The organism is Spirosoma knui, assembly GCF_054780635.1.
The window spans coordinates 57,672-115,342 of record NZ_BAAGVY010000012.1; the positions used below are offsets into that span (position 1 = coordinate 57,672).

General features: G+C 50.7%; 55 protein-coding genes and 3 tRNA genes (2 of these 58 cut by a window edge). 36 read left to right on the forward strand and 22 right to left on the reverse strand.

Annotated features, from left to right (window positions below; genetic code table 11):
• The 9 genes from ACYVIY_RS22045 to ACYVIY_RS22085 all read left to right on the forward strand — a co-directional run.
• Positions 1-811, forward strand: the 3' portion of a protein-coding gene (locus ACYVIY_RS22045) for an acyltransferase family protein (RefSeq protein ID WP_460978563.1). The gene continues 299 nt to the left of window position 1, outside the view; 811 of the gene's 1,110 nt are visible here — the last part of the coding sequence; its start codon lies beyond the left edge, outside the window; it ends in the stop codon at positions 809-811.
• A 34-nt stretch (positions 812-845) separates the two neighbouring features.
• Entirely contained in the window at positions 846-1,880 is a 1,035-nt protein-coding gene (locus ACYVIY_RS22050) for a glycosyltransferase family protein (protein WP_460978564.1), read from the forward strand.
• The gene (locus tag ACYVIY_RS22055) at positions 1,880-2,935 is read left to right on the forward strand and encodes a glycosyltransferase family 9 protein (protein ID WP_460978565.1); all 1,056 of its coding nucleotides are present in this window, start codon (positions 1,880-1,882) and stop codon (positions 2,933-2,935) included. The genes ACYVIY_RS22050 and ACYVIY_RS22055 overlap by 1 nt, the downstream gene beginning before the upstream one ends.
• Positions 2,932-3,759 (forward strand): DUF5672 family protein, encoded by an 828-nt coding sequence (locus ACYVIY_RS22060; protein WP_460978566.1) that lies wholly within the window; start codon positions 2,932-2,934, stop codon positions 3,757-3,759. Before ACYVIY_RS22055 ends, ACYVIY_RS22060 begins: the two co-directional genes overlap by 4 nt.
• A 2-nt stretch (positions 3,760-3,761) precedes the next feature.
• Positions 3,762-4,796: a glycosyltransferase family 2 protein gene (locus tag ACYVIY_RS22065; protein WP_460978567.1), complete on the forward strand. Its 1,035-nt coding sequence runs from the start codon at positions 3,762-3,764 to the stop codon at positions 4,794-4,796.
• Between the two features lie 18 nt (positions 4,797-4,814).
• Complete coding sequence (locus tag ACYVIY_RS22070; RefSeq protein WP_460978568.1) at positions 4,815-5,828, forward strand: hypothetical protein; 1,014 nt, start codon at positions 4,815-4,817, stop codon at positions 5,826-5,828.
• Between the two features lie 249 nt (positions 5,829-6,077).
• Positions 6,078-7,457, forward strand: coding sequence for a hypothetical protein (locus tag ACYVIY_RS22075; RefSeq protein ID WP_460978569.1), 1,380 nt, complete (start codon positions 6,078-6,080; stop codon positions 7,455-7,457).
• Complete coding sequence (locus ACYVIY_RS22080; RefSeq protein WP_460978570.1) at positions 7,457-8,635, forward strand: glycosyltransferase family 4 protein; 1,179 nt, start codon at positions 7,457-7,459, stop codon at positions 8,633-8,635. The genes ACYVIY_RS22075 and ACYVIY_RS22080 overlap by 1 nt, the downstream gene beginning before the upstream one ends.
• A 31-nt stretch (positions 8,636-8,666) precedes the next feature.
• Positions 8,667-9,785, forward strand: coding sequence for a glycosyltransferase family 4 protein (locus ACYVIY_RS22085; protein WP_460978571.1), 1,119 nt, complete (start codon positions 8,667-8,669; stop codon positions 9,783-9,785).
• Here the strand turns inward: ACYVIY_RS22085 and ACYVIY_RS22090 are convergent.
• The 3 genes from ACYVIY_RS22090 to ACYVIY_RS22100 form a co-directional block, all read right to left on the reverse strand.
• On the reverse strand, positions 9,782-10,639 hold the full coding sequence (locus ACYVIY_RS22090; protein ID WP_460978572.1) for a polysaccharide deacetylase family protein: 858 nt from the start codon (positions 10,637-10,639) through the stop codon (positions 9,782-9,784). The genes ACYVIY_RS22085 and ACYVIY_RS22090 overlap by 4 nt on opposite strands.
• A 42-nt stretch (positions 10,640-10,681) precedes the next feature.
• On the reverse strand, positions 10,682-11,446 hold the full coding sequence (locus ACYVIY_RS22095; RefSeq protein WP_460978573.1) for a methionyl-tRNA formyltransferase: 765 nt from the start codon (positions 11,444-11,446) through the stop codon (positions 10,682-10,684).
• Positions 11,447-11,512: 66 nt separating this feature from the next.
• Positions 11,513-13,504, reverse strand: a complete 1,992-nt coding sequence (locus ACYVIY_RS22100; RefSeq protein ID WP_460978574.1) for a sialate O-acetylesterase — start codon at positions 13,502-13,504, stop codon at positions 11,513-11,515.
• A 132-nt stretch (positions 13,505-13,636) separates the two neighbouring features.
• Here ACYVIY_RS22100 and ACYVIY_RS22105 point away from each other — a divergent pair, with 132 nt between their 5' ends.
• From ACYVIY_RS22105 to ACYVIY_RS22125, 5 genes are all read left to right on the forward strand, one after another.
• Complete coding sequence (locus tag ACYVIY_RS22105; RefSeq protein ID WP_460978575.1) at positions 13,637-14,584, forward strand: glycosyltransferase family 2 protein; 948 nt, start codon at positions 13,637-13,639, stop codon at positions 14,582-14,584.
• 4 nt (positions 14,585-14,588) lie between these two features.
• Complete coding sequence (locus tag ACYVIY_RS22110; RefSeq protein WP_460978757.1) at positions 14,589-15,170, forward strand: WcaF family extracellular polysaccharide biosynthesis acetyltransferase; 582 nt, start codon at positions 14,589-14,591, stop codon at positions 15,168-15,170.
• The gene (locus ACYVIY_RS22115) at positions 15,167-15,937 is read left to right on the forward strand and encodes a glycosyltransferase family 2 protein (RefSeq protein WP_460978576.1); all 771 of its coding nucleotides are present in this window, start codon (positions 15,167-15,169) and stop codon (positions 15,935-15,937) included. Before ACYVIY_RS22110 ends, ACYVIY_RS22115 begins: the two co-directional genes overlap by 4 nt.
• A gap of 172 nt (positions 15,938-16,109) precedes the next feature.
• Positions 16,110-17,318 (forward strand): glycosyltransferase family 4 protein, encoded by a 1,209-nt coding sequence (locus ACYVIY_RS22120; RefSeq protein WP_460978577.1) that lies wholly within the window; start codon positions 16,110-16,112, stop codon positions 17,316-17,318.
• Positions 17,319-17,517: 199 nt separating this feature from the next.
• The gene (locus tag ACYVIY_RS22125) at positions 17,518-17,847 is read left to right on the forward strand and encodes a hypothetical protein (RefSeq protein ID WP_460978578.1); all 330 of its coding nucleotides are present in this window, start codon (positions 17,518-17,520) and stop codon (positions 17,845-17,847) included.
• A gap of 43 nt (positions 17,848-17,890) precedes the next feature.
• Here ACYVIY_RS22125 and ACYVIY_RS22130 read toward each other — a convergent pair whose 3' ends face one another.
• From ACYVIY_RS22130 to cobA, 5 genes are all read right to left on the reverse strand, one after another.
• Entirely contained in the window at positions 17,891-19,348 is a 1,458-nt protein-coding gene (locus ACYVIY_RS22130) for a rubredoxin (protein ID WP_460978579.1), read from the reverse strand.
• 66 nt (positions 19,349-19,414) lie between these two features.
• Positions 19,415-22,990, reverse strand: a complete 3,576-nt coding sequence (locus ACYVIY_RS22135; protein WP_460978580.1) for a molybdopterin-dependent oxidoreductase — start codon at positions 22,988-22,990, stop codon at positions 19,415-19,417.
• 48 nt (positions 22,991-23,038) lie between these two features.
• The gene (locus tag ACYVIY_RS22140; protein WP_460978581.1) at positions 23,039-24,337 is read right to left on the reverse strand and encodes a NarK family nitrate/nitrite MFS transporter; all 1,299 of its coding nucleotides are present in this window, start codon (positions 24,335-24,337) and stop codon (positions 23,039-23,041) included.
• A 42-nt stretch (positions 24,338-24,379) separates the two neighbouring features.
• Positions 24,380-25,942 (reverse strand): alginate export family protein, encoded by a 1,563-nt coding sequence (locus tag ACYVIY_RS22145; RefSeq protein ID WP_460978582.1) that lies wholly within the window; start codon positions 25,940-25,942, stop codon positions 24,380-24,382.
• 254 nt (positions 25,943-26,196) lie between these two features.
• Positions 26,197-26,958: a uroporphyrinogen-III C-methyltransferase gene (cobA, locus tag ACYVIY_RS22150; RefSeq protein WP_460978583.1), complete on the reverse strand. Its 762-nt coding sequence runs from the start codon at positions 26,956-26,958 to the stop codon at positions 26,197-26,199.
• 277 nt (positions 26,959-27,235) lie between these two features.
• Here cobA and nirB point away from each other — a divergent pair, with 277 nt between their 5' ends.
• The 7 genes from nirB to ACYVIY_RS22185 all read left to right on the forward strand — a co-directional run bounded on the left by nirB (position 27,236) and on the right by ACYVIY_RS22185 (position 34,111).
• Positions 27,236-29,782, forward strand: coding sequence for a nitrite reductase large subunit NirB (gene nirB / locus ACYVIY_RS22155; RefSeq protein WP_460978584.1), 2,547 nt, complete (start codon positions 27,236-27,238; stop codon positions 29,780-29,782).
• 37 nt (positions 29,783-29,819) lie between these two features.
• Complete coding sequence (gene nirD / locus ACYVIY_RS22160; RefSeq protein ID WP_460978585.1) at positions 29,820-30,179, forward strand: nitrite reductase small subunit NirD; 360 nt, start codon at positions 29,820-29,822, stop codon at positions 30,177-30,179.
• A gap of 119 nt (positions 30,180-30,298) precedes the next feature.
• Positions 30,299-31,762 carry an ATP-binding protein gene (locus tag ACYVIY_RS22165; RefSeq protein ID WP_460978586.1) on the forward strand — a complete coding sequence of 488 codons (1,464 nt, stop codon included), beginning with the start codon at positions 30,299-30,301 and terminating at the stop codon, positions 31,760-31,762.
• Between the two features lie 2 nt (positions 31,763-31,764).
• The gene (locus ACYVIY_RS22170) at positions 31,765-32,433 is read left to right on the forward strand and encodes a response regulator (protein ID WP_460978587.1); all 669 of its coding nucleotides are present in this window, start codon (positions 31,765-31,767) and stop codon (positions 32,431-32,433) included.
• 349 nt (positions 32,434-32,782) lie between these two features.
• Positions 32,783-32,998 (forward strand): hypothetical protein, encoded by a 216-nt coding sequence (locus tag ACYVIY_RS22175; protein ID WP_460978588.1) that lies wholly within the window; start codon positions 32,783-32,785, stop codon positions 32,996-32,998.
• 166 nt (positions 32,999-33,164) lie between these two features.
• Complete coding sequence (locus ACYVIY_RS22180; protein ID WP_460978589.1) at positions 33,165-33,536, forward strand: hypothetical protein; 372 nt, start codon at positions 33,165-33,167, stop codon at positions 33,534-33,536.
• Between the two features lie 167 nt (positions 33,537-33,703).
• Positions 33,704-34,111, forward strand: coding sequence for a response regulator (locus ACYVIY_RS22185; RefSeq protein WP_460978590.1), 408 nt, complete (start codon positions 33,704-33,706; stop codon positions 34,109-34,111).
• A 279-nt stretch (positions 34,112-34,390) separates the two neighbouring features.
• On the opposite strand, the gene ACYVIY_RS22190 is transcribed toward ACYVIY_RS22185, so the two are convergent.
• Positions 34,391-35,239 (reverse strand): NHL repeat-containing protein, encoded by an 849-nt coding sequence (locus ACYVIY_RS22190; RefSeq protein WP_460978591.1) that lies wholly within the window; start codon positions 35,237-35,239, stop codon positions 34,391-34,393.
• Between the two features lie 437 nt (positions 35,240-35,676).
• Here ACYVIY_RS22190 and ACYVIY_RS22195 point away from each other — a divergent pair, with 437 nt between their 5' ends.
• The 3 genes from ACYVIY_RS22195 to ACYVIY_RS22205 all read left to right on the forward strand — a co-directional run bounded on the left by ACYVIY_RS22195 (position 35,677) and on the right by ACYVIY_RS22205 (position 37,572).
• Positions 35,677-35,811: a hypothetical protein gene (locus ACYVIY_RS22195; RefSeq protein ID WP_460978592.1), complete on the forward strand. Its 135-nt coding sequence runs from the start codon at positions 35,677-35,679 to the stop codon at positions 35,809-35,811.
• Between the two features lie 22 nt (positions 35,812-35,833).
• Positions 35,834-36,460: a T9SS type A sorting domain-containing protein gene (locus ACYVIY_RS22200; RefSeq protein WP_460978593.1), complete on the forward strand. Its 627-nt coding sequence runs from the start codon at positions 35,834-35,836 to the stop codon at positions 36,458-36,460.
• 572 nt (positions 36,461-37,032) lie between these two features.
• Positions 37,033-37,572, forward strand: a complete 540-nt coding sequence (locus ACYVIY_RS22205; protein ID WP_460978594.1) for a hypothetical protein — start codon at positions 37,033-37,035, stop codon at positions 37,570-37,572.
• Between the two features lie 13 nt (positions 37,573-37,585).
• Here ACYVIY_RS22205 and ACYVIY_RS22210 read toward each other — a convergent pair.
• Positions 37,586-37,659: transfer RNA gene (locus tag ACYVIY_RS22210), tRNA-Arg, on the reverse strand.
• 248 nt (positions 37,660-37,907) lie between these two features.
• Between ACYVIY_RS22210 and ACYVIY_RS22215 the strand changes: the two genes are divergently transcribed.
• On the forward strand, positions 37,908-38,240 hold the full coding sequence (locus ACYVIY_RS22215) for a hypothetical protein (RefSeq protein WP_460978595.1): 333 nt from the start codon (positions 37,908-37,910) through the stop codon (positions 38,238-38,240).
• A 179-nt stretch (positions 38,241-38,419) separates the two neighbouring features.
• Here the strand turns inward: ACYVIY_RS22215 and ACYVIY_RS22220 are convergent, their stop codons facing one another.
• The 3 genes from ACYVIY_RS22220 to ACYVIY_RS22230 all read right to left on the reverse strand — a co-directional run bounded on the left by ACYVIY_RS22220 (position 38,420) and on the right by ACYVIY_RS22230 (position 39,419).
• Entirely contained in the window at positions 38,420-38,824 is a 405-nt protein-coding gene (locus tag ACYVIY_RS22220) for a hypothetical protein (protein WP_460978596.1), read from the reverse strand.
• 346 nt (positions 38,825-39,170) lie between these two features.
• Positions 39,171-39,244, reverse strand: a tRNA-Pro gene (locus ACYVIY_RS22225).
• Between the two features lie 88 nt (positions 39,245-39,332).
• Positions 39,333-39,419, reverse strand: a tRNA-Ser gene (locus ACYVIY_RS22230).
• A gap of 166 nt (positions 39,420-39,585) precedes the next feature.
• Here ACYVIY_RS22230 and ACYVIY_RS22235 point away from each other — a divergent pair.
• The 6 genes from ACYVIY_RS22235 to ACYVIY_RS22260 all read left to right on the forward strand — a co-directional run bounded on the left by ACYVIY_RS22235 (position 39,586) and on the right by ACYVIY_RS22260 (position 44,967).
• Positions 39,586-40,548 (forward strand): vWA domain-containing protein, encoded by a 963-nt coding sequence (locus ACYVIY_RS22235; RefSeq protein WP_460978597.1) that lies wholly within the window; start codon positions 39,586-39,588, stop codon positions 40,546-40,548.
• Between the two features lie 51 nt (positions 40,549-40,599).
• A complete protein-coding gene (locus ACYVIY_RS22240) occupies positions 40,600-41,292 on the forward strand; it encodes a tetratricopeptide repeat protein (RefSeq protein ID WP_460978598.1) in 693 nt (230 codons plus the stop codon).
• A 23-nt stretch (positions 41,293-41,315) separates the two neighbouring features.
• The gene (locus ACYVIY_RS22245) at positions 41,316-42,491 is read left to right on the forward strand and encodes an acetyl-CoA C-acyltransferase (RefSeq protein WP_460978599.1); all 1,176 of its coding nucleotides are present in this window, start codon (positions 41,316-41,318) and stop codon (positions 42,489-42,491) included.
• Between the two features lie 95 nt (positions 42,492-42,586).
• A complete protein-coding gene (locus ACYVIY_RS22250; protein ID WP_460978600.1) occupies positions 42,587-43,519 on the forward strand; it encodes a phosphoribosylaminoimidazolesuccinocarboxamide synthase in 933 nt (310 codons plus the stop codon).
• 79 nt (positions 43,520-43,598) lie between these two features.
• On the forward strand, positions 43,599-43,988 hold the full coding sequence (locus ACYVIY_RS22255; protein ID WP_460978601.1) for an STAS domain-containing protein: 390 nt from the start codon (positions 43,599-43,601) through the stop codon (positions 43,986-43,988).
• Positions 43,975-44,967, forward strand: coding sequence for a ribonuclease Z (locus tag ACYVIY_RS22260; protein WP_460978602.1), 993 nt, complete (start codon positions 43,975-43,977; stop codon positions 44,965-44,967). The genes ACYVIY_RS22255 and ACYVIY_RS22260 overlap by 14 nt, the downstream gene beginning before the upstream one ends.
• Positions 44,968-45,070: 103 nt before the next feature.
• Here the strand turns inward: ACYVIY_RS22260 and ACYVIY_RS22265 are convergent, their stop codons facing one another.
• Together ACYVIY_RS22265 and kdsB are read right to left on the reverse strand one after the other, a co-directional pair.
• Positions 45,071-46,675: a serine hydrolase domain-containing protein gene (locus tag ACYVIY_RS22265; protein ID WP_460978603.1), complete on the reverse strand. Its 1,605-nt coding sequence runs from the start codon at positions 46,673-46,675 to the stop codon at positions 45,071-45,073.
• Between the two features lie 180 nt (positions 46,676-46,855).
• Positions 46,856-47,608, reverse strand: a complete 753-nt coding sequence (kdsB, locus tag ACYVIY_RS22270; protein ID WP_460978604.1) for a 3-deoxy-manno-octulosonate cytidylyltransferase — start codon at positions 47,606-47,608, stop codon at positions 46,856-46,858.
• Positions 47,609-47,891: 283 nt separating this feature from the next.
• Here kdsB and ACYVIY_RS22275 point away from each other — a divergent pair, with 283 nt between their 5' ends.
• From ACYVIY_RS22275 to kdsA, 3 genes are read left to right on the forward strand one after another with little or no spacing between them, the layout of a single operon-like run.
• On the forward strand, positions 47,892-49,088 hold the full coding sequence (locus tag ACYVIY_RS22275) for a DegT/DnrJ/EryC1/StrS family aminotransferase (RefSeq protein ID WP_460978605.1): 1,197 nt from the start codon (positions 47,892-47,894) through the stop codon (positions 49,086-49,088).
• A 46-nt stretch (positions 49,089-49,134) separates the two neighbouring features.
• A complete protein-coding gene (locus ACYVIY_RS22280) occupies positions 49,135-50,205 on the forward strand; it encodes an iron-containing alcohol dehydrogenase family protein (protein WP_460978606.1) in 1,071 nt (356 codons plus the stop codon).
• 44 nt (positions 50,206-50,249) lie between these two features.
• Positions 50,250-51,101, forward strand: a complete 852-nt coding sequence (gene kdsA, locus ACYVIY_RS22285) for a 3-deoxy-8-phosphooctulonate synthase (RefSeq protein ID WP_460978607.1) — start codon at positions 50,250-50,252, stop codon at positions 51,099-51,101.
• 264 nt (positions 51,102-51,365) lie between these two features.
• Here kdsA and ACYVIY_RS22290 read toward each other — a convergent pair whose 3' ends face one another.
• A complete protein-coding gene (locus tag ACYVIY_RS22290; RefSeq protein ID WP_460978608.1) occupies positions 51,366-52,211 on the reverse strand; it encodes a UbiA prenyltransferase family protein in 846 nt (281 codons plus the stop codon).
• A 195-nt stretch (positions 52,212-52,406) separates the two neighbouring features.
• Here ACYVIY_RS22290 and cdaA point away from each other — a divergent pair, with 195 nt between their 5' ends.
• A complete protein-coding gene (gene cdaA, locus ACYVIY_RS22295) occupies positions 52,407-53,216 on the forward strand; it encodes a diadenylate cyclase CdaA (protein ID WP_460978609.1) in 810 nt (269 codons plus the stop codon).
• Between the two features lie 47 nt (positions 53,217-53,263).
• Complete coding sequence (locus ACYVIY_RS22300) at positions 53,264-54,019, forward strand: porin family protein (protein WP_460978610.1); 756 nt, start codon at positions 53,264-53,266, stop codon at positions 54,017-54,019.
• A gap of 83 nt (positions 54,020-54,102) precedes the next feature.
• On the opposite strand, the gene ACYVIY_RS22305 is transcribed toward ACYVIY_RS22300, so the two are convergent.
• The 6 genes from ACYVIY_RS22305 to ACYVIY_RS22330 all read right to left on the reverse strand — a co-directional run.
• On the reverse strand, positions 54,103-54,510 hold the full coding sequence (locus ACYVIY_RS22305) for a DUF4332 domain-containing protein (protein ID WP_460978611.1): 408 nt from the start codon (positions 54,508-54,510) through the stop codon (positions 54,103-54,105).
• 63 nt (positions 54,511-54,573) lie between these two features.
• Positions 54,574-54,750 (reverse strand): hypothetical protein, encoded by a 177-nt coding sequence (locus ACYVIY_RS22310; protein WP_460978612.1) that lies wholly within the window; start codon positions 54,748-54,750, stop codon positions 54,574-54,576.
• Positions 54,751-54,879: 129 nt separating this feature from the next.
• A complete protein-coding gene (locus tag ACYVIY_RS22315) occupies positions 54,880-55,515 on the reverse strand; it encodes an MCP four helix bundle domain-containing protein (protein ID WP_460978613.1) in 636 nt (211 codons plus the stop codon).
• An 88-nt stretch (positions 55,516-55,603) separates the two neighbouring features.
• Positions 55,604-55,906, reverse strand: a complete 303-nt coding sequence (locus tag ACYVIY_RS22320) for a phosphoribosylpyrophosphate synthetase (protein WP_460978614.1) — start codon at positions 55,904-55,906, stop codon at positions 55,604-55,606.
• A gap of 454 nt (positions 55,907-56,360) precedes the next feature.
• On the reverse strand, positions 56,361-57,194 hold the full coding sequence (locus ACYVIY_RS22325) for a universal stress protein (protein WP_460978615.1): 834 nt from the start codon (positions 57,192-57,194) through the stop codon (positions 56,361-56,363).
• A gap of 252 nt (positions 57,195-57,446) precedes the next feature.
• Positions 57,447-57,671, reverse strand: the 3' portion of a protein-coding gene (locus ACYVIY_RS22330; RefSeq protein WP_460978616.1) for a DoxX family protein. The gene runs 171 nt beyond the window's last position; only the last 225 of its 396 coding nucleotides appear in the window; its start codon lies off the right edge, out of view; the stop codon is at positions 57,447-57,449.

Sequence of the window (57,671 nt, forward strand, 5' to 3'; positions counted from 1 at the left end):
CCTGATCTTTTTGCCAGCCGCATCCGACATCGACGAGCATCCTCTGTACTATTATTTATACGGCTACAACATCCTGCTGCATCGAACCGGTAACTGGGGGGATCTGCTTTCTCCCTTCTGGACGCTGGGCGTCGAAGAGCAGTTGTATTTGGTCTGGCCCTGGTTGATTCTGCTGACGCCCAAGTCTCTATTGCGGTGGTTGCTGGCCGGTATGGTCATGTTTGCCATTGCGTTTCGGGGGTACGGCTACGTAAATGGCGATCTGGACGGTGTGCTGACGCCCGCCAGCCTGGATGCGTTTGGCCTCGGAGCCACCTGGGCTTACGTCAGCCTAATCCGTCCTGATCTGCTGACTAGGTACCGCAAAACGCTGACAATAGCCGCCGTGCTGGCTACGGTAGGTTTTATTGGCTTACTTCAGTTGCCTCCCGACCATTTACTGGTGGTTTTGTTTCAGCGGTTCCTGATTTCAATAGTTGCGCTTTACGTAGTGACGTGGGCCAGCGTTGGCCTTACCGGGCCAATTGGATATGTACTCGACAACCGCTTGCTACAATTCGTAGGACGTATCAGTTATGGCATTTATGTGTTCCACATGATTGTGCCGGGTTACATTATTCCCCTTTTGTTACGTATTCTTAACCGATTCGGCATATCGCCAACGTTGAATTACTGGGAGCACCGTCTTATCAGCCTGGGCGTACTGTTAGTGATTTCTTCTCTATCTTGGTATGCCTTTGAACGACCAATCAATGAATTAAAACGGTATTTTGCGTACAAAAAACCGGTACCAAATCCGATTAGTCGGTAGATGTACAACCTGCTGACTGACTATCCATGATCCGATGACTCTTGCTTTTACAATTTGCTCCATTAACTACTTAGCGCAGGCACGTACTCTTGGTGACTCATTACGACAAACGAACCCTGATTATCAATATGTAATCGGGCTGGTCGATAAATTAAGTGCTGCAAACCTTCCCGACAACCTGATTCCGGACTATCCCATGCTGGAAGTCGATCAGATTGGGATACCCGATTTCGAGGCTATGTGCGATCGGTATGACATTACCGAACTGAACACGGCCGTAAAACCGTTTTATATCGATTATTTTTTCCGGACGGCTCCCGATGCTACGTCGGTTATTTATTTTGATCCCGACATCATTGTTTTTCAGCCTTTAGATAAGCTGAACGCCGATCTGACGAATCATAGCCTTGTCCTGACGCCCCACACCTGCTCACCAACTCCCGACTGGGAACGCCCAAACGAGCAGCACCATCTGAACACGGGCATTTTTAACCTGGGTTTTATTGGTTTACGGAACGACGTAACGGCTCGTCAGTTTGTTGACTGGTGGAAAGCCCGGTTGATTTATGAATGCCGTATTGATTTGTGCGCGGGTCTTTTTGTCGATCAGCACTGGGTTAATTTCGCCCCCGTCTATTACGACAACGTCTTGATTGAACACCACTTAGGCTACAATGCCGCCTACTGGAACCTGCACGAACGTTACTTTTCTGCTGACTCAGCCGGGCAATGGCAGGTAAGTTCAACCCCGGATGAACACAATACGATAAGCGAATTACAGTTTTTTCATTACAGCGGTTACAACCCTGACCGACCGGACGAGGTCTCAAAGTATCAAACGCGGTATAGTTTTTCGGCAGCTGATTTTTCGGAGCAACCCGGTCGTTTACGGCTGGATGCCAAACCCTTATTCGAACTGTATGCAGAGCGGTTACGGGCCAATCACAACGATAAATACCGGACGTATGCATGCGTTTATATCAAATCGCCCGTTGTGTTACGATACCAGCGGGTGCGTAAGGGGCTCAAAGCTCCCATTAATCGAATTATCGCGTTGCTAGAATCCTAATGAATATGGCTGCACGGCCGGGCCAATCGTGGTCACACCTTCGGGCACTATGGACGCATCGGTATCATAAGTACACGCACATTGTGCGTAAATTCTGGTCCGTTGCGCTAAAATATATGTATCTCCGCCGGTTGAAGATTCGCCACCCGAATCGGCCGCTGGTAGCGATCATTCTATCGGAGCAGATGGGTGATATCATCGCTTGTGAGCCCGTGATTCGGGAAGTCCGCCAGCGGCACCCAACCGGCTATATCATCTGGGTTGTTCGCAAACCGTACGTTGAGTTAGTCGAATCGCACCCGGATCTAGATGGATATCTAGTCGAATTATGCCCCAGCGAACGCGTATGGTTGCTGAAGTCAGGTATTTATGACGAGGTGTATAACTTACATATATCGCACCGAAAGTGTAAATACTGCCCCGAAGATCCCATTAACCCCACGGCGGACCGCATCGGATTGACGTTCGATAATTATTACCACCGGGGCGATTTGTTGTATATGTTTTCGCAGGCCGCCGGCTTGCCCGCTCTAACGGCTGATCCGAAGATGTATATTCCACAGCCGGTAAAGCAACGAATAACCGACCTGGGACTGCCGCATCAGCCGATTGTGATTCACTGCCAGTCCAGCCACGTATTGCGCGACTGGCCCGGCGAGAACTGGAACCGGCTCGTCCGGTGGCTACTGGCCAATTACCCGCATTCGGTTATTGAAGTGGGGCTGACTCCGGTTGTAACCGAAGAAAATCCGCGCTTCCGCAGTCTGTGCGGTCAACTCAGTCTGCACGAAACGGCGGAGGTCATTGGCCGCGCCCAACTGTTTATTGGCATCGACAGCGGACCCGCGCACATGGCGAACGCCATGAACACGCCCGGGATTATCCTGTTGGGCCAATTGTTTGATTTCGTGCATTACCTGCCCTACTCAGGCCGCTATAAACGCGGAGAGGGAGTGACCATCCTTAACTTCTCGGGTCATCCTTGTGCTGAGCTTCCCTACGATTGGGTGCAAACCGCGACTCAGCAGCAACTGAGCCAACCAAAATTTGTATGAAGTCATCTGCCGCTCCCAGCGTGTGCGTCGTTATACCCGTCTATAAGCCTGAGATTACTGAGTACGAGCACATTTCACTAACCCAATGCTTACGCGTATTAAGCAGTTACCCAATCTGTCTGGTCGCTCCGCATACGCTCGATACTTCCTATTACCGTAAAATATCCTCAACTTTACAACTCAAAACGTTCGACGATCGTTATTTCGCCGACATTCAGGGGTACAATCGGTTGATGTTGTCCGAGGAATTCTATCAGGCATTTGCCGAAGTTGACTATATATTGATTCACCAGCTGGATGCCTTTGTCTTCCGCGACGATCTGGCCAACTGGTGTCGGCAGGGGTACGATTATATTGGTGCGCCCTGGCTTCGTGACCGCGACTTCACGGGCTGGCGGGATGAACTTTGGTTTCGTGTAAAACAACGGATAGCGACCGTGTTTGATTTAAAAAAAGCCGATGGCATTACGCCCCGCGAAATCGTTAGCCTCAACGGCGTGGGCAACGGAGGTCTGTCGCTTCGGCGGACCGCAAGTATGCTTCGCGGGCTTCGCCTGTTTGCGCATAAACTACAGGCCTACGAAGAGAAACACCTGCATCAATACAATGAGGATGTATTTTGGGGGATAGAAGTAAATCGCTACTGGCCATTATTGCGTATTCCTTCTTACCGGAAAGCACTGCATTTTGCAATTGAATTTTACCCGCAATGGGCCATTGAACATTACAATAACGGACAGCTTCCTTTTGGCTGCCACGCCTGGGATGTTCACGGCACCGATTACTGGCGATCTGTATTCGCTGATTACGGCTATCACATCTAACTATGACGAAGTGCATGACGGCATCGGCACAACCAACTATTTCTGTAGCGCTCTGTACCTATAACGGAAGCGCCTACTTACCCACTCAGTGGCAAAGTTTGCTCGAGCAACATCAACTACCCCATGAAGTAGTTATCTGCGACGATCAGTCGACCGACGGAACCCGGGAACTGCTTCGTGAGTTTGCCGAAAAAGCGCCATTTACGGTTCGTATTTTGGAAAATCCGGTTCGATTAGGGTATAATAAGAACTTCGAAAAAGCCCTTTCCGCCTGTACCGGTGACCTGCTCTTTATCTGCGATCAGGACGATTATTGGTTTCCCGAGAAAATCAGTACCATGTCGGCTTACATGGTCGACCACCCGGAAACACAGCTTGCCTTTTGCGATGCCTGGGTAACTGACGAAGCGCTGCAACAGCGGGAAAGCCGGTTCTGGGAACGCGTGCGCTTTGATGGTCAGGCCAAGACACGCTGGCAAACAGGCGATATGATGGACGTAATGCTGGACGGCAACCGCGTTATGGGGTGTGCCAGCGTTATCCGGCGCAGTTTTTTACAAACCGTTTTGCCGATTCCTGAAACGATTCCGGGTTATATCTACGACGGGTGGATGGGCCTGGTTGGAGCCGCTTACAATACGATTCATTTCATTGATCAGCCTTTACAGCTCTATCGAACACACGTACAGCAGCAGGTTGGCGTGCGCGAAAGTGAACCCGGCCGTCGTATCCGTCTGCGCGACCGCTTTATTCGTCACCGGGGCGAAAAACTGGCCCCGCTCCGCGAGAAGCAGGCTCAACTGGCTGTCATCAGCCGTTTGTTAGCCGAACGGGTAGCTCCCACGGCTCCCGGAATGACCTTACTCCATCGGCGGTTAGAGCACTTCACCATGCGAAGCTGCTTACCCCACGAACGCATTCGCCGAATTCGCCCTGTACTGAGCAATCTTCGCCAGGGAAACTATAAGCGATATGCCGACGCAGCGGCCAATTGGATGGCTCCCTACCTGGCGGCTTTGGGCGATATGCTCGAATGAGTTAGTTTTGCACCCACTGTGTTAGTAACCATCTGTACAATCCGCCAGCTGCCACAAGCGTTTGCGCTTGGCGATAGCTTCATCAAGTATTCTGCCGAATCAGTTAATCAGCCTATACCGGTACTGATTGGTTTAGCCGATGACCCAGCCAACTTACCGTCTGATTTTGTTGCTCCCTATCCGTTATTGCCACTCGGCGACGTAATAGCGCCGGAGCAGTTGCAGCAACTTGCCGCAGTCTATACGCCCACTGAGCTAAAAGCGGCCTATAAGCCCTTATTCATTTCGGAAGTATTTCGTCGATATCCGGAGACAGATCACGTACTGTATGCCGACCCGAACATCGCGTTTTACGGGCCAACGGCTCTTATATGGGAAACGCTGGGGGGCGGTACGGTACTACTGACTCCACACATTACCCAGAAAGTTAGCGATACGGCCTGGCCTGACGAGAAATTCTTTCAGAACGTGGGCCTGTATAGTTCCGATTTTATGGCCTTTCGTCGGTCTACGGAAACAGATCGGTTGCTGGCCTGGTGGGATGACCGCGTGCGGACGCGGGCTCACATCGATTTTTGCTCGGGACTTTGCACAGACCAACTTTGGTTGATGCACGTACCGGTATTTTTCAAAGAAACCGTAATTGTCAAAAACCGAGGTTGGCATGTCGCCCTTTGGAATCTAGCCGAACGGCGCTTGCAGCAAGCCGGCACAGACTGGCGAGTTGACGAGCCCGTGAGCCAGTCGGTGCCACTTCTTTTCGTGAATTTTAAAGGACTGTTCGACCCGGACGAAGGGTTTTTTCCGCACCAGACCCGAATAGACCTCAAAAACGAATCTACTATCACACAACTGCTAACTCAGTATAAGCAAACGGTACAGCAACATACCCCAGCCGGATTAACGACTCCGCCCGCGTTGGGTCAACAACCAGAACCCAAAATAATCCGCGGATGGCGACGGGTGACGATTAATGGGTTAACAAGTATTAAACAATTTATTGATCAGGTTCCTTTGCCCGTCATTCGCTGATTGCACGTAGCAGACCGAAACATATCAATAAATACCCTATTTTTGCGGACGTATTTCTGAGAATAATACAACTGTTAACTCGTTTGAAAGGCAAAGCCGCTACGTAATATAGGATAGTTTACTTCTCGTTACTCAGCAGGCGACATATCCTGGCAGCGTGAACAGTTTCGAGACGGTTTAGCGTAATAAATTCGTAATCGGCTCAGTTGGGTCGTATCAGATTGACTCAACTCGTCAACTAATTGAAGTATGGGTAGTGTTCTTCGCTTTTTGCAGACGCTTGATTATATGCGAATGGTTGTAGGCATCTGTATTCTTATAGATGGCTACCCAATTATTTTCTTCTTTCGGGAAACCCTAAAGTTAGCTCCTGGCAGCACAGCCTTCACGGCCATTGCCTTTGCGGGAGGTCTTCTGTTGATGGTTCCGTTTACGATCCTGCGTCGTTTGTACAGGCCCAACATGACCATGTTCTGGATGGGCATCTCGTTTTTGCTGCTCAGTATTTTTTATATGTACACCTACATGGGCGATCCCGGCTTTAAAGACTACGATCGGGATCTCATCTATTACCTGTACGTATTCATCTTTCTGTTTCTGCTCATCAACATTCCGAATGACATCATCCGTGTGTTTGTACCGGTCGTTATCTTATTTACGCTGGTGTCAAATCTTGGCCTGATTTATTCACTGTTAACGAATCCAAGCTGGGCCATCGGGCAACGGGCAACGATTACGCTCGGTAACAGCGACGACGGCTCTGGTAACCCTCACGTGTTTTCGCGCAATGCATTTATGGGCGTAATTGCCTGCGGAGTCTGGCTGGTTCGTTCACAAACGAACATTTTATTCCGGCTCGTGTGCTTATTCTCCGGGACGCTCAGCCTGGCCGTGCTGGTCTTAACGCAGACTCGATCGTCAATCGTTGCCCTATTGTTGGCGCTTGCCTTCTTCGTTTATTTCAACGTGCGACCGGCTCAAATCCGGACGGCGGTTCGTAGCCTGATCAAACCCGTGCCACTTATTTTTATGTTTGTTGGCTTACTGGGTATAATTTACTTCTTCCGGCGTTACTACGATGCCTATGCCATTCTGTACGGTTACGTCATTGCCTTCATGGAACGTAACCTGGAAAACGTGTATGCCATACTAGGACTAAAAGCAAACGGGGCCGCTTATAAGGCCGCTCTGGATGACTCGGCGGCCAACCGCTCCACGAGTGCTCTGTTCTTTTCTAACGTACTGGAAGGGCACATCCATCGGCTCATTCTCGGATTTGGCTATAAATTTCTGTACCTGGACGTACCCATCCTCGAAGCGCTGACGAATCTAGGCATACTGGGTTTTGTACTGTTCGCAGGGGTGAATCTCAAAACACTGTATTATTCGGTTCTCGCCATGCGCGATAACCCGAACCCGCTGAACACATTCCTGGCCTATTTTTATCTGCTCATTCTGGTTACCTCATTCACCAATGGGCGACCGTACGAAATCTCGTTCTGGTTACCGCTCGCCCTGATGATTCGATTTATGGGCGTTGATCATCTGTTTCCGGCTTACTTATCAAATCATCAGGGTAAGCCGCTCAGCGATCAGTACACCGTAATTCCTAAAGCTCAGCCCGCCTGATGCGCATTCTGATCGTTCACAACATCGTATGGGCGCACTATAAATCAAGCGTTTTTCAGGCACTTCAGCAGTTGACTGATCAGCAGCCGGACATCGTATTGAACGTAGTGCAGATCGCCCGCAACGAGCGTTCGCGAGCAGCACTCGAGGCCAATGCAGACCCTACCGCGCCTACATACAGCTATACGTATGATCTGCTCTTCAACCGTTTTCTGGAAGATACTAGTGTTCAGGAGCGAGCGACTGCCCTAATTCGCCAGGCTAAACGGTTTCGGCCCGATGTCATTACGTTAACGGGGTATTACGATCCCGCGCAGATTTTGTTGCTGATGTGGGCTAAGGGAAGGGGCATACGTATTGTTATGCAGAACGAAAGCACCGCCATTGATCACGAGCGCGGGGGTTGGAAAGAATTCATTAAACGGCAAATTATGAGCCGATGTGATGGATTTTTCTGCTTCGGAAGTCAATCGGCTAACTACCTGATTGGCCTCGGCGTAGCACCCGAAAAAATTCTGTCGAGCAAAAGTGCGGTCGATAATACGGCCTTATGGAAGGCGTATCAGCAAGCGCTGCCCGAACGTACTGAACAGCAACAACAGCTTGGTCTACGGCCGCATAACTTTGTGTTTGTCGGCCGACTGATTGCGTTCAAGAACGTATCGGCACTGCTGTCAGCCTTCGCCGATGCACGAAGTCAGGTCCCGAACGCTTCGGACTGGGGAATCATTCTGCTGGGTGATGGACCGGAGCGTGAAGCATTGCTGCAGCAGGCCAACGAATTAACTATTGCGGATTCGGTCGCTTTTCTGGCCGGTCGGCCGTGGTATCAGGTGCCGGGAATTCTGGCGCTTTCTGACGTATTGGTTCTACCCAGTCGTTCGGAGCCCTGGGGGCTGGTCGTCAACGAAGCGATGGTCTGCGGCCTTCCGGTCATCGTGTCGGACAAATGTGGGTGTGTGCCGGATTTGATGCGGGATGGCCAGAACGGCTTTGTGTTTGACCCGAATCAACCCCAGGAGCTGACCCGTCATCTGGTACAATTTATGAATAATCAGGTCGATACGAAAAGCATGGGCGAATGTGCTCAGCAACTTATCGCCCCGTACGCACCGGAAGCTGTCGCTCGCGAAATGCTCAACGGTTTTAGTCGTCTGTTGCCCTCGCCTGCTAAGTAGACCTGGGCATTTAATACATCTGGAGTTTGCAATGACTATTTTTTTACCAATCGGTTCGTTTTATCCGGCTCAGATCGGGGGGCCCGACAACATCATGTACTGGCACGCAAAAGCCCTCGTTCAGCGCGGACACCAGGTTTGGGTAGCCACTACCGACGACGGTGTGGGACCAGAGGTCGTGAAAGATCGCTGGCTGACTATGGACTGCGGCCAGGTTCGGTACGTAAAAACGGCCATTCACTACGCTCCTTTAAAACTGCTTATTGCGTCACTCCTCCCCTTGTTTCGTTGCGACGTGGTTCACCTGTCAACGATGTTCTATCCTATTTCCTGGCTGTTAGCACCACTCGCCTTGCTACTGGGAAAGAAGGTGGTCTGGACCCCGCACGGCGAACTTGATCCGGACGTTCTGATCTACAGTACGGGCCGGAAAAAAGTGGTGCTGACGCTGATCCGATGGATGAGCAAGCGAGTGGTTTTCCATTCGACCTGCGACGCTGAGACAACCTACATACAGAATCAGTTTGGTTCTGGGGTACGTATCGTCCAGCTTCCATATTTCATGGAATTGACGCCCAAGCTCACGCGAACACCCGGCGACTATTGGCTGTACGTTGGCCGCATCCACCCCAAAAAAGCCATCGAGCGCCTGATCGAAGCCCTGCCACTGGTTAAGGTGAAAAAACGGCTGAAAATAATTGGGGATTATAACAATGACTACGGAAAGCAACTGATCGAACTCGCCGAGCGGAAGGGACTTAGTTCACAAATTGATTTTCTGGGCCATAAACGAGGTACCGAAAAGTATCAGTTAATGGCCGACGCTTACTGCATGGTAATGCCATCACATACCGAAAATTTTGGCATTGTCGTCACCGAAGCGCTTACGCAGGGCACCCCCGTTATCGCTTCGTTTGGTACACCCTGGAAGGTATTGAGCGAGCGCAAGGCCGGTTTCTGGTCGTCGAACGAAGTGGAGCCGCTGGCCCAGACCTTGAACGCAATGGCCGACCTCGACGCGGAAACGTACGCAATCTACCGCGCCAATGCCGTCGAACTGGTCGAAGACTATGAGATCGTGAAGAACATTCATAAGTGGGAAACGATCTACCAGCAGCTCGTCGCCAAACAAAAACTGGTTAGCGCTTAGGAAAGCGTTACGTTTCGCTGCGTCACCTTAGTCCAGTCGACCTGGCGCTCGGCCTCGGTCAGATCAATGAAGGGAAACTCGATTAATAGCTGTTTGAGCTTGGGGAGACAGTCTTTCAGACCGTAGTACGATTTGAACCGCCGGGCCCGGCTTAATCCCGGAATCATCGGCTGCTCGGCGTCGAAATCGCGGGGGTGAAAATACGTCATTACGTAATCTGAGCGACGCATTAACCCCCGGATGGCGCGGTACGGGAGCAGTCGAAAATACCCGCCCCCCGAAAAAATAAGATCCTGACCAAGCACAGCCGCGGTGTTGATCGGAAACTCTTTGAGCAGTGTTCCATCTACATTGAGATAGCCTGGCGAAAACATTCCCAGCGACGCATCGCCACCGTGAGCCCTGCGCGCCGAAAACACCGAGCAATCAACTTCAATGCCCTGTTCTACCAGAATCGGAAAAACCCAGCGGTTATACGCTTTAATGGAAAACCCAGGGGCTCGATACGCTCGAACGGGCTTACCGGTCAGATCCTGCAAATGCTTAATCGATCGTTCAAGGTCTGCCTGAAACTCGGCGGGTGACTGCTCGTAGGCGAGTTGGTGAGCATATGAATGCGTGGCCACCTCGTATCCAGCGGCATTGATCCGCCGAATTACTTCGGGGTGCTTATCAGCAACCCAGCCCAGACAGAAAAACGTAGCCCTACTGTTTGTATCATCCAGCAATTGAAAGATACGGTCCATATTCTCGTAGATCCGCGTTTCGTAACGACCCCACTCGGCTTCGGTCCGCGTAGAGGCATTGTCCAGAATATGAAACCACTCTTCAATATCAAACGTCAGGATGTTCATAACTAATGAGTAAGTCAGCAAGCATACCAGCTTGCCAGTACGTTAATAAAACCGCTTACCAGCCGCCAGAAATGCTTTTACGTCGTCGCGGGTGGGAAATGAAAAATAGGTCATCTGAGACGCATCGTTCTCGATTAGCTCATACGAACCGCTATGGATTTTCTCAATGGACTCCAAAATCGCATCCATCCCCATTTTTTTGGTTACGTCGATGAGTTCGGCCTGGCTCATGTTCCCGATGGCCAACTTTTTCTGAACCAGAATTGGTCCGCTGTCAATGCCTTCATCAACAAAGAAAACGGACACGCCGGTGTGGGTTTCGCCATTTTTAAGAACCCAGAATGACGGCATCAAGCCGCGGTATTTCGGCAGGAGCGCCGTATGAAGGTTAATGCAACCATGCGTAGCCACGTCGAGCAGCTTGCGCTTGAAAATCTGATTTCCCGCAATGGAAACAAACAGGTCGGGCTTATAAGCCCGGAGCTTCTCCAGGTTTTCGTCTTTATTGATCGCGCCTTCAATGTGAATAAGTGGAATTCCCCGGTCGGCCAGCGTCTTACGAACGTTGTTGCGGCTGTCCAGTTTGGACGCTACGAACTTGAATCCGTAGCGGATAAAAAACGGCAGGCCGAAGATTTCATACGTTTTCTTAATCTTATCGCTGAAGCTTTCCCGTTTCCCGAACGGAGACACATCGAAGACGACCGTTGCCACGACTTCGGCATACGGAGGTAGTTTTTTTAAGAGATAATCGATGTTTCGGGCTAAGTAAAAAGGATCATCCTGCGTTAAAATCACAAGGCGCATACTCGTCAGTTGTAGTGATTAGAAGCACAAAGCTACAGATTTAGCGTCAAGCTGATGTTAATTTCATTAATGAACAACCAGTTTATGCCGAATCGTCTGACCCGTGGCGGTTTGCAGATCGACTACGTACATCCCCGCTGCCAGCTCAGTTACAGAGAGAGACAGCGTGTTCCGGGCCGAACCAGACCAGCTCTTCACTACCCGACCCATCAGGTCCTGAATAACCAGGTTTGTAATGGTTACCTGGTCGGCCTCTACGTGTAGCATCCGGTCAGCCGCTAACGGGTTGGGGTATAAGCGAGCGAGCGGAACGGCAGGTTCGATTCCCAGGATGAGCGGACGGGCGCTAACAACGTTGCTTACTGCTGATTCGGATACGTTGCTAAACGCTTTCAGTCGATAATAATAGGTACCAAACGGATCGGGCAAGTCGGTATCAGCAAAGGTCGCTGTGGTCCCGTTCACGACGGCAATCTGCCGGAAGGTTGTCGGCGTGCCATCGGCCCGTTCCAGCACCTGCGTTTGGGCATTGGCCGATGGAGTCCAGTTCAATTGAATCTGTTTTTCGGTTATGGGTTTAGCCGCCAGGGTTGTCACCGACGTAATAGCCTCAGCAATGGGCACGCCATCGAACGAAAACGCCCGCATACCGCGTGTGTTTCGCAGTGTCGGTCCATTGTAAAAATCAGACGTAGCATCCGAGAAATAGGCGGGCAGATACCGAAGCGCTTTGGCGCTGGCTGGCTGCTTCAGCCGCAGCGTTACCCGATTTTGAGCGGCCGAACCGTCCATCACCCAACCCGACTGCCCGTCCAGATAAAAATAATCCTTAAGCTGCCTGACGGCTATTACGGCTCCGGTAGCGAAGTTATAGAACGTAGTATCGCTCTTCCAAACCATCTGCACGTCGTTGTCGAAGACAAGGGTAAGCGAATCTTTACGGGCGTTGTAGAACACCTTTTGTATGTCCGGCGAATCGATTTGCAGCGTATCCGTTGCCCCGTAGAAGTCCCGGGCGATCTGCCGGAACTGCTCAAACGCCAACTGCTGATGACCCTTGGCCCCGTAGTGAATCCCGTCATATTCATTGGCACCCACGGTAGCAATTGACTCCACATTTTTAAACAGGCTTTTCGTACGTCGTTGAAAGTCGCGCAGAGCAGCAGCCCCATCCTGCCGATCGGCTAAAATGTTGATCTGCCCAACGTAAATACGGGCATCGCCGTAATCTTCCCGGAATTGGTTGTACAGCGTTTTAAATTTTTCCCCGTATCCTTCCGGACCGTTTCCGGCGTCGTCTTCGCCTTGCTTCCAGATAATGGCTTTTACGTGCTTATCAACACCCGTCCACTTAGCCCGAAACAATAAGCGGCCGTAGATGGTATTCAGGTTAGCGTGGTTAACCGGATCGCGCAGCGATAAGGGCGCAATAGCGGTTCCGCCAACGGCCCCGTTCAAAACCAGCGTTGGGATGCCATAGGTCTGTAAAATCAACCGCTGTAGCGTTAAGCCGAACCCGCCAACACTGCCAAAGGGATCTTTCGATGCGTACCAGGCCATGTCGGCCGGAATGTTTTTCGAATCGTAAGGATACGTAGCGTTCCGTAGATATTTGTCGTCGAAATTAAAGGCGTAATTGGTTTCCAGCCCCGCCTGGGCCAGGGCATTTGACTGACCCTGAATGATATACACATCCCCGCAAACAATGCGCTTCCACTCGGCTACCAGGGTTGAGTCGGTTGCTTTGTGAAGAAATACCTGGACTGAATATTCAGCGGGTTCTGCCTTGATCGGAGCCGATAAAGTAAACGCAGAGTTGGTATCCGCGGGTGCCAGCGTCTGGCTAACGAGTTTGGTCAGTTGCCCTTCGCGCAGCAGCGTCATGCTGATTTTTGCGTACCCGCTGGCCGTTACCTGACCACTCACCACTACATCTGCCTGATTGTTTGCTTCACGGGGATAGAGTTGTAAATCGCGCGGTAATTTATCAAATGTAATTTGCCCTAAGGCCGAAAAATAGTATAAAAACAATACAATAGAACCGTAAAGTCTCTTCATCGGCTTTTTCGCGTCTAAAAAAAGTTATAGTATTGCGTAATTTATAGATGTACCAACGTTTCAGTAAAAATAACGTCTTTAGGGGTATATCTGCACTAAACGCAGCGGCATTTGTCCTCGCGCCATCCAATAATGACTGATATTTCTGTCATCTTATTAACCCACAACGAAGAAAAACACATTAAGCGGTGTTTACAAAGTCTGCAGTTATTTACAGACAAAATATTCATTGTTGACTCGTTTTCGACCGATCAGACGGTTGCCATTGCCCGATCGATGGGAGCCATTGTCGTTCAGAATCCCTGGGTTAATTACGCTAAGCAGTTTAATTTCGGCATCGCCAACAACCCGTTTCAGACGACCTGGCTGATGCGCATGGACGCTGACGAGTACGTAATGCCCGAACTGGCCAATGAGATCAGGGAGCGTTTATCGACCTTGCCGGCTGAGGTGTCGGGGGTGTATGTGAAGCGCAGGGTGCTCTTTTTCAACCGCTGGATGCGGAATGGTGGCTATTACCCAATCTGGCTGTTGCGGCTTTGGCGTCGGGGGCAGGGCGTTTGCGAAGAAATCTGGATGGATGAGCACATTAAATTGAACGATGTTGGCACCAAACCCGCTCAAACCATTCAATTCCAGTATGATCTGGTCGATCATAACCTGAACAACCTGACCTGGTGGACGCAGAAGCATAACAACTACGCGATTCGGGAGGTCATTGATCTACTCAATATCAAATATAATTTTGACGAAACGCAACGGGTCACTCCGAACCTGTTCGGCTCCCAGGATCAGCGAACCCGTTACCTTAAAATCCAATATGCTTCGCTGCCGTTGTTCACCCGGCCAATTTTGTACTTTTTGTATCGGTACATCTTCAGGCTGGGTTTCCTGGATGGACGGGCGGGCTTGATGTGGCATTTTCTGCAGGGGTTGTGGTACCGGTTTCTGGTAGACGCGAAGCTATTTGAAGTGTATTTTCAGGCGGGTCGCGATAAGGAAGCGATCATCAACTATTTTCTAACGGAATATGGCAAAGACCTCAGACCCATCCGGACTCAACCCGTCGGTCAGTCCTGAACCCATGCCGTCGCCCCAAACCACTTCTCCGACTGTTGGCAAAACGGACTTGTCACGGTTTAACAACAGCTGGTATAAGCCCGGTCCCCGCTGGAAGGTGTTGCTGTGGTTTCTGGCCAATCCAATTTTTCTGAATACGTATCTACCTATCCCGGTAGGACTCAAAATCAGCATTTTAAAGCTTTTTGGGGCTAGAATTGGCACGGGCGTCATGATCAAGCCAGCCGTAAATATTAAATATCCCTGGTTACTTCATATAGGGAATTACGTCTGGATTGGAGAACAGGTGTGGATTGATAACCTGAGTGAAGTCGAGCTGGGCGACAATACCTGCGTGTCGCAGGGGGCGATGCTGTTAACGGGCAACCACAACTACCAGTCGCCAACGTTCGATCTTACCACGCGTCCTATTACCATTGAGGACGGTGTCTGGATTGGTGCCAAGTCGGTAGTGTGCCCAGGTGTCCGCTGTGAATCACACTCCGTATTAGCGGTAAACTCAGTCGCTACGCATTCATTGAGTGCATACGGTGTTTATCAGGGAAATCCGGCGGTTCGAGTCCGGCAACGAAATATAACTGCGTGAAAGTATCCATCATAACGGTAGTCTTTAACGGCGCTCAGCACATTCGGGACTGCATCGAGTCGGTGCTGAATCAGACGTATTCAGATATAGAATACATCATCGTTGACGGCCAGTCGACCGACGGTACCATCGACATCGTACGTTCGTACGTCACAAAAGTTGCCCGGTTTATATCCGAACCCGACAAAGGGTTATACGACGCGATGAACAAGGGGATTACACTAGCCACCGGCGATGTGATCGGCCTTTTAAACGCTGATGATTTCTATCGACATACCCGCGTTATCGAGCATGTCGTTGCTACGTTCACCCGGACCGGAAGCGATGCCGTATACGGGGATATGTTGTATGTGGATCGTGAGGACACGGCTAAATTGAAACGGTACTGGCGATCGGGCTGGTATCGAACCAATGCTTTTTTATGGGGCTGGATGCCGGGCCATTTGTCGTTCTTTGCCAAAAAGAAGTTATACGAACAGCACGGTCTGTTTCGGCTTGACCTGAAGAGTGCAGCCGACTACGAGTTAATGCTTCGGTTCATTCATAAAAACAAGGCTCGTCTTGCCTATATGGATGAGGTGACCATTGTGATGCGGGCGGGCGGTATCAGTAACAGCAGCCTGACGAATCGGTTACGGGCCAATCAGGAAGATCGGCTGGCGTGGGAACTAAACGGGTTAAAGCCTTACTTTTTTACCTTATGGCTGAAGCCTTTACGAAAGCTGGTTCAGTACGTTAGCAAGCCGCCTGAATTGCTAAGCAATTAGACCAGCAAGCCGTTAAATCAAATTCATGTTGAGAAGTTAAATAAACCATTGATTTTTACGAGCTATGCATTCATTAATACGTGGCTTGTGGATAAAATAAGCTGACAAAAATTGGCGAGCTTTACGAAAAAAGTGCCGACCGCACTTTAACTAAACGCAACCATCCCACTATATGAATATTGACTTATTAATCGCTTTTCTGGAACATAAATTTAAGGACGACCTGTTCACTCTTGGTTTATACCAGTGTGTACTTTCGTTTTTGGTCGCCTGTTTTATTTCCGTAGTGGCTATTCCGGTTGTCATCAAAATATCGGAGTTAAAACAATTGATGGAGAATCCGGGGGTGCGCCGGGCTCACTCTACGCCTACGCCTACGTTTGGCGGTATTGCCATTTACGCGGCTATTCTGGTTGCTTATTTTCTATGGCCCAGCATTGATCAAACCGACATATATCGCACCAACTTATCGGTGGCTGGCATGACCATCCTGTTTTTTATTGGTATAAAAGACGATTTGGTCGGTATAGATCCCAACAAAAAGATTCTATTCCAGGTACTGGCCGCTATGATCCTGATTTTCTTCGGCGATCTGCGTGTCGATTATCTCTACGGAATTATGGGCTTTCACCATATTACCGAGATCATTGGTATCTTACTCACCTGCTTTATTTTCATTGCCTTAACGAACGCTATTAACCTTATCGACGGCATCGACGGCCTGGCCGGGGGCATTGCAACCATTGCCAGCGCTACGTTTGGCGGTTGGTTTTTATTGACCAATCACTTCACGATGGCGTGTCTGGCGTTTACATTATCGGGCGCGTTAATTGGTTTTCTGCGGTTCAATTTTTCGAAAACAAGCAAGATATTTATGGGCAATACCGGCTCATTGATTATCGGCTTTATGCTTGCTTTTTTTGCCGTTCGTTTTGTGAATTTAAATGCATCCTATCGCTACGAGCCAACGGCTTTTTTCAATGCGCCCATCATCGCTATTGTGATTTTGATTGTTCCCATTTTCGATACGTTACGTGTTTTTTTGGTGCGGATTTTAGCGGGTCGTTCCCCATTTTCCGCGGATCGCAATCACATGCACCACATTTTGCTTGATAATGGTTTGTCACACGCTTCGGCAACGGCCGTTCTGTGCGGAGCCTCATTTTTGAATACGGTTTTGTTTTTTCTGTTGCACCGCAACATTTCAAATACGCAGTCATTAATTATTCTCGGCTGTTTATTCGGCATTTATATGATGGTGAGTTTCACGCTTAAAATGCGGGTTATGTATGTATCAACTCACCCCCGTCGTCGGAAAGCGGTATTACGTCGAGAGTTGCAGAGCGGCCTGATTAGTCGGCGCTTAGTCGATTATTTGTAGTCTCGATCCTATCCAAATAAAAAGCCGCCCGGTCACTGATCGGGCGGCTTTTTGATTTGATCAACTTAACGCGCTTTTGGTCTTGAACGTGCCTAATTAAAAATAAAAATCATCCCATAACCGGGTTTGGCATACTATGTGTACGAGAGTGTTTACATACACGTACATTACCGGATACGTTAGCTAAATTACTACAGGTATGGATGCAGCACTACAGAATGATTTTCTGACCATTATTGATTCGGCCATCACCAATCACCGGGTAGTTCAGATCAAGCACAACAACACCTGGCGCACCATTGAGCCTTATATCGCAGGCATTTACAAGGGTACTCAACAAACAAGTCTTTATGGATTCTGCCGCGACGTAGTTCCTACCGTACAATCCGGGTCCTCGGTCCGTTGGCAGGTTTTCAACCTGGATGACATTGAGGACATTGAGGTAACCTTATACGAGTTCTGCCCCCACAGCGATTACCGTGGCACTTACGAAAACATTCAGCCTATTTATCTTAAGTTGCGATCATAATCGGCTTTCAGCCTAATTTTTAGGCTCGTTCGCAGCTCATCTCCTAGCTTACTGCCTGTAGGTCAACTTCAAGAAACTCTGCTTTGGCGGCACTGCAGATTGGGCAACCGTACGTTTCGGGAAGTGCATCAAATGAAGTTCCGGCGGGTACGTCCTGTAACGTATCCCCATACTGTTCATCGTATACCGTGAGACAATGCTGGCACTGGTGAACGGTATACAATGAACTTACACTCAACTCTGTCTCTTGTCCCTCCGGTCGAATGCTTTCAGTGCTCTGGCTAATTCGACGGCTATTGTAGCGTCGGCATAAGCGGTCGATCTGAGCCGGTAGGTGAATCTTAAGAAGGCCTTTATCGAAGGGTAGATACGTTCGGCTGTTCGGATTAAAGTTTTCGGTGAAGTACAGGTCGTACACACTAAACAAGGCTAACTGGCCGATCTGCAGCAGTGGCCGTTTGCGGATCAGGATTGAGCCGAACACTTCTGATTTAGGCCGGGTCTGTACACCAAAACAGAGCCCGAATGTACGGGTATCGTTCGTTTCAAAATACCGGATTACGTAGTTCTTGATCCGTGTACCTTCGTCGGTATCGTCTTCGGTTTGCCAGGCCAGTTCATTGGCCGCATGACGAACATTTATGTTGTGCTTACCCAACACGTGCGACCATTTTGCCCGGTCGTGTTCTTCGATACCTTTGATGATAAGCGATTTCCAGGGCGTAACGCAAATCTCGCCAATGCGCGTATGCAGACACATCGCGCAAATGTCCAGCAGAAAGGCAATCGAAAATTGTTCGTCTCGCCGGTACAGCCCCAACCAGGAGCGGTGCCCGTATCGGTTGAAGCCTTCGTAGTACGGCAACGAAAACTCAGGAAGCTCTACGTCCTGAACCGCCGGTTGAGTAATAAATGTCTGCTCCGACGTAACGGCCGAATACAGCGCTTCTTCGTCGCGAGCCCCCTGATTGAGCATAGCCGTTTCTACAGATTTGGCGAGCCGGCCAATTTCATGGGTATACACCAGGTCCCGCCACTTGAATAGAGCGTTACTTTGCTTTGGGCGGACGTATAAATACCAAAAATGCGGTTCGGACGAGGCAATGAAGTTCAGATTACCGGTGAAGAACGGCGTAAAACTCTGGTTCGAGTCCGATAGGTTTATTTTTAGCCGGGGCTGATAATCAATGTGGTCAAGTACCGTATGGTATTCGGCTTCCTGAAGCCAGGCTCCAGTCCGAAATACCTCCTCCCCGCAATACGAACTAATGATGTTCGGATACTGGTCAGTATTAAGTTCGTACTTAATCTGGTGCTTTTTCAGGTCTTTCTCCAGAAAGCGCATGTCTTCGTAGTGCACTGTCATTAATAGTTGCTGACGGTTCCCAAACCGCACCTTCCTGACTTTTGCCTCATAAGCCAGGGTCAGGATAGTTTGCAGCGCCCCCGGCGACACTATACCCGCGGGTAGGTTGATTTTAAGCGAATAATAATCACGCATGGGTAATTAGTGATTAAGCGAATGAGTGATTGAGCGAATGAAACAAGCCTCTAAGCATTCGCTCAATCACTCATTCACCAATTCTCTCATTGATAAAAGAATACTACGTACTTCAGGACGGCACGATCCGCAGCCGGTTCCCGCGCCTGTTCTCTGACACAGCTGTTGAAAATCCAGGCAACCCGCCTGAATGGCCCGCTCCAGATTTCCCTGGCCCACGTTATTGCACGAGCACACTAATTTTCCTTCTACAGGGTCTACTTTCTTGCTGGCTCTCAGGAGTTGAAGCCGCTTATCGGACAGTTCTATGCCGTTGGCAATCAGCTCGCGAAACTCCTGGAATTCATTTTTATCACCGATCAGGATGGCCCCAACCAGTTTATCCTGATGCACAATGCACTTCTTGTAATAACGCCGGGCCTTATCAATGAACACAATCTCTTCGTAGCTGCGGTCGTCCGGCGGAGCTTCGGCCATCCCAATGCTGCACAGATGTAAGCCCTCCATCTTCAGTATATTCAGCGGAACGCTTCCTCGGTAGGGCTGGGTCACATCCCCTGCTATAAAGCGGGCGGCAGCTTCGGCCTGTTGTTCGGCGGCTAACGTAATGCCCCACATTTCGCCCCGCCACTGCGCTATTTCGCCAGCGGCAAAGATGTCAGGATCTGACGTTTGCAGGTAATCGTTCACCAGAATACCCCGGTTACAATCCAGTCCGGATTCGCGGGCGAGTTCAATATTCGGGACGGTACCGATGGCGATAACAACCACATCACAGGCAATTTTTCGGCCCGAGCGCAACTGAACAGCCGTAACCCGATCGGTACCGGTAAACGTTTGTACCTCATCGTTAAAATAAATAGCTATACCCCGCTCCGACAATTCCTGATACAGCAGTTCACTAGCCAGTGGATCGAGCTGGCGTTCCATCAGGCGGCTGCTCCGCTGAATAACCGTTACGCCAACGCCAATGTGCCGTAACGAAGCCGCCAGTTCAAGACCTAATAACCCACCACCGACAATGACGGCCGTTGGCGTTTCAGCGGTTGCTGCTGTACGTTCGGACGACGTACCGTCCACAACCGGTTGCCGCAGAAAAGGCAGCAGCGAGTCAGCATCCAGCCGTGACCGCATATTGAAAATACCCGGCAACCGAGGTACACCCTTGGGCATGAAGGCCCGACTACCCATGCCAAGCACGAGCTTATCGTACGTATGTTCAGCTCCGTTACTGTCCGTAACTACTTTGTTCTTGCGGTCGATATGAACGATGCTAACGCCTTTGTGAACAGTAATATTGGCTTCCTCAAACTGCTCCTCGCGCAGTCGTACGAGCTGCTCCCACGGCTGTGCGCCACTGATATAGTCCGGCAACAGCACTCGGTTGTAGAACGGGTAAATCTCTTTGGAAAAGACGCGGATCTCATCCGCTGAATTGAGTGTTCGATACGTATTGATGAAGCCCAGCCCGGCTGAGCCGGTGCCGATGATGATGATTTTTTCAACCGGCTTGTGGTAAGGCATCACCTCTACCGCCGAAAACTTAAAATCAGGCTCTTTCGAACGCGGATCGATGAGCGTGTTCGTCAGGTTGTTGGCGCGCGCCAGGTTACTGCTCAGAAATTTACCCCAGTGCATGGGCAGGAAGCACAAACCCGGTCGCACATCGTCAGTCAGTTGTGCCTTCACACGTACTTCTCCGCGCCGACTCTTGATGGTCACCAGTTGCCCCTCCTGAATAGCGCGGGCTTCAGCATCCTGCGGATGAATTTGTAAAAAAGGGCTGGGTGTATGCTGATTTAGCTTCGCCACCTGCCCGGTTTTGGTCATGGTGTGCCACTGGTCACGAACGCGGCCCGTGGTTAATACAAGCGGAAAGTCGTCGTCAGTAGGCTCGGAGGCATTACCATCCGGTACGGCGTGTAACTGCGCGCGCTGATTCGGCGTATAAAAGAGGTGGTCTTTAAATAATCGCTTCGTTCCAGACGTTTCCGTCTCTTCTCTAATTCCTGTAGCCGGATAAGGCCACTGTACGCTTCGGTTTGCCTTCAGCAGTTCGTAACTGACACCCGTTACGTCTACATTTGTCCCGGCGGTAATCTGCGTGTACTCCCGATACACGTCGGCGGCACTATTATAGGAAAAGGCCGAACCAAAGCCCATTTTCTGCGCGAATCGCCAAATAATTTCGGCATCGGGCAAGGCTTCGCCGGGGGCGTCAAGCACGTTCGGCAGGTACGTAATTCGCCGTTCGGCATTGGTCATGGTACCTTCTTTTTCAAGCCAGGCTGCGGCTGGTAGTACAACGTCGGCAAATGCGACCGTATCGGCCCGATTCGATACGTCCTGTACCACTACGTAACGCGCTTTTTTCAGAGCGGTTTCGACGGCAGTAAGATCGGGTAAGCTCACCAGCGGATTGGTATTGATAATCCAGATGGCCTTCAGCCGATCATCAGCGAGTGCCTCGAACATTTCGGTGGCCGTCAGACCCGGTTTGTCGGCGATCTTGACCGGACTGCTCCAGAACGTTTCGAGGTCGGCGCGGTGGCGGGCGTTTGTTACGTCCCGGTGGGCGGGCAGCCCGTTCGCTAGCCCACCCACCTCACGACCGCCCATGGCGTTGGGCTGCCCCGTTAACGAAAATGGCCCATTACCCGGTTTACCAATCCGCCCCGTGATCAGGTGCAGATTTATAAGTGACAGATTTTTATTGACGCCCACCACCGACTGATTCATCCCCATAGTCCAGAGCGACAGAAATCCTTTCGACCGTCCGATCCAGTTGGCAGCCTGCCGAATGGCCTCGGCATCAATTCCACAAAGCTCGGCGGCTTCCTCAATGGTACGTTGCATCACCTGTTCCCGGTAAGCCAGGAAACCATCGGTATGATCGACGATAAACCCGTCGTCGGTATAACCATTTTCGATCAGTAACCGACCAAGGGCATTGTTCAGGACAATGTCGGTGCCGGGTCGAATGGCCAGATGCAGATCGGATGAGCGCGCTGTATCCGTCCGGCGCGGGTCGACAGTGATAATTTTAACAGTTGGGTTAGCGGCTTTATGCGCTTCAATACGTCGCCAGAGAATAGGATGACACCAGGCCGGGTTAGCCCCCTGTACGTAGAACACATCGGCTTCTTCGAGGTCGTCGTAGCAAACCGGCACAGAATCCTCGCCCAGCGACAGCTTGTACCCCGCTACCGCCGAACTCATGCAAAGCCGCGAATTTGTGTCCATATTATTGGAGCCAATAAACCCTTTGATGAGCTTATTGACCAGGTAATACTCTTCCGTCAGGCACTGCCCCGATACGTAGAACGCCACCGAATCCGGCCCGTATTTTTGAATCAGGCTGCGGAACACAGCCGCAGTACGTTCCAGAGCCGTGTCCCAACTCACCCGCTGCAACGGCATCGACCGGTTGAACCGCATCTGTGGATAGAGCAAGCGATCCGACTGATCCATTACTGTATAATGCAGGTTCATCCCTTTCGAGCAAAGCATTCCCCGGTTCGACGGGTGTTGCTTGTCCCCTTCGACTGTGATGCGGCCGTTAGCCTCCTGATTCACGATAACGCCACAGCCTACGCCACAATAGCAGCAGGTTGTTTGATGTTGGGTTGGCTGGGTATTCATTGCAGACTGGATTTAAGTAATCGGAACGTAACGTTGCCGGGTTATCGATCAGGCGACGGCCAGATCGGCTTCAACCACGGCTACCTCCGCTTTGGCGAACCGCGTCAGCGCTATAATGCCACCGACAACCGCTACGGCGACACCGATATAGATGAAAGCTTCTGAATACGAGATCGTCGACGATTTGAACAGGAACCCCGCCAGCACGGCCCCGACGTTGCCACCAGCCCCAACGATTCCGCTTACGGAGCCCAATGCGTTTCGATTGATGAAGGGCACAATGGCGTAGGTAGTCCCATTAGCCATTTTCAGGAACAAGGCAAACAGCACCATTGCGACAATCGCCATCGTCAGATTACCCGTCATCCCGAAATACACAATACCGGCTCCTTCCAATACCAGCAGTACGGCCAGTAGCAGGCCCTTGCCGCGCATCCCGAACCGACGTCCAACTTTGTCGGCCAGAATACCGCCCAGGGCGCGGGCAAACAGGTTCATGAATCCGAAAGAACCCGCCAGTACACCGGCCATGGTCAGACTGGCCTCAAACTTCTCGGCGAAGAACAGGGCCGCTACGTTGTCAAATGTTACTTCAATACCAAAGCAGGCACCGTAGGCCAGGAATAACGCCCAGGTGCGGTAATCTTTGGCGGCATCGGCCAAACTGCCTTTTTGAGCTTTTTGCTGACGGTCGGGAAGTACATCAAAATTTCCGGCGGGTGTATCCTGCGTGTATTTCCAGTAGAGCACCGCCATAATGAGCAAGCCAACGCCCGGCACAATCATCGCCAGCCGCCAGGCCGAAGCAGGCAGGTACCCCAACCCCACAAAACCGGCAAAGATCAGGGGCATCACCATGTTCGTGACGCCCCCGCCCAGGTTTCCCCAGCCACCGGCCACGGCATTGGCCGTACCAACAATCTTTTTATCGAACATGACCGAGGTGTGGTACTGTGTAATCACAAACGACGCGCCGATAACGCCAATGGCCAGACGAAACAGCAGAAACGAAGTGTAACTGTGAGCCAGTCCTACCAGCAGGACCGGAATCGAGCACAGCGCCAGCAGGGTGGTATACGTTTTACGAGGTCCCCAGGTATCGCAAAGTTTACCCACGGCAATACGCGCTACCACCGTAACCGCTACCGATGCGATGATGATGTTGCCGATTTGTTCTTTGCTCAGCCCCAGATCGTCTTTAATGACTTTCATGAGTGGAGCCAGACCGAACCAGCCAAAGAAGCAAACGAAAAAGGCTAGCCAGCTCAAATGAAAGCTGCGCATCTGTACGCCCTTAACGCGGAAGATGTTCAGCGAATCCAGTGGTTTATTCAATGTTGGTTGCATATCGATAAACGGTGTTGAAAGACAGAAATGAGTTGATGTGACTTACCGAGCAGCCACAGGTTTGGTGTTTAAAAATTCAGGTCGGATGTTAATCATCAGGTACGCCCAGGTACCGAGTTTATTCTTCTGGTTCATCGTACCTTGTTTAACGTACTCAAGGCTGTTGGTGCCGCTCATGATCGAGTAGCCGAATTCCAGCATCGTAAACTTGTTGAGGCTGTAAGTCGCCGTGAAGTCATACTCCATACCCAGCTTAGCATCAACCAGAGCACCCGAGGGGGCATCGGGCATTTTGTTGTACGTAGGTGCGGCCAGGGCAAAATAGTGTACGTCCAGACCCGTTGTCAGGCGACTACCCGTGTATTTGAACTTTAGAAATGCATCCTTCAGACCACCCGCTGGCGATCCGGTACCCACGTAGAAGTAATCCATATAGCCCCAATGGCGGTGTGGAGTCCCGTACAGCGGGTCAAAGCGACTTGTTTCACCGGCCTGAATTGTTGTGGCATTATTACCGGACAGCACTTCGTAGCCCGGACCAAAACTGAGCGGCCCTTTTTGAATCAGTACGTTGGCACCGTAGTGGTACGCGTTTCGGAGCGTTAAACCATCCCGATCTTTTCCACGTTGGCCGTAGGCGAACGCCTGCCACTGCACTTTACCTAATCGAGACGTAGCGTTTCCGAGTTGCCCGATCAGCATACCGCCGTAGGTTATGCGGGAGTTAACCCCCGCTACGTCGTACCGTCTCCCATATACGTAACCTTGGGCCGCGTTGCCGAGCGAGTCGATTCGGTACTTCTGGAAATCATCTTTAAAGACGAGCCCCGAGAATTTAACCTGCCCGAACGCCGACCCGTTGAACGTACGACTCAGATACGCCATCTGAAACGACTTGAACTGCTGATTCTGGCCGTTGGTACTTAAGGGCGTCGCCAGTACCGGAGCCCCCCCTTTGCCACTAGTCGGCAAAAAACCCGCCGGAATTGCCAGCGTTACGTTCTGGGTCGACAAGGCCGAAGCGGGTACGTTACCAGCCGTGTAATACGTACCGACCGTTCCGAACGCATCGGTGTTCTGGTTAAACCCAACACCCAGATCAAGCGCCCAGCCGTGGTGCTGGGCCTTGAGCAAAGCCGCATCGAACCGGCGGCCCTGCTGGAGCCAGTCGAGGTTGCCCAACAGCCGCACATCGTCGTATACCAGTTCCTGCCGACCAATCTTCAGCGACAGATTCTGAATAGCTGTAAAGTGTATGGTGCTGTCGGCGTGATTAGCCAGCGTCACCTCCGCCCAGGCTTCGTGCATCATCAGCCGGTTGCCATCCGCGTTGTTAATCGTAGCCGCATCCTGCCCCCAGACGCGCACATCCTGCACGGCCGTCTGGAACGTAATGCGGTCCCATTTATAATTGAAGGTCAGTCGGGCACGCTGCGACGTGAATACCGCTGAAGGGCTATTTTTCGGGGCTAGGTTGCCCAGCCCGTTTCGGACTTCAGTGCGTGTGCGGAGCTGACCGACCAGCGAAAACTGAGCGAAAAGATCAGGCTGTGCGGCTGTCACCAGCATACAACCCAGCACCAGCCGTAGTAGATATGATTTCATGAAAAGACAGTGAGCGTGTTTGGAACGGCAATGCAAGAGCAGGGATACCCGAATCGGGTAAACAGGAAAGGCAGTCAGAAGCAGGTGATGAGGTCGGCGCAGGCGCTTGAAAACAGAGGCCTGTTCTACCCGACCGACCGGAGAGGCAAAGTTGCGTTAGTCGCTTTTTTTCATTTTCTTTGAAGCGTTTGTGTTAAACATAGACAACCCTGTTAAGCCGATCCAAAGGTGCCCCCACACCGGATCGGCTTTTTTCACGAGTAAGCCACGGGTAGGCTGCGTAAGTATTCCATCGTATACGACGGATGAAGCGCAACCACCTCGCCGATGACCAGTACAGCGGGCGCCCCCACACCCTGCTCGGCCATCAGACGCGGCATTTCCCAGACCTGCCCCACCACGCACCGTTCGTTGGTGCGCGTCCCGTTCTGCACAACCGCCATCGGCAAATGCCCCCGGCCGTACTGGCTGTACATAGCACATATTTCCTCTAGTTTATTCAATCCCATCAGCACCACCACCGTCGCTTTCGACTGCACCGCCAGGCGCATATCGTCCGATAGTTCGCCGTGCTGCGTAGTGCCGGTAATTACCCAAAAACTTTCGCTGACACCCCGGCACGTAACCGGAATCCCCTGCGAGGCTGGTACCGAAATGCAACTCGACACCCCCGATATGACCTCGCAGTCGATGCCGTGCTGCCTGGCGTAAAGGCATTCCTCGTAGCCCCGGCCGAATACGTACGGATCACCGCCTTTGAGCCGTACTACGTGGCCAAACCGCCGGGCTAGCCGGACAATACTCCGGTTGATCTCGTCCTGCGAGACCGATGGTTGCCCCGCCCGCTTACCGACGTAATTCTTCACAGCCTGTTCCGGCGCAAAGTCAAGCAAGCTGGCATTGGCCAAATCATCATAAAGAATTACGTCGGCTTGCTGGAGTGCTCTAATCCCTTTCAAGGTGATCAATTCACCGTCGCCCGGCCCCGCCCCCACGAGTGTCAGCTTTGGCTTCATAGTACTTTTATACTATAGGTAATTATTAATAATGTACTATTAACACAAAACGCTTTTTGTGCTGATTTGTGGTTCAAAAGTATAGCACATATTCTAAAAAACAAGCCTTTTCAATAATTTATGCTTTAAGAATTAACTATTGACAAATTTAATACTAGGAATTAACCAAATAACAGTTTAAGTTTGAACCGTAATACTATCTAACAGATGGGGGCATTTTCTTAGATTATTACAATTAAAAAACAGGGTTTTTATACTAACATAGTCACAAGTAACTATGCTAACAAACACAAACAAGCGGGTTGTTGTCATTGGCAACGGCATGGTGGGCTATAAGTTCTGCGAAAAACTTATGGCCTACCAAAAAGAGGAACATCGGTTTGCGCTGACCGTTTTCGGCGAAGAACCCCGCGTGGCCTACGACCGGGTTCATCTGAGTGAGTATTTCGCGGGAAAAACCGCTGACGATCTGGCCTTGGCTACCAGCGACTGGTACACTGAACAGGGTATCCAACTGCATCTTTCCGACCCGGTGGTTGCCATTGATCGGGACCGCAAAGAGGTCCGCTCACACCACGGCCTTCTGGTCTCTTATGACTACCTGGTGCTGGCAACTGGCTCGGGTGCTTTTGTACCCACGATTCCCGGCGTTGAAAAAGAAGGCGTCTTTGTCTATCGGACCATTGAGGACCTGGAGTATATTACGTCCTATGCACAAAAAATCCGACGCAATACGGGAGGTCGTGGAGCCGTGTTGGGCGGAGGGTTGCTCGGTCTTGAAGCCGCCAAAGCGTTGCTTGATCTGGGTTTGCAGGAGGCTCACGTGGTTGAGTTTGCGACTCGGCTCATGCCCCGCCAGATCGATGATGCCGGCTCGCAGATTCTCCAATACAAACTCGAATCGCTGGGACTGAACATTCACCTTGCTAAAAACACCCAGGCCATCATCGGCGACGATACGATCGAAGGCATGCAGTTTACCGATGGGTCCGTGCTGGACGTCGACATGCTCATTATTTCGGCTGGTATTCGTCCACGCGACGAGCTGGCCAAACGCGCCGGACTGGACACGCATCCGCGCGGGGGAATTGTTGTCAACGAGTTTTTGCAAACATCCGACCCGTCTATTTTCGCCATCGGCGAGTGCGCCTTGGCGCATCAGATGATCTACGGACTCGTAGCGCCTGGGTACGAAATGGCTGGGGTGGTTGCGGCTCGGCTGCTTGGTCAGGAAAAAGTGTTTAAGCCCTTCGACATGTCGACGAAGCTGAAGCTGATTGGCGTAGACGTAGCCAGCTTCGGCAACCCCTTTGCCGAGGGTCCCGACTGCCGCACGATCTGCTATGAAAACAAGGCAAAAGGCGTTTACAAGCGAATCAACGTAACGGCCGACGGCAGCCAACTGCTGGGCGGGGTTTTGGTGGGCGAGGCTGAGCAGTATAATATGCTCCTGCAAACCTGTACGAACAAAATTATCCTACCACCCGACCCCGAAGATCTCATTCTTGGTTCTCGGGGCAGTGAAACCGGTGGAACCTCATCCGGTGGGGGCGTGATGGGCCTGCCCGACGATGCACTCATCTGCTCCTGCGAAGCCATAACGAAAGCCGCCTTATGCGCCGAGATCACCGATAATGGCCATACTACGCTCGATCAGCTCAAAAAAGCGACCAAAGCCTGCACGGGGTGTGGAGGTTGCACCCCCCTGGTTAAAGACCTGCTCCAGGGCGTACTTAAACAGCAGGGTCAATACGTCCGCAACGTAATTTGCGAGCACTTCGACTATTCGCGCCAGGAGTTGCTGGATCTCGTCAAGATCAACGGTCTGAGAACGTACGGGAACGTATTGAATCAGTTTGGAAAAGGCGACGGCTGTGAAGTCTGCAAACCCGCCGTGGCATCTGTGCTGGCCAGCCTCTGGAACGAAAATATCCTTGAAAAAGACCGGGCAACGATTCAGGACTCCAACGACCGCTTCCTGGCGAATATTCAGAAAGGCGGTACGTACTCGGTGGTGCCCCGCATTCCCGCTGGCGAGATAACACCCGAGAAGCTGATCGTGATTGGTCAGGTTGCCAAGAAATACGACCTCTACACGAAAATCACCGGCGGGCAACGAATTGACCTGTTCGGTGCGCACCTGAACGACCTGCCTGCCATTTGGGAAGAACTGATTGCCGCCGGTTTCGAGAGTGGTCATGCCTATGGTAAAGCGTTACGTACCGTTAAAAGCTGCGTTGGCTCCACTTGGTGCCGGTTTGGCGTTCAGGATTCCGTTACGTTCGCCGTGGAGGTAGAAGAACGGTACAAAGGCATCCGGGCCCCGCACAAACTCAAATCCGGCGTATCGGGCTGCATCCGGGAATGTGCCGAAGCGCAAAGCAAAGACTTCGGTATCATTGCCACCGAAAAAGGCTGGAATCTTTACGTATGCGGCAATGGCGGCTCCAAACCACAGCATGCCCAGTTACTGGCGTCGGATGTGGATAAGGCCACCTGCGTGCGGTTGATTGACCGCTTCCTGATGTTCTACATCAAAACCGCCGATCCACTCACCCGCACCGCAACCTGGCTCAACAAAATGGAAGGCGGCATGACTTATCTGAAAGCGGTGATCGTCGATGATGTGCTGGGCATTGCCGGGGAGTTGGAGCGCGAAATGCAGGGGCTGATCGACAACTACGCCTGCGAATGGAAAGAAGCGGTCGAAACCCCGCATCTACGCCAGCGCTTTTCTCATTTTATCAACGCGCCCCAGCAGAAAGATCCGTCGGTGCAGTTCGAACCGCTTCGCAGCCAGAAACGCGCGAAAGAGTGGCGTTAGTCCAAACCCGTTCTCAATCCCATACAACCTATATCCCATGGAATCCATTCTCATTGATACCGAAGAAATTACGTGGCACCCCGCTTGCCACGTAACGGATGTACCCGCCGACGGCGGAGCCTGTGTGCTCATCAACGGTCGGCAGATTGCCCTCTTTCACTACGCCCGACGGGGCAAATGGTATGCTACCGACAACGAATGTCCGCACCGGCAGCAAATGGCGCTGGCCAGGGGCATGATCGGCAGCCAGGGCGATGAGCCGAAAGTAGCCTGTCCATTTCATAAAAAGACGTTTTCGCTCGAAACTGGCAACTGTCTCACCGACAGCGAATACCAGATCAATACGTATCCCATCATGGTAAAAAACGAGTTCGTTTACATCGGACTCGCCGACTAAATATTGGTCATTACGTAGTCATTAGCTGCCTTGTCATTGATAGTCATTTAAGGTCAGCTCATCAATGACAGCGCAGCTAATGACTACGTAATGACCATGAATGACCGAAGAAAAAGACTATGCAGCAACTCGATCAGCAGGTAGCCCGCCGACTTACGCGCTTTTACGTCATTGCCCTGACCGTAATTGCGTTGTTGACCGTTAGTGGGCTTCTGTTCATCAAACACACGATCAATAACCTGAACGACGACGGCCGCGTGCTTAACGTAGCGGGTCGCCAGCGGATGCTCAGCCAGCGCCTGACCAAACTCATTCTTTTGCGCAGTACGGGCATACCCGCGGCCGATCAGGCCCCTTTCGATTCGTTGCTGAACGCGTGGAGCACTAATCATCAGCAATTGCAGCGGGGGGCGCTGGTCATGGAGCAAACCTACGTAGTGCGGAAAAGCGAACAACTCGACGCGATGTTTCGGCAAATTCAGCCGGTTTATCAGGCCATCTACGAAAGTTTTGTCCGCGTGAACGATGCCCGTAGTACGCCCGACCAGCAACAACGCGCTCTGCAGGTTATTCTCGCGCAGGAGCCTGCCTACCTCCAGCAAATGAACGACATCGTTTTTCAGTTCGATGCCGAAAGTTTCGCCCGCGTTAAGCACCTCGAACAGATTGAGTGGTTGTTGGGCTCCGCTACGTTGCTAACCTTGCTGGTTGAAGGCTTCCTGATTTTCCGACCGGTGGTTCGGCGGACCCAGCAGGTCATCCGGAAACTTGCCGAATCCGAAGAAGCCCTGCAACTGGCCAATAGTCGGCTGGAAGGGGCGAATCTTGACCTGGAAGCGGCAAATCGTAAATTACTGCAGACGCAGGAAGAGCTGCTGCGCACAACGGCCGAGAAATACCAGTTGCAGCGGGCGGAAGATATGGTCCGCTCGGCAGCGTTGATTGAAGGCCAGGAAGACGAACGACGGCGGTTCGCCCGCGAACTCCACGATGGCATCGGGCAAATGCTGACCGGCCTCAAGCTTATGGCCGAGAAGCTCAAAAAAAGTCCCTTGCCGGATGAAAAGCAACGAAAGCGGTTTGAAGAACTGTGCGGACTGATTCAGGACATAATCCAGACAACCCGCCAGATTTCGCATAACATTATGCCTTCGGTACTAGGCGACTTCGGGCTGGACGCTACGTTGCAGCTCCTGGCCGAACAAACGGCCAATTCCTCAGCCAGCCGGGTTACGTTTGAAGGCTCCGGCTCCGAAAAACGACTCAATCCACTCGTCGAAATCGGTTTATACCGTATTGCTCAGGAAGCGCTCAATAATGCCCTTAAATACGCTGATGCACAAAGCATTCGGATCAGCCTTCAACGTACTAAAGCGAAACTAACCTTAACAGTAGAGGATGATGGAAGGGGTTTTACGGTCCCAAACCAAACCCAGCCGCAGCCGCTGTCGATAAGTCATGGACTGGAAAATATGCGCACCCGCGCCCGCCTGTTGCAGGGCGACTTTACGATAAGTTCAAAACCTCGAAAAGGTACAAAAGTAATGGTCAGATTGACCGTACCCGATTCTTCCGCCAACTAACTATGCCAATACGACTGCTGATTGCCGACGACCACTCCGTAGTAAGAAAAGGCATCCGGACCTTACTCGAAGACGAAGATGATATTCAGATCGTGGGAGAAGCTACAGATGGCGACGAAGCCATTGAACTCATTGCCAGTAGTAAGCCCGATGTCATGCTGCTTGACATTACCATGCCCCGCATGTCTGGCCTGGAAGTAACGAAAGTTGTATCGCAGCAATATAGTACAGTACGCATCCTGATTTTCAGTATGCACAATAACCCAGACTACGTTCTAAACGCCGTTCGGAGCGGTGCAGCCGGGTACCTGCTGAAAGATACCCGCGAAGAAGAGATTTTGCAGGCGGTACGTATGGTCGCAACGGGCGAACTGTATTACCCACCAGGGGCGTCGTCAATTATTATCAAGCACTTTATTTCGCCCAACAACACCCTCACCAGCGATGAGTTAAGCTCGGTCAATACTGGATCGATCTGGCATAAAATCACCACACGGGAAGCCCAGATCCTCACCTGTCTGACCGAAGGTATGAGCAACCGCGAGATCGCCGAACGCTTCGATGTCAGCCCTAATACGGTCGCCAACCAACGAGCAAGCATCATTAAAAAGGCCGGGGTTAAAAACACCGTTGAACTGGTACGGCTGGCCCTCCGCGAAAAAAGCAACTAAGCAATTTATCTCCTGTTCGTCGCAACGATTATCTGATCGGCAACGTACCATTTGCCAGCCCGTTACGTTGACGCCCGTGCCAACTTTTTCATATTATTTTTTACCATTTTATAATTGATTAGACGGTATCGTCAACGGTTATACTCATGACTAATAGGTAACATATAAAGACGAAAAGTTACCCCTTCGTAATCATAGGTACATGCGTTTCCGATTTGTTTGATTGGTACTGTTTTTGCTAACATAATATTCTGTAAAACAGCCTGTTATGGAAGCACCCGGTGAACCTAATGAGCAGTTACCTCAACTGATTATAAATGTGTGGCCTGTATCTTTAGTGGATTGTGCCATGAATCCACTGCCCTCAGATATTGAGCAATTAGTCCACATAGCCCGTCAAACTGGCCATGAGTACGCTGATGCCTATGCTGTCTGGCGCATTTATCAGGGTCACCCGGAAGCTTATCTGATTGTCGATACAGTCCTGTGGATCGCTAAGAATCAGGACGTTGCCGTCATGTCGGCAGTAAGGTTATATCGGGACATTGAAAACCAGCTGGGTTAACCAGTCTACTGCTCTCTACAATAGGTCTCTCCCACCCTTCCTGATCTACGCTTTGCCCGACACTACGCTGTGAGGTTTATTACGACAACGATTTAAAGTCTCCTTTTCTCGCTATCCATAACACTACGGAACCGTATCGGTTATTAATGCAGGCAATCTGAACAACATGGAAACAATCTACGAGTGGCTCCTTCACAATACGGAAGATGAAGGAAATTATTTCACGATTCTGAACACAAAACGGCATACACAGGCAAGTCAATCGGAGTACCTGGACGTAATGGCCCGATCTAAAGACTTCACGGTTGTAAACCTGCTTATTTTTCCGCAACAATCCGCCGACTCATCCATTGACCCGACCTGGCTACAGGGCCGGACAGTAGCCAATCAATACGGGTTCGCTGCTGAGCAGGACGTGATCACGTTTCTCGGCAACGGGCAGACGCCTGACTCCGCAGGCGCCACGTCCGGTATTGGCGTTGCCGTATTACAGCCCGTTGGCGACGGAGGTGCTTTAATCTTTCCGCCTGAGCAGTAAGACTCTCAGCCGCAGTCAGCGTGTCTGGTCTGTTGTCGATACACTGCCTAAGTCGTCGATACCGGAGTAAAACTGATTCATAAAATAAGTAAAACCGCGCCAACTAGCCAATGGGACCGGTTTCCTTAGGGTGAATTGTACTTTTGCTGACCTCAATGCCGCATCGTATGGAATACAACTTGATAATGGTAGATGATGATGAAGATGACTTCCTCTTGTTGGCTACCCGGATTAAAGAATGTACACAAACGGTTAACCTAACACACATTAGCGACGCAGAGGAACTCTTCCAGCAAATGCAACTGGGGCCTTCACCGGATCTCATCATGATTGACGCCCGTATGCCGGTCGTAAAAGGAGAAGAATTGGTGAAGCGGATTCGCGATTCAGCAGCCTGGCGTCACATACCAATCATCGTCTGGACAGGCTCCATATCTGACGACGAGAATATTCGCCTGTACGAAGCCGGGGCCAACTCCGTTGTCTTCAAGCAAGACACCCTGGAGCAGATTCGCGCTTTGTGTCAATACTGGTTCGGATTAGTACGTCTGCCTACTGTTGGGCAACAGGCTTGAACATACGAAACGTCCGTCGTCATACTGCCCCGTTGAAGGATCAATCTAGCTACGTAGTGTACTTACGATAAGGAATTTATAAACATAACGTAACGCCTTTGTGGGCTAGCTTTCCGGCAGTGGTAAATCCGCTCGGAAGCTAGCCCACAAAGGCGTTACGTTAGTTGGTCAATACGATCGCAACCTTTTAGCCCTGTTGCTACGTAATAATTTCGGCAAATCCTGGCCGGTAACTTGTTAAGTCGGTTCCAGACCGCTCTAAAGAAAACCTCTACCAACTTACTTGAGCGAGTACGCTTTTACAGTATTATGGAAAAAAGTAGGCACGAACAGCAGTTTAGTCGATGAGTCATAGCCGATATCAGCCGAATTGATTTTTTGCGAAGACGTATCCAGCTTCAATTCCGGCGTACCGTCTGCACGGATATGCCAAATCTTTCCGCCCCATTCCGTTACCAGGTATTGCTTATCGCCCAGGGCCACAATACCATCGATACCACCCATGCCCTTGGCTATCGTGCTTAGTTGCTTCGTTGCGGGATTGAGGCTCAACAGCGATCCATCTCCGTTACCAATCAGCAATTGATTGTTTTCGAACAGCAGACCATTGGTGCCTTTGAGCGGAGCGCCTTCTAACACAAGATTCATCTTGCCACTGGTTAGGGCCCAGATTTTACTGTCGTTCGAGTCGGTGACGTACACCACGCCTTTCTGGCTGTCAACGGCAATATCATTGAGGAACTTAGCGCCCTGAACAGGATAGCGGTTCAGGATCTTACCGGTAGCCAGGTCTATTTCAGCGACCTGCGTCATTTCGGTAACGTAAAGTTTGTTTCCTAACAGCCCCATCCCTTTCGTTGAATTCAGGTTGTCGGTAAACTTCTGCTTGGTCACCTTACCGTTCAGGTCCAGTTTAGCAATATAGCTGCCTTTATTCTCAAGGGTTGGGTTGCCATTGATACAGGCAACGTACAGAGCTTTATTCTGAGGGTCGACCAATACACACTCAGGCGTTCGCAGGGTCGTATCGGTTTCCCAGACGGGACGTAACGTAACTGACTGTGCCTGGACACCGAAAGACAGACCTGCCAATACACTGCTCAATAAAAGTACAACGGATGTTTTCATGATTTTCTGTTTAAGCGCAATTAGAAAACAAGATACTGGTGCCTAGCCAAAGGCGTGGGCAAGATAATCAATTGCGCTTAAATCAGCCCTTGTTTACGGATTTATGGCCTATTACGTATTCAACCTGACAAGGCAACTTCCTGGTTCTTGTTTAAGTATAGTCGCACCGCTGCCGTATCTGACAAACTTAGTATACCGCTAAACCGGACCACTTCACTGTGCCCAGACCAGTGTCAGTCTGACGGCTGCCAGCAGTTCAACAGGTACGCTTAGTTACAGTTTTGCCGGACCCGGTTCGTCCACCGTTACGCAGGATGGAATTACTTTAGCTACGGTCAATGGCCCGGTACGTATACCGTACCGGTGAGCGGCATTAACGGCTGTACAGCAACGGCTACAATATAGGTGACGGACAGAACACCGTACTACCTAGTGTTATGCTAACCAACAGTAGGTCATTGTCGTTTACCAACGCCAGCGTGACGCTTACAGCTACAGAAGGAGCGGGCTACAGCTACTCCTTCAGCCAGGGCGCTGCTGAGGAGCAGTTCCAACACGTCCAGGATCACTAGAGCGGACGTTTACTCGGTAACCGTGACTCGGCAAGACAACGGCTGTACGGCTACAGCGTCTACGCCAGTGTTAGGTGGTAACAACCCAACGGTATTTCGGGGTAGAACGGCGGTGATTAACGTAACGGTCGATGGCGATCCTATCCGGTACGGGTGGTACAAGAACACGCTCACTAGTCCAAAACTCATAGAAACACCCCAGCTTTTTCAGGGCACGTCCACTAGTAGCTTAACGCTGATCAACGCTCAGACTAACACACAAGGAAATTTCTACCTGAAAGTAACGGACCGCTCAGGCACAGTGAGAGTATATGGTCCATATCGCTTAACCGTAGATGCGAGTTGCCAGGTCCGAGAGATAGCACAGTTAGAAGTACCGTTACATGCGGAGATAGCACCTAACCCCACTCAACAGGATCGCCTACGGGCTACCATTCATGGTGCAGAGGGACGTTCCTTGCAGGTTGAGCTGGTTGATCTGAGCGATAAGCCGATACGTCAGCAGCACTGGTCGCAGGCGAATAGTCAACAACTCATTGACTGGAATTTGCAAGCCCAAAGCTCAGGTCTTTACCTCTTACAGGTTATCAGTGAAGCTGGTGCGAGTATACCAGTCCAGCGGCAGAGCGTGAAGGTGATTAAGCCATAAATTGAATAGCTACCCAACAAACAGCCCGGCGCTAGGAACGTCGGGCTGTTTGTGCTTTACCTTCTTCTTTACTATTGGACTGATCATTATCGTGTCGCGTTACCCTATAGGCTAGCCTCATACTTACCGGTTACATTTTAGCCAGATTGGTATTAATCAAATCATGTAACCGTCGAAGTTTTATGGACACTGCAACTTATCTTACACGCTTAGTTCTGATTCTGCTGCTGCCGTTACTGGTAACCTCTCTCCCCCTTGTAACATTGCTTAAGCTAACGAATTTAGAACGGGTTCGGCAATCAACTTCACTGCTTTTTCTAAGCACAATAGGCAGTATACTAGTTGGTTGCGTCAGCACGTTAGCGGCATTTATGATCAGTTCTTCAGGTATGGCAGTAGGCACTCAAGGGAAAGGGTTGTGCGTAACCGGTGCCTTAACGTTTATTCTCGTTGGCGGGCTTTTTACCCTAGCAAGCTTAATAATAGGCTTTAGCAAATCAATATTGCAAGCCACACAGTAGCTGCTTCCTACTCGACAACTTAGTTATACTTAATTAAAAATCAAGCATAGTATGTCTGCCAATAAAATCACTTACTTTTTAAGTCTATTGATTCTTACGCCTTTCTTAACAGTAGGGCAAAAAGTAGCTAACTCCAAGACGGCAACCAGAATCATCGACCTCGCTGATAAAACTTTTATTCTGCGGGATGAGGCAGACACTAGTAGGACTGAAAATGACTTAAACCTTTATCTTATCTTATATCAGGATAGCAAGGCTGCATTCCGAGTCAAAAATGGAGATACAATTATTAAGGATAATCCACTTACCTGGCATTTAGTTGGGGATTCACTCTATATACAGAATAGTCCGATTCAAATAATAGCGGAAGGAAAGACACAAACCGTTGATCGTAATCCAAGTAAGTATTTTATTGAAAAAACCCCGGGTGGTTATCTTCTTAAAGAAAAGAACACTCAGACGTTATGGCTTGAGCTGAAGAAGCACAGTTACGAGCCTAGTACACTAAGGGAAAAAGCTACATTTGAAACAATTGTTGTACTAACGTTGTACCTAAAAGCAAATGAGCTAGATGACATCAAAGTTATCTAGCTCATTGTCAACGTGATCCCGAAGCGACTCGAACGCTTGACCGTCTGCTTAGAAGGCAGATGCTCTATCCAACTGAGCTACAGGACCTTTTTTAGATGTATTTGCCTATACCAGCAACATAATGAAGGGACAGAGCAAATACAATATGCACCAAAAGTACGCCGAATGGAAGTATTTTACAAAATAAGCGTTTCTAAATTGATTTTGGGCTTTGCTCTTCTCCGCTAACTTCGCTTTATGAAACACTCATACCCCCAAACTTTGGTTGCGTTACGTAACATTTACTTGCTGGTGGCAGTTAGCAATTGTACACTACCAAGCCTACAACAAGTACCATGGCCAAGGATTCTGACCTGAAAGTGATTTTTTACGAGCCTGGCTCAACGGATAAAGAAGGATCTGTACTAGCTGATGGCTATTTTAGTTTCGTTCCTTCCTTTAAAGAAGGAGATGCCATTAACGTAACCCGTTCGCGGAAAGGCGAGAAGAATAACACCGTTGGCAACCCCATCCAGCATAAAACGCATCGGGTGCTGTCTACAGATTGGGTACTAACGGTCAACGATGTTACGAAAGAAGCTCTGGCAACCCTGATCGTGTCGGTAACAAAGCTGGAACCGATAGAGATTACCCCGGAATTTCCGGGTATAGTTGGCACGCATGAGTAGCTAAAATAAGCAATCAACGTTCTCGACAACGTAGGTCTCATACATATCAAACAACGTAGTGCCGGTTAACCAACAGGTAAGATTCAGTTATCTTAAGCATCTTCCAATAACCAGCAGTGTCCTTTAGTCAGCGGCATATAACTCATCCCAGAAAATTTGCGTTTAGTACCCCTTTTTCGTTAACAAGCCGGTTGACTCGTTAGCTGAAGCATCAGTTGAGCTTGCAGGGTAAGCTTGTTTAAACAATCAGCGTGGGTGGCCAAGCCCTCTACTCCATTTAATTCATCGGCGTCAGCCAGTAAAACTTCTAACTGGTTTTCCATTTGCCAAATGTGAGCCAACAACTGCTTACTGGGACACAGTCCTACTGGCTTATTTCCCTGATTCAGATAAGCACTAACGAGCTGATAATATGACTGATTAAACGCGTCAATGGCGTCTATCCACTGGTTCTGGGAGAAAGAATTTATTGTCTTATTTATGAGTGCGCGGCCCATTGCAAGTACTCTTACGGTTAGTTTTAATATATACGTATTAATATGAGCACATAGATTTATAGCAAGAAAAAATTGACTAAAAGTCATAAAACATCAATTTATCAATTAATGATCATCTAATATTTACTAGCTCATCACATGCTATATTGACGGCAACCGACGTCACAAGTAACCAGCAAGAGGTATAAATCATACCTATCGCACCAATTCGGGCGCACATTATCTCGACAAAGGCATAACTGATACAAAGCCAACTGCCAATACATCAATAAACAGCCGGAGCGGTATAATTGAAGCGTAAAAATTCAGCAGCTGATACCGTTACACTAATCCGAATATGCAGATACAGAATGAATAGGATAGCAAAGACGATACTCGACCGAAAGGCATAAAAAAAGCACTTACCATTGCTGATAAGTGCTTAACTAGTGTGTCGGGGTGGCAGGATTCGAACCTACGACCTCCTGCTCCCAAAGCAGGCGCGATACCGGGCTACGCTACACCCCGAAGGTGGTTGAAAGTTTTCGAGTGCTCAGTTTACATCTTATCAGACATACAACCTGTTAACGCTCTAACCTTACAACTAATTTCTCCGCGGAGAGAGAGGGATTCGAACCCTCGGTACCGTTACCAGTACGACAGTTTAGCAAACTGTTCCTTTCGGCCTCTCAGGCATCTCTCCGTGCTCAACCATTCGTTTCCGAACGATTGGGACACAAAGATAGAGTGATTCTATCTTTTCAGCAAGAGGTAAGCCAGAAAATCTTTTCACAATCGCTAATTTCGCCCCTTTCCGACGGCAGTCCCGATACGCGATTAGCGTCGCATCAGCCTGATTACGAATCCAAATGAACTGGTTATACCCATTTTCGAGGACCGAACTTTTTTTTATAATTATTTTCATTTGCCTCTATGGTTTCTACATCTGGCGCACATTTTGGCTGGCTCGTCAGCTAAATACGTCGGCCTGGGGCGTGGTGCCAAAGTTTTTTTTGCGTAGTAGTTACCTCACCCTGCTGATCATTGCCCTATTAGGTCCGTCGTTCGGAGAAGCGAGCAGTGATCTGGTCGCAACCGGCCGGGATGCGTTTCTGATTGTTGATATTTCGCGGTCGATGGATGCGGGTGATATTGTACCGACGCGTCTGGAACGGGTGAAATACGACGTACAGCAACTCTGCGATACATTACCCGCCGATCGGTTCGGCCTGATTCTAGCTTCATCGGAATCCTTTGTTTTGTCGCCGTTAACCGCCGATCACGATGCACTCAAACAATTCACGCGCGAGGTGCACACGAGCGTTTCGCCAACGGGCGGCACAGATTTGTGCAGCGCCATCGAATTAGCCCGTCAGAAACTCCTTACCGACTCATCGACTCATCAGAGTGTTAAAGCAATTGTTCTCTTTAGCGATGGCGAGAATTTTACGTCCTGCGATCGCACAGAACTGGCCCGTTTACGCACGTTTGGCGTACCACTTATTACCGTTGGCGTGGGTACCGAAGCCGGATCATCCATCCGCGAAGGCCGCGACTTCGTGCGCGATGCCGATCGGCAGATTGTCCGGAGCCGACTCAACCGGGTATTTATGCAGGAACTCGCCCGCGACGGACGAGGTCAATACATCGAGGCCGACGCTGACGGACGCTACGTTAATGAGCTGGCAGGTATTTTACGATCACTGCATGGACGAGTTACTGACCAGAACCGAGTTGCCGTTTCGACCAATAAGTATTATTATTTTCTGCTTGCGGCTTTATTCTTGCTGGTCCTCGATCTGGTTATTACCATCCGGACTTTTCGGTTGTAAGTTCATCTCAGGGTTTCGTCTTATTTTTGGCCGGTCGAACGTTAGTACTGTATGATCTATCTGTTCATCTTCGCCTGGCTGTTTTGGGCTGATCCGCTGCCAGTAAACCAGATTTCACGGAATAATCAGGCCCGGCAGCAGGCCGAGCGAGCATATGAGACCGGTCGTTACGCCGAAGCGTTACGTTTGTATACATATTTGAGTAAGACCACAACTACGATTGATCCAGCCGTACGTTTAAACCTCGGTCATACGTATTTCAAACTACGCCGTTACAGCCAGGCAAAGCCCCAGTACCAAACCTTACTTCGCTCTGACCGACCAGATTTACGCACCGGAGCCGCTACCCAGTTGGGCGTACTGGCCTGTCTGGAGGGTGATAGCGCCGTTGCATTATCTTTATTTGAACAAGCCCTCCTGGAAAACCCCGATAATGAACCCGCACGGTACAATTTTGAGTTAATAAAGAGGTACTATTCTGGCAGAACTCCCCAAAAGAAGTCACGTCAGAAACCCAACGCCAATCAGCCAAATGAGGTCAATAAACCTCAGCCGTCGGGTGGGCAGCAGGTCGAACGATCCGAGCGTCAGGACGAGCTGTTACGTCGGTTCAAGCGTTTAAACCTGAGCGAAGAGCAGGCTTTACAACTCCTCGACGCGATGCAGAACGACGATCTGCCGTATGCGCTGACGCGGGCGGCCCGGCGCTCAACGAAACCAGCTCCCGAAGGCAATCGCTGGTAAACACGTTACATCAACATCCAATCATGAACGAAGTCGTAATTGTTTCTGCTGTCCGAACGCCGATTGGTGGTTTCGGTGGCGTATTATCAACGTTAACGGCCACCGAACTCGGCGCGGCTGCGATTAAAGGTGCCCTTAGCCGGGCGGGTGTACAGCCCGATCAGGTACAGGAAGTATACATGGGTAATGTCGTATCAGCCAACGTCGGTCAGGCTCCGGCCAAGCAGGCGGCATTGAAAGCTGGTATTCCCGCTAACGTCCCTTGTACAACCATTAACAAAGTGTGTGCATCCGGCACAAAAGCCATAATGCTGGCGGCTCAGACAATACAACTAGGGCAGGCTGACGTGATCGTAGCAGGCGGTATGGAAAGTATGTCGAACACGCCGTATTACGTACCGAAAGCTCGTTTTGGCTATAAATATGGCAACGCGGAGTTGGTCGATGGTTTAGCCCGCGACGGTCTCGTTGACGTGTATGACCAGTGCGCGATGGGCGTTTTTGCCGATAAGACGGCCGATAAATACGCCATTAGCCGCGAAGCGCAGGATGCCTACACGGTTCAGTCGTACCGCCGGGCGGAAGCCAGCACGCTGAACGGTACGTTCAGCGCTGAAATTGTGCCCGTTGAGGTGGCCGGTCGGAAAGGCAGCGTAACGGTTAGCGAAGACGAGGAATACAAGAACGTTATCTACGACAAGATTCCGACGCTCAAAGCCGCTTTCACCTCTGGTGGTACGGTGACACCCGCCAGTTCGTCGCCGATCAGCGACGGTGCTTCGGCGCTGGTAATCATGAGCCAGAAAAAAGCTGATGAACTTGGCCTGAAGCCCCTGGCGCGTATTTTGGCCTATGCCGATGCCGAACAGGAACCCCAATGGTTTACAACGGCTCCGACGAAAGCTGTACCTTTGGCCCTCGAACGCGCCGGTTTAACCACCGACGATATCGATTATTTCGAGGTAAACGAGGCCTTTGCCGTGGTGCCTCTGGCGTTTAGTGAACTTCTGAATGTACCTCAGGATAAACTCAACGTCTTGGGAGGTGCTGTATCCATTGGTCACCCGCTGGGTGCTTCGGGTGCCCGCATTGTGACTACGCTGACCAACGTATTGCAGCAAAACGGTGGCCGCTACGGAGCCGTCGGTATCTGTAATGGTGGCGGGGGCGCATCGGCATTAGTCCTTGAGAAGTTATAACGTCTTCCGTCAATCGACTAAAGATTTAACTAGCTGGCTAGAAGGCTGCCGTTTAGCCAGCTAGTGCGTATACGTGAAACCTGATAATTAAAACTGTGCCCATTCAAGAAACCAACTTCCAGTTTCCCGGCCAGACGGCCTTTTACCGCGGTAAGGTTCGCGATGTTTATTCGTTTCCGGATAAACTCGTGATGATCGCGTCGGATCGAATTTCAGCCTTTGATGTCGTATTACCCCGCCCGATTCCGTTCAAAGGGCAGGTGCTGAACCAAACAGCGGCTTACTTCCTGAAAGCAACCGCCGACATCGTGCCAAACTGGCTGCTCAACGTACCCGATCCGAATGTGAGCATTGGCCTGAAATGCGAACCGTATGCCGTAGAAATGGTGGTTCGGGGCTATCTGGCAGGGCACGCCTGGCGTCAGTACCGCGATGGGCATCGTACCTTGTGTGGAGTCGCCTTGCCGGAAGGCTTACGCGAGAATGACCGGCTTCCAACACCCATCATTACGCCATCGACCAAAGCCCACGAAGGTCACGACGAAGACATTAGTCGAGAAGAGATTTTAAGCCGGGGTATTGTCAGCGAAAGCGATTACGTTCAACTGGAACGCTACGCCTTGGCCTTGTTCGAGCGGGGAACGGCCATGGCCGCCGAACGGGGACTGATTCTGGTTGATACAAAATACGAGTTTGGCAATCTGGACGGAATGGTCTATCTGATCGATGAGGTCCACACGCCCGATTCGTCGCGCTATTTTTACGCTGACACGTACCAGGATAATCTACAGGCGAATCAGCCGCAGAAACAATTATCCAAAGAATTTGTGCGGGAATGGCTCATCACAAATGGCTTTCAAGGCAAAACAGGCCAGGCCGTTCCATCAATGTCGGATGAATGGGTCGCTCAAATTACGACCCGCTATATCGAACTGTTTGAGACCGTTACGGGTCAATCGTTTCAGGCCGCCGAGGACGCTGACCCCATTTCCCGGATCGAAGCCAATATTTTAGGGGCAATTCGTTAATACCTTAATCATATAACCGGGGAATGCCGTCGAACAACATTTCTCATTTCAGAGTATTCCTTTTAGATTGGCCGTTTCTATGAATTATACCATTGAAAAAAACGAACAATATGCCCTGATCCGCCTGGCCGAAAGCGCTTTTGAGGGGGATGTATCCACTGATTTCGAAACGTTGAGCCGTGTGCTGTTTCGAGAGGGGTACAGCAATATTATTGTGGATATGGCACCGGTTCAATCCGTAGACAGTGCGGGCATAATGGTTATCCGGAAGGTAAACCGGCAGTGTACGAATGAAGAGGGTTTGCTGGTGCTGGTAACAAAAGACGATACGTTGATCGAAACCCTTGATAAAGCAGGCATGAGCGACCTAACCATTCTGCCGACTGTAGAAGAAGCCATAGACGCCGTCTTCATGAATGAATTAGAGAACGATTTTCGGAGCGAGGACGACCAATATGACGCCGGATGAAGCATCGGCCGCGACTAAACCTGAGTCAGTGACCAGTCAGGTTTCGGACCACCTACGACCGGCACATTTGCCCTTTGCTCTCACTATTCTGGGAGCCGGATCCGCTACGCCCACGTTGCGCTTGCATCCAACGGCACAGTTGCTGCTCGTGGGTAGCGATTATATGCTGATCGACTGTGGCGAAGGCACGCAGCTGCGACTGATTGAGCAGAAAATCAGACCCGGCCGCTTACGTTATATTTTTATCAGTCACCTGCATGGCGACCATTACTTTGGCCTGGCTCCTCTCCTGTCTACGTTGAATCTGGGAGGCCGCACCGAAGATTTGTACCTGTTCGGGCCGCGCGGATTGGATGAAGTATTGACGACAATCTTTCGGGTATCTGATTCTCGGCTTGGTTACAACTTACACTTTCAGGTTGTTGACCCAACACAGCCTGCTTTACTGCTCGACCATCCACAGGTTACGGTGGAATCGATTCCGCTTCAACACCGAATTGATTGTACGGGCTACCTGTTCCGCGAGAAGCCGCCCAAACCGCACTTGTTACGCGAAAAGCTTCCGGCCGATGTACCCGTGCAGTATCTGAAGCAGTTGAAGGAAGGACAGGACATTGTCGATGCCGACGGGCAGATTCTTTACGCAGCAGCGGAATACACGGAACCGGGCCCGGCACCCCGCTCGTATGCGTATTGCTCTGATACGCGTTACGTAGAAGAACTGGTGCCGCAGTTGCAGGGGGTTGATCTACTGTATCACGAAGCTACTTTTCTGGAAGATAATGCCCAGCGCGCAGCTGAAGTATACCACTCTACGGCCCAGCAGGCCGCTACTATTGCCGTTAAAGCTCAGGTTGGGCGGCTGCTGATTGGCCATTTCTCATCCCGATACAAGCAATTCGACTCATTCCTGGACGAAGCTCGGGCAGTTTTTCCAGAAACCTACTTAGCCGAAGAAGGAAAGACGATTAACGTTTAGACAGATTGCGGAGTCAAAACGGTACGCCATGGCGGGGCTATGCCCACAACCTTATTTCAAAACAGATTAGCCAGCTTTAGTGAAGCTGGCTAATCTGTTTTTATTATCCTTTCTGCGTTACGGCCTGAAGTTTACCGTGGAGCGCTGGCCGCTGGTCTTGTGCACCGGTCAGTTTGGACAAACTGTTCTGGAAACTTATCTCAACGTCATCGGAGCCGTATTTGCACGTAATGGTATCGTAGTGAGCCGTTTCGATGAACCGCCAGGTCATCACAAACGTATTGGCGTCGCTCCAGGTGCCGCTGCCCGCTACTTTCGTTTTCGTTTCGCCCGGCACCGGAGTTGCCACTAATTTTAAAGGCGTCGTGGGGAACGTAGTTTCGCCATCGACCCAGCGGTTGATACCACAAGTTACCTGGTGATCCCCTTTATCGTCCTGCATCTTAAAAATGCACCCGTCCTTGCCGAACGTGAGCACTGCCGATTTTACCTTCGACGGGTTATCGTCGATGCTGAATACCTTACCGCTTACCTGCGCAGCAACGGGCGATGTTGATTGCATGATAGGTGGAGGCAGCGTCAAGGAAGCTAACTTTTGCTTTAACTCAGCCTGCGCGGTCTTATCTGGATTTCCACTGCCTTGAACGGCTGGTAAGATGTTGTTCCACACTTCGTCCAGAATGGCCTGCATATCGCCCGTTTCCGAGGTAATGGCGACAACCATATCCTGTTTAGGAATCACAATACAATACTGGCCGTAGGCTCCATCGCCCCGGTACGCATCATTCCGGCAGCGCCAGAATTGATAGCCATAGCCCTGTAGCCAGTCATTTTCTTCGGCTTTCCGCTTACCTCCCGCCGATTGTACCTGCTTCTGCGTAGCATCGGCAACCCAGGACTCTGGAATCAACCGCTTACCATTCCACATGCCTTTTTGCAGGTATAACTGACCAAATTTCGCGATGTCTTCGGTACGTACCCGAAGGCCCCAGCCACCGGTGTTAACGCCTTTCGGATCAACCTCCCAGTCCGCGCCTTCAATGCCGAGCGGATCGAACAGGCGAGGTTTCAGATAAGCCAGTACCGTTTGTCCGGTCAGTTTCTGAACGATGGCCGATAGCATGTAGGTCGCTCCGCTATTGTACACAAAATGCGTTCCGGGTTTATGCTCAACGGGCTGCGCCAGAAATGCTTTAACCCATTCCTTATTGTCATTACCCCGCACGGCAGGGGTCGAGTCCTTATCGTGACCCGTCGACATGGTCAGCAAGTCTTTAACGCGCATAGCAGCCAGGTTTTCGCTAACTGTTGCAGGCAGTTCAGATGGAAAAAACTTAACTACTTTATCCTCCACTGTCAGTTTGCCTTCAGCAACGGCCATGCCCACGGCTGTCGACGTATAGCTTTTACTGAGCGAATACAGCGTATGCTTGAGCTGTGGCGCATAAGGTGCCCACCAGCCTTCGGCCACTACCTGCCCATGGCGAAGCACCATAACACTGTGCACATGGAGCTTACTCTTCTCAACCGCATTCACAAAGTTCAGCAGCCCCGACGGCGATACACCCTGCGCTTCTGGCAAACTACGGGGCAGTTTAAATGAACGCGTCGGCGAAGCTAAACCGATACTATCGAAGCTGGAAGCAATACTAAGGCCCACTGCGCCGAAGCCAAGTTGCTGGAGGAAATCTCTGCGGTTAAGGTTCATAGGAATGAAAAAGCGTTTGCGGTATGTCGAGTGCCTTTGTTTGTGAAAGAAAGCACTTATAGGTTTATACTAAATCAGAACCGGGATTTAACTGATTTAAGCTGATTTAATTGATGTGCTAACGCTTTCAATGAAAGTGAATCAGATAGATCAATTAAAATCAGGTAAATCCCGGTTAATTTAATCAGTCGTCGGCAGGTTGTCGATATCGTCGGGCCAGTCGACACTCGGGCTGATGTATTGGGTTGACACTACGTTAACTTTGAAACCCGCTTCAAGCCACCGTAACTGCTCTAATGACTCAGCCTTTTCTAAAGGCGAGGGCGGTAACTGACTAATCTGTTCGAGAATGTCGGCGCGGTACGCATACAGTCCGACGTGCCGATAGTATGGATACTGAGTATGCCACTGCTCTCGGTCAATCCCGCGCAGATGCGGAATCGGCTCACGGCTGAAATACAAAGCCTCTTTGTTGGTTGTGAGCGCAATTTTCACTTCCTCATAACTGTGCAGCATAGCCGCTGACTCAACGCCTGTGCATTGGGTTGCAATCTGTACGTTACCATCCAGAATCGCCGTCAACTCGTCAATCTGATTCGGGTCGATGAATGGCTCGTCGCCCTGAATGTTAACTACGTAAGCCGAATCCAGCGTCGTGTCGCCTAACTCGGGTTGAAGTAGTTGAAAAGCCTCCCAGCAGCGGTCGGTTCCACTGGCGTGGTCGGCGCCGGTTATCACGGCCGTTCCGCCAAAGGCCTGAACTGCGTCTACAATTCGCTGGTCGTCAGTGGCTACGGCTAACCGGGTTAATGATTTAGCCTGGCTTGCCTGTTCCCAAACGAGTTGAATCATGGGTTTGCCATTGATGATGGCCAGTGGTTTACCCGGAAAACGCGTTGAGCCGTACCGAGCGGGGATAATACCGATAAACATGGTGTCGTTGATCTTTAGCCGTACTCTCGCACCCGCAGGCATGAGATTACGAACAAGTGAGGGGAAGGTAGCCCGACTATGCGCTAGCTTCCGTAAATTTGGAGCGAAATTAGCAAGACATACCGTTCCTTGTTGGCCTCATCGCCCAGAGTAGGTCTGCTTTGCCAAATTCTTAGTAAATAACTGTTTCCAGGAACAGTGTGCTGGCTGAAGGTACTCGTTGCCCGATTCGTCCGCACGTTATACTTTCATTTCCAACGTAAACACTTCTTCTATGCCCGGCATGGAGTTTTTTGGAGCCCAGGAGCGCGCCGAAATCAATGACGTTCTCGAAACAGGAATCCTGTTTCGCTATAATCACGAAGCACAACGTAACAACATCTACAAAGCCCGTGAGTTCGAAGCCGAAGTGGCTAAACTTGTCGGGGCTAAATACGCCCACGCCGTTGCCAATGGTTCGGCGGCTGCGCTCTGCGCGATGGTAGCCGCTGGCATCGGCGCTGGCGACGAAGTTATTGTGCCTCCCTTTACGTACATCGCCACCATTGAAGCGGTTCTGTTAGCGGGTGCTTTGCCTGTTTTCGCGGATATTGACGATACGCTCTGCCTCAGTGCCGACGGTATCCGCCGGGCGATTACGCCCCGTACGAAAGGCGTTTGTCTGGTACACATGTGCGGACAAATGGCGGATATGGATGCGATCATGGCCGTAATCAACGAACATAACCTCGTGCTGGTTGAAGATGCCGGACAGGCTATGGGCGCTAGTTACAAAGGCGTTTCAACGGGCCTGTGGGGCCGCGCGGGTGCCTACTCGTTCGACTTCTTCAAAATTGCTACGGCAGGCGAAGGCGGTATTTTCGTTACCAACGATGAGCAAACGTACAAATACGCCGATAACTTCTCGGACCACGGCCACGACCACATCGGGAGTAACCGGGGTATGGAGCAGCACCCCATCCTGGGCTTCAACTACCGCATCAGCGAGTTACACGCAGCCGTGGGCCTCGCCCAAACGCGCCGGGTGCCCATGATCGTTGAGCAAAATAACAAGCATAAAAAGCGGTTGATGGAACGGCTCTCGGGCGTATCAGGTATTTCGTTCGCGCGCATTCCTGATCCAAACGGCGATTCCGCTACGTTCCTGAACCTGCTACTGCCGAACGAAGCCGCAGCCCGTCAAACGGTTGCCGAACTTCAGGCGGCTGGCGTGGGTGGTTTCAACTACTGGTTTACGAACATGTACCACTTCATTAACCAATGGGATCATATCAAGGAAATGAGGACGGCTGCCGCTCTGCCCATCGAAAAATTGGGCGTTCCGCAGGATTACAGCAACCTCGATATTCCCCAAGCTCAGAGCGTAATCGGTCGGTTGATTTCGTTCGGCATTCGCGCAAGCTGGACCGAGGAAGAAGTCGAAATCCTGGCCAACCAAATCGAAGCCGCTGTTAACAAGGCTGTACCGGTAGCTGCTTAGTTGTCGGTCTAATCTGCCTCTTTTGTTACATTTAATCTACGCGTTAATGCATAAAAATTTTAAAGGCATCGAGAAGACCGTCTTCGGCCGGGGGAGTTTTGACCAGTTGGGCGATGTGCTGGCCCCGCAGCGAGTAGGCCCGAATCCGTACATGGTGTTTGTCGTTGATGCGTATTTCAAAGGCAAGCCCCTCGAAAAGCGCATACCCGTTCAGGAGGGTGACCTGGTGTATTTCATCAGCGTTGAAGAACACGAACCGACCACCGAGCAAATCGATACGTTACGTGACGAGATTCTCGGCAGCAAGGGTCTGCCGGCCGGTGTTGTCGGCATCGGTGGTGGTAGTATCATGGACATTTCCAAGGCGTTGTCGCTGATGCTGACCAACGAAGGATCGTCTACGCTGTACCAGGGTCTGAACCTGGTCAAGAAACCAGGCGTTTACCACGTGGGCGTACCGACCATTTCGGGTACTGGGGCCGAAGTATCGATGACCGCCGTGTTGACGGGTCCCGTTAAGAAGCTAGGTCTCAAATGCGAATGGACGGTATTTAACCAGCTTGTGCTCGACCCCGAACTCATTGCAACGGTACCGCGCGACTGGTGGTTTTATACCGGTATGGATACGTTCATCCACTGCATCGAGTCGGAGAATGGACAGTTCAACAATGCGTACTCGCATTCGTACGCGGAGCAGGCGCTGAGTCTTTGCCGTCAGGTCTACAAAGGTGGTCAGACACCCGAAAACGATGATAAACTCATGGTTGCGTCGATGATGGGTGGCCTGAGCCTGACCTACTCGGAAGTGGGCGTTTGCCATGCCCTGTCGTACGGTTTGTCGAAGATATTGGGCACGCGGCACTGCTATGCCAATTGCTTAATCATGAATCACCTCGACGATTACTATCCGGAAGGCGTCGCAGAATTCAAAGAATTAGCAGCCCTCAATCAGGTTGAATTGCCAACGGGTTTATCAGCGGAATGGGACGATGACACCATTACCAAGATGGCGCATGTCTCGTATAACCTGCCGCACATGTGGCGCCATGCCATTGGCGAGAACTGGGAAGAGCAGATTACGATTGATGGCCTAAAAGATTTGTTCCGACGCTTGTAAGCCTAAGCCTTGCAGCGTTCTTTTAACTAAAACCAGTACAAAAAATGGAAAAGAAAATTGTTCGTGTTGGCGATATTGATTGCGGCTCAGAAGAGTTATTCCTGATTTCAGGTCCCTGCGTAATCGAAGACGAACACACCATGATGACGGTTGCCGAGCAGTTGAAAGAGATTTCGGAACGGCTCAAAATCAAGATCATCTATAAATCATCGTTCCAGAAAGACAACCGCTCCAGCCTCGATTATTACACAGGTCCCGGTCTGGAAAAAGGCATTGCGATTCTTGCCAAAGTAAAAGAGCAGTTCGGCTTCCCGCTGCTGACCGACATTCACTACCCCGATCAGGCCGCGCCCGTTGCCGAAGTGGTCGACGTATTACAGATTCCGGCGTACCTGTGTATGCAGTCGACCTTGATCGTAGCTGCCGCGAAAACCGGACGTATCGTCAACGTAAAACACGGTCAGTTTCTGGCACCGGACAACATGAAACACCCGGTGAAGAAGATCGAGGACGCTGGCAATAATCAGATTATCCTGACAGAACGGGGCTATACGTTCGGCTACAATGACCTTGTCGTTGACCCTCGCAGTTTCTTCCATATGGCGAATACGGGCTATCCAGTAGTGTTCGACGTAACACACGCCATTCGTAAATATGGCATTCCATCGTCGAGTGCGAGTGGAGGAGCACGTGAATACTTACCGGTTCTGGCTCGTGCCGGTGTCGCTGCGGGTGTTGACGGCCTGTTTGTTGAGGCTCACCCCTGCCCTTCTGAGGCTTTGTGTGATGCAGCTAGCCAGCTGAACATCGGTCAGCTCGAAGAGTTCCTCAAGCCCCTGCTTGAACTGCACGCCGTAGCGGTTAAATACTCTTCAGCTCGGCCGGTATTGGCTTAGGTTATCTAATCGATTAGAATATTTGCTGACGTCTAGCCCAGCTATGACGTCAGCTTTTTGTTTATACGCCTTCAAGATAAAGTCTGCGGATTTTTTCTCCTCGAACGCTACCTCTGTTGTACCCCTCCCAACCTCCCCTACAAGGGGAGGAGTTTTCTAGCAAGCTAGTTTAGTTCTGCTCCTCCCCTTATAGGGGAGGTCGGGAGGGGTATCTCCGGTTGAGGTTCAACGTATATACTCCTTAGCATCAGCTTTTTATCTTTACTAAACAAACCACACGGCTCCTGACAGTAGCAATAAGCTATCTACGTAGCCATAATACCAGTAATCGGACGTTGTATGACGCAATTGGTTTGTTACGAATACTAGCAGAATGACGGGCAGCGCTGCTCTTGTCAACTGATTAGCCGAGAAGCCATGTTCGTACAGTTGAAAGAGCGTAAAGGTAAAGCCCCCCACAAGCGCCGAAAAAAACAGAGTCGCCTGTCGCTCGTTCATGCCAGCGACCAGGGTCAGAAAACGCGATTGCCCATCTTCCGCCCGATCTCGGTAATCGAACCAGAAGCAAACGCAGTAGAGCCAGAAAAACCGGTTAAGCGCCCACCAGTTCATGCGCTCCTGCCAGTCCGAAACGGTCATCAATAAGGGCAACAGCACCGTTACGTATGTCCAGGCCGCAGCCAGATATAATGTTTTCAGAACGGCAACTTTACGCAGATAGATAAACGGGTATCGATTGATCTTCGGAGCGGTATACAGAAACGTAACGATAGCCGCGGGCAACCAGTACAACCAATACGCCCGTAGTTGCCAAAGCAAGAGTATCACCACCAGCGCAGCACAGATAAACAACGTAACCAACAGCCTTCGATGCGCGTCGATCCAGTCTAATCGACGGCGAGATGTATCAACTGGCAGCGTCAAGTAACTGTGCAGGGAGTAACTGCATAAGGCCCCCGCAAATGATAATCCCCAGAACGGCCGGGGCAAATCAAGCGCAAATACAGAAGCCGTACCGGCGGTCATAACCACGGCGCAACCCGCAATGAATACATTGCTGAACAGCAGATAATCAATAACGGTCTGGCCGATACGTAGCAAACGATTCATCAGTGTATAAAAAACTGCCGGACTGGCTAAGCTGTTCATCTTCTTTTCGGAACGGCGAGCGCACGAGCATGCCGGTATCAACAAAATCCGGACAAAGCCTTACCGTAATTCAACGTTTATGTGCCGTTGCTAAGTTTGGGAGATGTAGCCACGGGATTCTGTTTATATTTAGCCCAAATTATTCGCCTTTCGTTCATGCTGGCTTTTCGCCTGGGATTCTTAGATATTGGCTGGCTCGATTTACTCGATATTGGCCTGGTTGCCTTACTGATCTATCAGATTTATAATCTCGTCCGGGGGAGTGTCGCCAGTCGGGTTTTTGTTGGTTATCTGCTGGTTTATCTGGCGTACTTGTTAGTTAAGGCGCTCGGTCTGAACCTGATGACCACCATTCTTGAGTACTTCATCAGTGTCGGTGCGCTGGCCCTGATTATTATTTTCCAACAAGAAATACGGCGGTTTCTCCTGCTGATCGGTAAATCAACAAATCTGACCAACAGTCGCTGGCTGCGTCGGTGGTTATTGCGGCAAACAAACCCGGCCGACCTCCAGACGCCCCTCAAACCCATTCTGGAGACCTGCAAATCGCTGAGCACCGAGTTTTCGGGTGGCCTGCTGGTGCTGCAAAAAAATGACGATCTGGATAAATTCGTGCGATCGGGCGAGATTATTGAAGCCGACATCTCCAAGCAACTGCTGCTGGCCATATTCAGTCAGTACAGCCCATTACACGATGGCGCGGTGATCATTGGCGACGGTCGCATCCGGGCGGCCCGCTGCATTTTGCCCGTATCCAACGACGACGAATTGCCCCCGGCTCTGGGCTTCCGGCACCGGGCGGCACTCGGCATGAGCGAAGCCACCGACGCGGCCATCATTGCCATTTCTGAAGAAAGCGGCAGGCTGACGCTGGCTCTTAATGGTGAGCTATTTACCAATTTGCCGTTGGCTGAGTTGGAAGATCGGCTCGAACGCTACCTGCGCGAACCGGGCGCGGCCCGATAAACCTTTCTTATCATCTGTCGTTTGAGTAAGAAAACACTCACCGATTTATGCAACGATTCTTACGGCGGGCTGCCTTATCGGTAGCCTTATTGATCAGCAGTATTTCCCTTGTTTCAGCGCAGTTCCGGCTCGATCTTGAATCAGGGGTAGTACTGGGTACTAACTACAACGACGTCCGCATACCGAACGTAGGTGGTACTCAGTTCGACCTCTCGTCCGACCTCTCGGAAAAGCCAAAAGTGTTTTACCGCGTGCGGCTTGGCTATACCATCAACAATCGGCACACGATTTCAGCCCTTTACGCTCCCCTTACAGTTCGGTACGGGGGCAACTTCAATCGCGACGTAACGTTTAACAACCTTCTTTACCCGGCCGGTCAGGCGCTCACGGGTTACTATGAATTCAACTCGTACCGGCTTACCTATCGCTACGACATCGTGGCGCGGGAGCGCTGGCGCGTCGGATTGGGCCTAACGGCCAAGATCCGCGATGCCAACATCCGGCTGGCTGGCGAATCGAACAACCGGGATACAAACTTCGACAATGTCGGCTTTGTGCCGCTGGTTAATTTCTATGTAGCGTACCGCCCAACGCAACGCCTGGGATTACTGCTGGAAGGCGACGCCCTAGGAGCAAAACAAGGGCGGGCTGAAGACATCTTCGGGGGAATAACGTATCAGGTAAGCGATAAAATCGGGCTGAAAGGCGGCTACCGGGTTTTAGAAGGCGGTGCCGATACCGAAACCATCTACAACTTCACCTGGATCAACTACGCATCCGTGGGCATACTGGCCACATTCTGATACGACCAGGAGTCGCCGGTCGGGGAGTCGCGGGCAAGAGAGCTGGGCGACCTTACAAGCTGGCGACTCCCGACGTTTTGCCGTTAATACTCTAACAGAACGGGCAGCTTTTTGGCCTGCTCCACAAAATCACTCACCTGCTCTACCGAAGGCGGTCGTTGGGTAAACTGACGTTTTTTGTTGATCTGAATCAACGTAGCGTGCAAATTCTGGGGCACCCGGTGGGCTAATTCTCTCACTGTATCAACTCCTGCTTCTTCCATTAAGTCGCTGTAAACGCGACCAATTCCTTTGATCCGGGCTAAGTCAGCCCGATTCGCTAACTCCAGAATAGCCGCAGCATCAACCCCCGAGGCCGAGGCCAGGGCCTTTCGCCCCTGAGGTGTTTTTGCCGCTTCCAACAAGGCATTTCCGTCAACTAATCCCTGCCCTTTTAAGGCGTTTAGAACTGCTTCCGTAACACCACGCAGTTCTCCCAATGTAATACTCATGACCATTGGATTATAGGTTAAAATTTGAGGATACTACCTGACCTTCAGGCTTCTATACACAATTTAGCGCAGAAGGTACTTACGCCGGGTGTCGTTTACCAAAAATTTCTTTTGAGCGGTAAAGCTCTCAGGGTGCAATTGGCTAAACTCCCGCTCCCATTCAACGTAACGGTCCGGCTCAGACTGCCGAAAGCGGGCAGCGTCGATCTTTTTCTGGATAAGGTATTCGTCAAATGTCATGCTTGTTTCGGCCCTATTTAACGGCTTTCACTCGGCAACGCTTTGTCCCAATGAGCAACGCAACCGGGCGGCTAGTTGCTTTAACCATTTATCGAAGCGCCACGTATTGTAATGAAGCTTTACTTTTTGCTATAGACGATTCCAGAAAAAACTTACGCCAATAATTAGCACAAGACCAATCTGGATTGCCGTTACTACGTAGATATAATTTGCGTTGCCCCTCGACTCGCTGATCAGGTCTTCGCCTACTGACAACTGTAAGGCTGACAGATCAGCCAGCGTTTGGGCTACCTGATTAAACGCCGTGCTACCGGTCCCCGCAACGAAAGCCTGCCGGGCTTTCGGCAAATCGGCTATGTTCGTGGTAAATTCTCCTTCTAGCTGATTATAAGCAGCCAGGCGTTGTTTCAGCAGATTCAACTGATTCGCTTCTTTGTCAGTCAGTTTTGTCCGGTCAAATTCGACCAGCAACGAATCAATCTGGCGGTTAATCCGCTCCAGCCTGGACCCCACCATGCCTGCATCAGACTGGCCGCTATTCACCAGATAAGGTTCAAGCAGCAGCCGCTTCTGATACACCCGTGAAGTTAGTTTGGTGATGATGGCAGTAGGCACCAATCGGTCTTTGAAAATGGAAGCCGATGCTTCCTGAATCTCGTTGACGGTACGACGACTCAGAAAAACGCTTGTCAACACTAATGCTAATAAACTAATGATCAACAAAGTAATCCGTGTACGCGAACGATTATTGAGGTCTTTTTCCATACGATTCTTAAAATTAACGGTTGCGATTGGGCAGCAGGCAAGCGTTGATATAACGTACCTGCACCCATTACCGGGAGAGCTGACTACCCTATCTCACAGCCAGTTTTTGCAGCATCTCGTCGGTGACGGACTCGCTGGAAACGCCATATCCGTTGACCAGTAAGCCTTTCAGTCCATATCGCTCCGACGAAATGGCGTACAAGATGGCCATATCCGACGGGTCACTCGGGCCTTCAAAGCGATAGAAGCTGTCAACCACGAAGTCATCCGCAAAGATTTTGTACTGACCATTGCGGCATTCTAGGCATTGTTGCAGCAAATTGAAGTCTTCTACGTAGCCTTGCTGCCGTAGTTCATTCATCGTTCCGGATAAGGTGACGTAAGGGTTCATCGGTTAGCTTTTTGGTTTGACTAGCACTCGGCTGTCAAGTTAGGGAAATTAGGCTAACAATGACGTATCGTGAACGGCTACTACCGGTGTCTAATAAACGAGTGTCCCCGGTACGTATATAACGGCGAAGCTTTACGACTCATTGCAAAGACAGTTGTTTGGCGCAGGATAGCATACTCTTACGGTCCGAAAGGTGGTTTGACCACGCGGAATAGTAGGCTTCCGGTGCTCACCGTCCGCACTGCCATTCACAGTATCATAAGCCACCAGTTCCTTACTGAAGGTAGCTAATCGCTTCTTCCGTAACGTATCGGATCCTGCTGTACCCATTCATTACGTTCAGACTCGGTCAGCCCTTTCTACGTGACAGTTTGTACAGTCAGTTATTAAAATAAATGGATAAAACAACAAAAACGCCGGGTTAGTCCGGCGTTTCACCTTATGTCCTGCACACTTACTTCTTGGTATATACCACCAGAGGAATGCTGCCGTTGAAGGCGTATTCGGCGGAGTAACTGGTCGAAAAAAGGCGCTCGACAAAGCCCGATCGCTGCGTAGTGAACATCACTAAGGTCGACGGTTGCAGCCGCTGAATAGCCCGTTCCAGATTTTCTGTCAGGTTTTTGCCGAGGTCGGGGGCTTCCAGGTGTATGTTAACCTGATAATCGGTAAACTGACGGATTGTCGTTTGCAGAATGGCTGAATCAAACATGACTCTGGTCGGCGACGTAATGTGCAAGAGGTCGACCGTGGCATCCAGCGGCCGGGCAAAATCAATCACCCGCGTTAGCTCCGACTCCAGATTCGTCAGGTCGGATGCGTACAGAACGCTCTTGATCGGCGATGCCTGGTAGACCGCAGGAACCGCAATCACCGGCACGGCCGACTGATTGATCAGCGTAGCGGCTGTGGTGCCGATAAGTTTTTGAATAGCCCCGGCTCCCCGCACGCCTATGCAGATGTAATCAAAATGGTGCTCCTCAGCATAGCCCATGATGACACTCTCCACCGAAAACGAATTCATGACTACGTAGGACTGACCGGCTGGGGCTCCTCCTAATGGCTGCTGAACGGCCTCGACAAACTCCTTCAGTTGCTGCTGCCGGTTGGCTAGCTCCCGCTGTTCATACGTTACGTACTGCGACTCACTCCAGGAGGTAGGTCTCATTACGTTGTACACGTTCATAAACGTCAGCGTTACCCCTCGCTGCGCAGCAAGTTGAAGCGCAAACCGAAGCGCCGACCCTGAATTCGTTGAAATATCGGTTGCTACCAGAATACGTTTCATCGTAGATCAGATTGTGGCAACATGATAGACAACTTGCCCATGTGCCAATACGTGAGTGAATGCAACGACGCATAATCGACGATTATACTGAACAAAGGTAGGAACGGGTCAAAGCGCAACGTATGAGAAAAATCACTTGAACGAATGATCTTTCTCCCAAAATCGCTACGCAGTTTGACACCTCCTCTGGCGTTCAAACGTAACTGTCCAATAAGTGTGCATTACCAATCACGGAGGTACGTAACTTCTTCCCTACCGACTTAGGCGCCTTGGCTGCCCGTCGACACTCCAGATGCCCGCGCCGTGGGCCGCGATGTATAGAAACAGGAAGCAGTACAGCATCGCCAGTTCACCTTTGTTGAGTAGTGGCACCCAACCCTGTGGTACGTGTGCAATAAAGTAAGCCCCGGCCATCTGTCCGCTCGCAATGAACGCAGCCACGCGCGTGAACAGGCCAATAGCAATGAGCAGGCCACC

Coding starts and splice junctions, on each gene's coding strand:
- ACYVIY_RS22185 (WP_460978590.1), top strand. CDS start 33,704: ATGGAATACAACTTGATAATGGTAGATGATGATGAAGATGACTTCCTC.
- ACYVIY_RS22130 (WP_460978579.1), bottom strand. CDS start 19,348: ATGCGTGATTATTATTCGCTTAAAATCAACCTACCCGCGGGTATAGTG.
- ACYVIY_RS22320 (WP_460978614.1), bottom strand. CDS start 55,906: ATGAACCCTTACGTCACCTTATCCGGAACGATGAATGAACTACGGCAG.
- ACYVIY_RS22315 (WP_460978613.1), bottom strand. CDS start 55,515: ATGGAAAAAGACCTCAATAATCGTTCGCGTACACGGATTACTTTGTTG.
- ACYVIY_RS22085 (WP_460978571.1), top strand. CDS start 8,667: ATGACTATTTTTTTACCAATCGGTTCGTTTTATCCGGCTCAGATCGGG.
- ACYVIY_RS22260 (WP_460978602.1), top strand. CDS start 43,975: ATGACGCCGGATGAAGCATCGGCCGCGACTAAACCTGAGTCAGTGACC.
- ACYVIY_RS22140 (WP_460978581.1), bottom strand. CDS start 24,337: ATGCAACCAACATTGAATAAACCACTGGATTCGCTGAACATCTTCCGC.
- ACYVIY_RS22145 (WP_460978582.1), bottom strand. CDS start 25,942: ATGAAATCATATCTACTACGGCTGGTGCTGGGTTGTATGCTGGTGACA.
- kdsB (WP_460978604.1), bottom strand. CDS start 47,608: ATGTTTATCGGTATTATCCCCGCTCGGTACGGCTCAACGCGTTTTCCG.
- ACYVIY_RS22205 (WP_460978594.1), top strand. CDS start 37,033: ATGTCTGCCAATAAAATCACTTACTTTTTAAGTCTATTGATTCTTACG.
- ACYVIY_RS22080 (WP_460978570.1), top strand. CDS start 7,457: ATGCGCATTCTGATCGTTCACAACATCGTATGGGCGCACTATAAATCA.
- ACYVIY_RS22310 (WP_460978612.1), bottom strand. CDS start 54,750: ATGACATTTGACGAATACCTTATCCAGAAAAAGATCGACGCTGCCCGC.
- ACYVIY_RS22245 (WP_460978599.1), top strand. CDS start 41,316: ATGAACGAAGTCGTAATTGTTTCTGCTGTCCGAACGCCGATTGGTGGT.
- ACYVIY_RS22180 (WP_460978589.1), top strand. CDS start 33,165: ATGGAAACAATCTACGAGTGGCTCCTTCACAATACGGAAGATGAAGGA.
- ACYVIY_RS22065 (WP_460978567.1), top strand. CDS start 3,762: ATGACGAAGTGCATGACGGCATCGGCACAACCAACTATTTCTGTAGCG.
- ACYVIY_RS22090 (WP_460978572.1), bottom strand. CDS start 10,639: ATGAACATCCTGACGTTTGATATTGAAGAGTGGTTTCATATTCTGGAC.
- ACYVIY_RS22215 (WP_460978595.1), top strand. CDS start 37,908: ATGGCCAAGGATTCTGACCTGAAAGTGATTTTTTACGAGCCTGGCTCA.
- ACYVIY_RS22095 (WP_460978573.1), bottom strand. CDS start 11,446: ATGCGCCTTGTGATTTTAACGCAGGATGATCCTTTTTACTTAGCCCGA.
- cdaA (WP_460978609.1), top strand. CDS start 52,407: ATGCTGGCTTTTCGCCTGGGATTCTTAGATATTGGCTGGCTCGATTTA.
- ACYVIY_RS22220 (WP_460978596.1), bottom strand. CDS start 38,824: ATGACTTTTAGTCAATTTTTTCTTGCTATAAATCTATGTGCTCATATT.
- nirB (WP_460978584.1), top strand. CDS start 27,236: ATGCTAACAAACACAAACAAGCGGGTTGTTGTCATTGGCAACGGCATG.
- ACYVIY_RS22105 (WP_460978575.1), top strand. CDS start 13,637: ATGACTGATATTTCTGTCATCTTATTAACCCACAACGAAGAAAAACAC.
- ACYVIY_RS22135 (WP_460978580.1), bottom strand. CDS start 22,990: ATGAATACCCAGCCAACCCAACATCAAACAACCTGCTGCTATTGTGGC.
- ACYVIY_RS22265 (WP_460978603.1), bottom strand. CDS start 46,675: ATGAACCTTAACCGCAGAGATTTCCTCCAGCAACTTGGCTTCGGCGCA.
- ACYVIY_RS22055 (WP_460978565.1), top strand. CDS start 1,880: ATGAATATGGCTGCACGGCCGGGCCAATCGTGGTCACACCTTCGGGCA.
- ACYVIY_RS22060 (WP_460978566.1), top strand. CDS start 2,932: ATGAAGTCATCTGCCGCTCCCAGCGTGTGCGTCGTTATACCCGTCTAT.
- ACYVIY_RS22190 (WP_460978591.1), bottom strand. CDS start 35,239: ATGAAAACATCCGTTGTACTTTTATTGAGCAGTGTATTGGCAGGTCTG.
- ACYVIY_RS22280 (WP_460978606.1), top strand. CDS start 49,135: ATGCATAAAAATTTTAAAGGCATCGAGAAGACCGTCTTCGGCCGGGGG.
- ACYVIY_RS22120 (WP_460978577.1), top strand. CDS start 16,110: ATGAATATTGACTTATTAATCGCTTTTCTGGAACATAAATTTAAGGAC.
- ACYVIY_RS22075 (WP_460978569.1), top strand. CDS start 6,078: ATGGGTAGTGTTCTTCGCTTTTTGCAGACGCTTGATTATATGCGAATG.
- ACYVIY_RS22195 (WP_460978592.1), top strand. CDS start 35,677: ATGCTAACCAACAGTAGGTCATTGTCGTTTACCAACGCCAGCGTGACG.
- ACYVIY_RS22235 (WP_460978597.1), top strand. CDS start 39,586: ATGAACTGGTTATACCCATTTTCGAGGACCGAACTTTTTTTTATAATT.
- ACYVIY_RS22290 (WP_460978608.1), bottom strand. CDS start 52,211: ATGAATCGTTTGCTACGTATCGGCCAGACCGTTATTGATTATCTGCTG.
- ACYVIY_RS22175 (WP_460978588.1), top strand. CDS start 32,783: ATGAATCCACTGCCCTCAGATATTGAGCAATTAGTCCACATAGCCCGT.
- ACYVIY_RS22300 (WP_460978610.1), top strand. CDS start 53,264: ATGCAACGATTCTTACGGCGGGCTGCCTTATCGGTAGCCTTATTGATC.
- ACYVIY_RS22240 (WP_460978598.1), top strand. CDS start 40,600: ATGATCTATCTGTTCATCTTCGCCTGGCTGTTTTGGGCTGATCCGCTG.
- ACYVIY_RS22275 (WP_460978605.1), top strand. CDS start 47,892: ATGGAGTTTTTTGGAGCCCAGGAGCGCGCCGAAATCAATGACGTTCTC.
- ACYVIY_RS22110 (WP_460978757.1), top strand. CDS start 14,589: ATGCCGTCGCCCCAAACCACTTCTCCGACTGTTGGCAAAACGGACTTG.
- ACYVIY_RS22170 (WP_460978587.1), top strand. CDS start 31,765: ATGCCAATACGACTGCTGATTGCCGACGACCACTCCGTAGTAAGAAAA.
- ACYVIY_RS22125 (WP_460978578.1), top strand. CDS start 17,518: ATGGATGCAGCACTACAGAATGATTTTCTGACCATTATTGATTCGGCC.
- kdsA (WP_460978607.1), top strand. CDS start 50,250: ATGGAAAAGAAAATTGTTCGTGTTGGCGATATTGATTGCGGCTCAGAA.
- cobA (WP_460978583.1), bottom strand. CDS start 26,958: ATGAAGCCAAAGCTGACACTCGTGGGGGCGGGGCCGGGCGACGGTGAA.
- ACYVIY_RS22165 (WP_460978586.1), top strand. CDS start 30,299: ATGCAGCAACTCGATCAGCAGGTAGCCCGCCGACTTACGCGCTTTTAC.
- nirD (WP_460978585.1), top strand. CDS start 29,820: ATGGAATCCATTCTCATTGATACCGAAGAAATTACGTGGCACCCCGCT.
- ACYVIY_RS22050 (WP_460978564.1), top strand. CDS start 846: ATGACTCTTGCTTTTACAATTTGCTCCATTAACTACTTAGCGCAGGCA.
- ACYVIY_RS22325 (WP_460978615.1), bottom strand. CDS start 57,194: ATGAAACGTATTCTGGTAGCAACCGATATTTCAACGAATTCAGGGTCG.
- ACYVIY_RS22100 (WP_460978574.1), bottom strand. CDS start 13,504: ATGAAGAGACTTTACGGTTCTATTGTATTGTTTTTATACTATTTTTCG.
- ACYVIY_RS22305 (WP_460978611.1), bottom strand. CDS start 54,510: ATGAGTATTACATTGGGAGAACTGCGTGGTGTTACGGAAGCAGTTCTA.
- ACYVIY_RS22255 (WP_460978601.1), top strand. CDS start 43,599: ATGAATTATACCATTGAAAAAAACGAACAATATGCCCTGATCCGCCTG.